The 57,671-nt window shown below is 74.2% G+C and carries 41 protein-coding genes and 1 pseudogene (2 of these 42 cut by a window edge); 20 read left to right on the top strand and 22 right to left on the bottom strand.

The features are described 5' to 3' along the window. Positions 1–123, top strand: the final stretch of a protein-coding gene (locus SMD20_RS04920) for a hypothetical protein (RefSeq protein WP_329575376.1). It extends 741 nt beyond the left edge of the window; only the last 123 of its 864 coding nucleotides appear in the window; its start codon lies off the left edge, out of view; its stop codon occupies positions 121–123. A gap of 73 nt (positions 124–196) precedes the next feature. Here SMD20_RS04920 and fabI read toward each other — a convergent pair whose 3' ends face one another. Both fabI and SMD20_RS04910 read right to left on the bottom strand, forming a co-directional pair. Then, positions 197–961, bottom strand: a complete 765-nt coding sequence (gene fabI / locus SMD20_RS04915) for an enoyl-ACP reductase FabI (RefSeq protein ID WP_329575373.1) — start codon at positions 959–961, stop codon at positions 197–199. 1 nt (position 962) lies between these two features. Continuing rightward, the gene (locus tag SMD20_RS04910; protein WP_329575370.1) at positions 963–1,658 is read right to left on the bottom strand and encodes a beta-ketoacyl-ACP reductase; all 696 of its coding nucleotides are present in this window, start codon (positions 1,656–1,658) and stop codon (positions 963–965) included. Positions 1,659–1,735: 77 nt separating this feature from the next. On the opposite strand from SMD20_RS04910, the gene SMD20_RS04905 reads away from it, so the two are divergent. Then, the gene (locus SMD20_RS04905; RefSeq protein ID WP_329575368.1) at positions 1,736–3,229 is read left to right on the top strand and encodes a TldD/PmbA family protein; all 1,494 of its coding nucleotides are present in this window, start codon (positions 1,736–1,738) and stop codon (positions 3,227–3,229) included. Next, on the top strand, positions 3,226–4,602 hold the full coding sequence (locus SMD20_RS04900) for a metallopeptidase TldD-related protein (RefSeq protein WP_329575366.1): 1,377 nt from the start codon (positions 3,226–3,228) through the stop codon (positions 4,600–4,602). The genes SMD20_RS04905 and SMD20_RS04900 overlap by 4 nt, the downstream gene beginning before the upstream one ends. 442 nt (positions 4,603–5,044) lie before the next feature. Here the strand turns inward: SMD20_RS04900 and SMD20_RS04895 are convergent, their stop codons facing one another. Next, complete coding sequence (locus SMD20_RS04895) at positions 5,045–5,257, bottom strand: dodecin (RefSeq protein ID WP_020547544.1); 213 nt, start codon at positions 5,255–5,257, stop codon at positions 5,045–5,047. Positions 5,258–5,356: 99 nt separating this feature from the next. On the opposite strand from SMD20_RS04895, the gene SMD20_RS04890 reads away from it, so the two are divergent. Further along, the gene (locus SMD20_RS04890) at positions 5,357–5,671 is read left to right on the top strand and encodes a DUF3099 domain-containing protein (RefSeq protein ID WP_329575361.1); all 315 of its coding nucleotides are present in this window, start codon (positions 5,357–5,359) and stop codon (positions 5,669–5,671) included. Positions 5,672–5,987: 316 nt separating this feature from the next. Here the strand turns inward: SMD20_RS04890 and SMD20_RS04885 are convergent, their stop codons facing one another. From SMD20_RS04885 to SMD20_RS04865, 5 genes are all read right to left on the bottom strand, one after another. Beyond that, a complete protein-coding gene (locus SMD20_RS04885) occupies positions 5,988–6,848 on the bottom strand; it encodes an NTP transferase domain-containing protein (protein WP_329575359.1) in 861 nt (286 codons plus the stop codon). Positions 6,849–6,853: 5 nt separating this feature from the next. Continuing rightward, on the bottom strand, positions 6,854–7,843 hold the full coding sequence (gene moaA, locus SMD20_RS04880) for a GTP 3',8-cyclase MoaA (protein WP_329575356.1): 990 nt from the start codon (positions 7,841–7,843) through the stop codon (positions 6,854–6,856). Between the two features lie 147 nt (positions 7,844–7,990). Beyond that, positions 7,991–8,479 carry a hypothetical protein gene (locus SMD20_RS04875; protein ID WP_329575354.1) on the bottom strand — a complete coding sequence of 163 codons (489 nt, stop codon included), beginning with the start codon at positions 8,477–8,479 and terminating at the stop codon, positions 7,991–7,993. Positions 8,480–8,593: 114 nt separating this feature from the next. Next, on the bottom strand, positions 8,594–9,820 hold the full coding sequence (locus tag SMD20_RS04870; protein ID WP_329575351.1) for a hypothetical protein: 1,227 nt from the start codon (positions 9,818–9,820) through the stop codon (positions 8,594–8,596). An 80-nt stretch (positions 9,821–9,900) separates the two neighbouring features. Beyond that, a complete protein-coding gene (locus SMD20_RS04865) occupies positions 9,901–11,751 on the bottom strand; it encodes an AMP-dependent synthetase/ligase (RefSeq protein ID WP_329575347.1) in 1,851 nt (616 codons plus the stop codon). 160 nt (positions 11,752–11,911) lie between these two features. On the opposite strand from SMD20_RS04865, the gene SMD20_RS04860 reads away from it, so the two are divergent. Further along, a complete protein-coding gene (locus SMD20_RS04860; RefSeq protein WP_329575344.1) occupies positions 11,912–13,405 on the top strand; it encodes a peptide MFS transporter in 1,494 nt (497 codons plus the stop codon). Positions 13,406–13,414: 9 nt separating this feature from the next. Continuing rightward, complete coding sequence (locus SMD20_RS04855; protein ID WP_329575341.1) at positions 13,415–14,023, top strand: trimeric intracellular cation channel family protein; 609 nt, start codon at positions 13,415–13,417, stop codon at positions 14,021–14,023. 9 nt (positions 14,024–14,032) lie between these two features. On the opposite strand, the gene yczR is transcribed toward SMD20_RS04855, so the two are convergent. Further along, complete coding sequence (gene yczR / locus SMD20_RS04850; RefSeq protein ID WP_329575338.1) at positions 14,033–15,463, bottom strand: MocR-like transcription factor YczR; 1,431 nt, start codon at positions 15,461–15,463, stop codon at positions 14,033–14,035. Positions 15,464–15,537: 74 nt separating this feature from the next. On the opposite strand from yczR, the gene yczE reads away from it, so the two are divergent. After that, the gene (gene yczE, locus SMD20_RS04845) at positions 15,538–16,131 is read left to right on the top strand and encodes a membrane protein YczE (RefSeq protein ID WP_329575335.1); all 594 of its coding nucleotides are present in this window, start codon (positions 15,538–15,540) and stop codon (positions 16,129–16,131) included. Positions 16,132–16,167: 36 nt separating this feature from the next. Next, entirely contained in the window at positions 16,168–17,958 is a 1,791-nt protein-coding gene (locus SMD20_RS04840) for a glycoside hydrolase family 15 protein (protein ID WP_329575332.1), read from the top strand. Positions 17,959–17,964: 6 nt separating this feature from the next. Here the strand turns inward: SMD20_RS04840 and SMD20_RS04835 are convergent, their stop codons facing one another. From SMD20_RS04835 to SMD20_RS04825, 3 genes are read right to left on the bottom strand one after another with little or no spacing between them, the layout of a single operon-like run. Next, on the bottom strand, positions 17,965–19,008 hold the full coding sequence (locus SMD20_RS04835; protein WP_329575328.1) for a lytic transglycosylase domain-containing protein: 1,044 nt from the start codon (positions 19,006–19,008) through the stop codon (positions 17,965–17,967). Positions 19,009–19,056: 48 nt separating this feature from the next. After that, positions 19,057–19,431, bottom strand: a complete 375-nt coding sequence (locus SMD20_RS04830) for an STAS domain-containing protein (protein WP_329575326.1) — start codon at positions 19,429–19,431, stop codon at positions 19,057–19,059. Further along, a complete protein-coding gene (locus SMD20_RS04825) occupies positions 19,428–20,525 on the bottom strand; it encodes a cobalamin B12-binding domain-containing protein (protein ID WP_329575323.1) in 1,098 nt (365 codons plus the stop codon). The genes SMD20_RS04830 and SMD20_RS04825 overlap by 4 nt, the downstream gene beginning before the upstream one ends. A gap of 135 nt (positions 20,526–20,660) precedes the next feature. Here SMD20_RS04825 and SMD20_RS04820 point away from each other — a divergent pair. Next, positions 20,661–21,902 (top strand): annotated as a pseudogene (locus tag SMD20_RS04820) (RNA-guided endonuclease InsQ/TnpB family protein). Here SMD20_RS04820 and SMD20_RS04815 read toward each other — a convergent pair. The 8 genes from SMD20_RS04815 to SMD20_RS04780 all read right to left on the bottom strand — a co-directional run bounded on the left by SMD20_RS04815 (position 21,892) and on the right by SMD20_RS04780 (position 31,167). Further along, positions 21,892–23,505, bottom strand: a complete 1,614-nt coding sequence (locus SMD20_RS04815; RefSeq protein WP_329575320.1) for a PP2C family protein-serine/threonine phosphatase — start codon at positions 23,503–23,505, stop codon at positions 21,892–21,894. The pseudogene SMD20_RS04820 and the gene SMD20_RS04815 sit on opposite strands and share 11 nt — an antisense overlap. A gap of 159 nt (positions 23,506–23,664) precedes the next feature. Continuing rightward, positions 23,665–25,044, bottom strand: a complete 1,380-nt coding sequence (locus SMD20_RS04810; RefSeq protein ID WP_329575317.1) for a condensation domain-containing protein — start codon at positions 25,042–25,044, stop codon at positions 23,665–23,667. Beyond that, complete coding sequence (locus tag SMD20_RS04805) at positions 25,041–26,240, bottom strand: 2-oxo acid dehydrogenase subunit E2 (RefSeq protein ID WP_329575316.1); 1,200 nt, start codon at positions 26,238–26,240, stop codon at positions 25,041–25,043. Before SMD20_RS04805 ends, SMD20_RS04810 begins: the two co-directional genes overlap by 4 nt. After that, positions 26,237–27,241 (bottom strand): alpha-ketoacid dehydrogenase subunit beta, encoded by a 1,005-nt coding sequence (locus SMD20_RS04800; protein ID WP_329575312.1) that lies wholly within the window; start codon positions 27,239–27,241, stop codon positions 26,237–26,239. Before SMD20_RS04800 ends, SMD20_RS04805 begins: the two co-directional genes overlap by 4 nt. Continuing rightward, complete coding sequence (locus SMD20_RS04795) at positions 27,238–28,173, bottom strand: thiamine pyrophosphate-dependent dehydrogenase E1 component subunit alpha (RefSeq protein ID WP_329575310.1); 936 nt, start codon at positions 28,171–28,173, stop codon at positions 27,238–27,240. The genes SMD20_RS04800 and SMD20_RS04795 overlap by 4 nt, the downstream gene beginning before the upstream one ends. Beyond that, a complete protein-coding gene (locus SMD20_RS04790) occupies positions 28,170–29,504 on the bottom strand; it encodes a glycosyltransferase family 4 protein (RefSeq protein WP_329575307.1) in 1,335 nt (444 codons plus the stop codon). Before SMD20_RS04790 ends, SMD20_RS04795 begins: the two co-directional genes overlap by 4 nt. Next, positions 29,501–30,850, bottom strand: coding sequence for a glycosyltransferase (locus SMD20_RS04785; protein WP_329575304.1), 1,350 nt, complete (start codon positions 30,848–30,850; stop codon positions 29,501–29,503). Before SMD20_RS04785 ends, SMD20_RS04790 begins: the two co-directional genes overlap by 4 nt. Next, entirely contained in the window at positions 30,847–31,167 is a 321-nt protein-coding gene (locus SMD20_RS04780; RefSeq protein WP_329575301.1) for a phosphopantetheine-binding protein, read from the bottom strand. Before SMD20_RS04780 ends, SMD20_RS04785 begins: the two co-directional genes overlap by 4 nt. 335 nt (positions 31,168–31,502) lie before the next feature. On the opposite strand from SMD20_RS04780, the gene SMD20_RS04775 reads away from it, so the two are divergent. From SMD20_RS04775 to SMD20_RS04760, 4 genes are all read left to right on the top strand, one after another. Next, on the top strand, positions 31,503–37,853 hold the full coding sequence (locus tag SMD20_RS04775; RefSeq protein WP_329575298.1) for a non-ribosomal peptide synthetase: 6,351 nt from the start codon (positions 31,503–31,505) through the stop codon (positions 37,851–37,853). Continuing rightward, complete coding sequence (locus SMD20_RS04770) at positions 37,850–43,483, top strand: non-ribosomal peptide synthetase/MFS transporter (protein WP_329575295.1); 5,634 nt, start codon at positions 37,850–37,852, stop codon at positions 43,481–43,483. The genes SMD20_RS04775 and SMD20_RS04770 overlap by 4 nt, the downstream gene beginning before the upstream one ends. Beyond that, a complete protein-coding gene (locus SMD20_RS04765) occupies positions 43,462–43,632 on the top strand; it encodes an MbtH family protein (RefSeq protein WP_329575292.1) in 171 nt (56 codons plus the stop codon). Before SMD20_RS04770 ends, SMD20_RS04765 begins: the two co-directional genes overlap by 22 nt. Positions 43,633–43,714: 82 nt before the next feature. Further along, entirely contained in the window at positions 43,715–46,426 is a 2,712-nt protein-coding gene (locus SMD20_RS04760) for a protein kinase domain-containing protein (protein ID WP_329575290.1), read from the top strand. 65 nt (positions 46,427–46,491) lie between these two features. Here SMD20_RS04760 and SMD20_RS04755 read toward each other — a convergent pair whose 3' ends face one another. Continuing rightward, on the bottom strand, positions 46,492–46,686 hold the full coding sequence (locus SMD20_RS04755) for a DUF6203 family protein (RefSeq protein WP_329575288.1): 195 nt from the start codon (positions 46,684–46,686) through the stop codon (positions 46,492–46,494). Positions 46,687–46,781: 95 nt separating this feature from the next. Between SMD20_RS04755 and SMD20_RS04750 the strand changes: the two genes are divergently transcribed. The 4 genes from SMD20_RS04750 to SMD20_RS04735 all read left to right on the top strand — a co-directional run bounded on the left by SMD20_RS04750 (position 46,782) and on the right by SMD20_RS04735 (position 51,762). Further along, on the top strand, positions 46,782–48,557 hold the full coding sequence (locus SMD20_RS04750; protein ID WP_329575287.1) for an aldehyde ferredoxin oxidoreductase C-terminal domain-containing protein: 1,776 nt from the start codon (positions 46,782–46,784) through the stop codon (positions 48,555–48,557). 62 nt (positions 48,558–48,619) lie between these two features. Further along, entirely contained in the window at positions 48,620–49,186 is a 567-nt protein-coding gene (locus SMD20_RS04745; RefSeq protein WP_329575286.1) for a dihydrofolate reductase family protein, read from the top strand. A 32-nt stretch (positions 49,187–49,218) separates the two neighbouring features. Further along, positions 49,219–50,439, top strand: a complete 1,221-nt coding sequence (locus SMD20_RS04740) for a PP2C family protein-serine/threonine phosphatase (RefSeq protein WP_329575284.1) — start codon at positions 49,219–49,221, stop codon at positions 50,437–50,439. A 117-nt stretch (positions 50,440–50,556) separates the two neighbouring features. Beyond that, a complete protein-coding gene (locus SMD20_RS04735; RefSeq protein ID WP_329575282.1) occupies positions 50,557–51,762 on the top strand; it encodes a ferritin-like domain-containing protein in 1,206 nt (401 codons plus the stop codon). A 10-nt stretch (positions 51,763–51,772) separates the two neighbouring features. Here SMD20_RS04735 and SMD20_RS04730 read toward each other — a convergent pair whose 3' ends face one another. Beyond that, entirely contained in the window at positions 51,773–52,957 is a 1,185-nt protein-coding gene (locus tag SMD20_RS04730; protein WP_329575279.1) for an SGNH/GDSL hydrolase family protein, read from the bottom strand. A gap of 82 nt (positions 52,958–53,039) precedes the next feature. On the opposite strand from SMD20_RS04730, the gene SMD20_RS04725 reads away from it, so the two are divergent. The 3 genes in view from SMD20_RS04725 to yicI are tightly spaced (at most 22 nt apart) and all read left to right on the top strand, a layout consistent with a single transcriptional unit that may run on beyond the window. Continuing rightward, a complete protein-coding gene (locus tag SMD20_RS04725) occupies positions 53,040–54,059 on the top strand; it encodes a LacI family DNA-binding transcriptional regulator (protein ID WP_329575278.1) in 1,020 nt (339 codons plus the stop codon). After that, entirely contained in the window at positions 54,056–56,062 is a 2,007-nt protein-coding gene (locus tag SMD20_RS04720) for a beta-galactosidase (protein WP_329575276.1), read from the top strand. Before SMD20_RS04725 ends, SMD20_RS04720 begins: the two co-directional genes overlap by 4 nt. 22 nt (positions 56,063–56,084) lie before the next feature. Next, positions 56,085–57,671, top strand: partial view of an alpha-xylosidase gene (gene yicI / locus SMD20_RS04715; protein ID WP_329575273.1) — the 5' portion only. It continues 690 nt past the right edge of the window; the window shows 1,587 of its 2,277 coding nt (coding positions 1–1,587); the start codon lies at positions 56,085–56,087; its stop codon lies beyond the right edge, outside the window.

The raw sequence follows: 57,671 nt of genomic DNA, 5'->3' as shown, positions 1-57,671 counted from the left end.
CTGCTCGGCTCGGCGGTGCTGGCCACGCGCATCGTGCAGCAGCGGCGGCAGCGCACCGAGCCGGTCGAGTCGATCCCGTTCGAGCCGGCCCGCGTAGGCGGCGGCCGCCAGCGCCTCGCCTGACGCGAGGCCCCGGCGGCCGACTGAAAAGCGGCGGGCGCCTGAAGGTTGGCGGGCGGCTGCAGGTTGGCGGGCGTCAGCCGCCGATGGCGTGGACGCCGCCGTCGACGTGCACGATCTCGCCCGTGGTCGCGGGGAACCAGTCGGACATCAGCGCCACGCAGGCGCGGGCGGCCGGCAGGGTGTCGGCGAGGTCCCAGCCGAGCGGGGCCCGGTCCGGCCAGCTGTCCTCGAACTCCTTGAAGCCCGGGATCGACTTGGCGGCCATCGTACGCAGCGGACCGGCCGCCACGAGGTTGACCCGGATGCCGTGCTTGCCGAGGTCGCGGGCGAGGTAGCGGTTGCACGACTCCAGGCCGGCCTTGGCCACGCCCATCCAGTCGTAGACCGGCCACGCCTTGGAGGCGTCGAAGTCGAGGCCGACCACCGCGCCGCCCTCCTTCATGAGCGGCAGGCAGGCCACGGCCAGCGACTTGTACGAGTACGTCGAGATCTGCACCGCCGTGGAGACGTCCTCCCACGGCGTGTTGAGGAAGTTGCCGCCGAGCGCCGTCTGCGGGGCGAAGGCGATGGAGTGCACCACGCCGTCGAGGCCGTCGACGTGCTCGCCGACCCGGTCGGCCAGGGTGTCGAGGTGCTCGGTGTTCTGGACGTCGAGCTCCAGCACCGGCGGCGTGGTCGGCAGCCGCTTGGCGATGCGCTCGACCAGGCTGAGCCGCCCGAACCCGGTCAGCACGACCGTCGCGCCCTCCTCCTGGGCCAGCTTGGCGACCGAGAAGGCGATCGAGGCGTCGGTGAGCACGCCCGTCACGAGAATCCGCTTGCCGTCGAGAATGCCCACGTCAGTGCCCCATTCCAAGTCCGCCGTCGACCGGGATCACGGCTCCGGTGATGTAGGAGGCGTCGTCGCTCGCCAGGAAGCGGACGACGCGCGCGACCTCCTCGGGGGCGGCCTGCCTGCCGAGGGGGATGTTGGCCACGATCTTGTCCTGGTCGAGCCCCGAGGTCATGTCGGTGGCGACGAAGCCGGGCGAGACGACGTTGACCGTGATGTTGCGCGAGCCGTACTCGCGGGCCAGGGAGCGGGCGAAGCCGACGAGGCCCGCCTTGGAGGCGGCGTAGTTGGCCTGGCCCGCCTGTCCCGACAGGCCCACGACGGAGGAGATGAGCACGATGCGGCCGCGCTTGAGCTTCATCATGGGCCGGATCGCGCGCTTGGCGACGCGGTAGGCGCCGGTGAGGTTGGCGTCGATGACGTCGGTGAAGGTGTCCTCCTTCATCATCGCCAGCAACGTGTCCTTGGTGATGCCGGCGTTGGAGACGAGGACCTCGACCGGGCCCTGCTCGGCCTCGACCTTGTCGAAGGCGGCCTCGACGTCGTCGGTGCTGGTGACGTCGCAGCGCACGCCGAACAGGCCCTCGGGAGGCTCCCCCGATCGATAGGTGACCGCGACGGCGTCGCCTTCCGCGGCGAGTTCACGGGCGATCGCGAGGCCGATGCCTCGGTTGCCCCCGGTGACGAGTACAGAGCGTGCCATGACACCAGACGCTATCCCCTACCGGCGGGTATCCGGTTGTCCGGGTGAGACAAGATCACAGGGTTAGGATCGTGGACATGCGCCAGATCGATGCCGACTTCCTGGAACTGCCGCTCAGGCAGCTCGCGGACGCCGCCCTGCAACGCGCTCGGGACCTCGGCGCCGAGCACGCCGACTTCCGGCTCGAACGCGTCCGCGCCGAGACGCTGAGCCTGTACGACGCCCGCCTGGAGGGCGCCACCGACGCCGACGACCTCGGCTACGCGGTGCGCGTGGTCAAGGGCGGCACGTGGGGGTTCGCCGCCGGGATCCACCTCACCCCGGAGGCCGCCGCGCGCGTGGCGGAGCAGGCGGTGCGGGTCGCCGAGGTGTCGGCGCCGATCAACAGGGAGCCGATCGAGCTGGCGCCAGAGCCGGTGCACGCCGAGGCCGTGTGGGTGTCGGCGTACGACGTGGACCCGTTCGAGGTGCCGTCGGCCGACAAGGTGACCCTGCTGGCCGACTGGTCGGCGGGCCTGCTCAAGGGCGCCGACCACGTCTCGGCGCGGCTGCTGCAGGTCAAGGAGCAGAAGTTCTACGCCGACACGGCCGGCACGGTGACCACGCAGCAGAGGGTGCGGGTGCACCCCACGCTCAACGCCATGAAGGCGGGCGAGAGCGGCTTCGACGACATGTCGACGATCGCGCCGCCGGTCGGGCGCGGCTACGAATACCTGACGGGCACCGGCTGGGACTGGCAGGGCGAGCTGGCCCGGCTGCCCGAGCTGCTGGCCGAGAAGCTCGCCGCGCCGTCGGTCGAGGCCGGCGACTACGACCTCGTGATCGACCCGTCCAACCTGTGGCTGACCATCCACGAGTCGATCGGCCACGCCACCGAGCTCGACCGGGCGCTCGGCTACGAGGCCGCCTACGCGGGCACCAGCTTCGCCACCTTCGACCAGCTCGGCGAGCTGGTCTACGGCTCGCCGCTGATGAACGTCACCGGCGACCGCACCGTCACCCACGGCCTGGCCACCGTCGGCTACGACGACGAGGGCGTGCGGGGGCAGAGCTTCGACATCGTCAAGGACGGCATCCTGGTCGGCTACCAGCTCGACCGGCGGATGGCGCTGATGAAGGGGTTCGGACGCTCCAACGGGTGCGCCTTCGCCGACTCGCCGGGCCACATGCCGATGCAGCGCATGGCCAACGTCTCGCTCCAGGCCGCGCCGGACGGGCCGGGCACCGACGAGCTGATCGCCGGGGTCGAGCGGGGCATCTACATCGTCGGCGACAAGAGCTGGTCGATCGACATGCAGCGCTACAACTTCCAGTTCACCGGTCAGCGGGCCTACCGCATCTCGCACGGCAAGCTGGCTGGGCAGGTCAGGGACTTCGCCTACCAGGCGACGACGACGGACTTCTGGCAGTCGATGGAGGCGGTCGGCGGGCCGGGCACGTACGTGCTGGGCGGCGCGTTCAACTGCGGCAAGGGCCAGCCGGGGCAGGTCGCCCCGGTCAGCCACGGATGTCCGTCCGCGCTGTTCAGGGGCGTACGGATACTCAACACCGTGCAGGAGGGCGGGAAGTGACTCCCCAGGAGATGGTGGAAAGGGCCCTGGCGCTCTCCACGAACGACGACTGCGTGGTGCTGGTGGACGAGGAGTCCACGGCCAACCTGCGCTTTGCCGGCAACACGCTGACCACCAACGGCGTGGCGCGCTCGTCCCGGCTGACGGTGATCTCCATCGCGGGCGACCGGGCCGGCGTGGTGTCGCGGGCGGCGGTGCGCGAGGAGCAGCTCGCCGACGTCGTGGCGGCGGCCGACGCGGCGGCCAGGGACGCCAGGCCCGCCGAGGACGCGCGCCCGCTGGTCGAGGCCGGCCCCGCCTCCGCCCACTGGGACGAGGACGTACGGCCCACCGACATCGGCGTGTTCGAGGCGTTCGCGCCCGCGCTCGGCGAGGCGTTCGCGACGGCCGAGGCCGGCGGCAGGAGGCTCTACGGCTTCGCCGAGCACCGGCTGACCTCGACGTTCCTCGGCACGTCCACGGGCGTGCGGCTGCGGCACGACCAGCCGACCGGCCGCATGGAGCTCAACGCCAAGTCGGCCGACCTCAAGCGGTCGGCCTGGACCGGCGTGTCCACGGAGGACTTCACCGACGTCGACGTCGACGCGCTCGGCGCGTCGCTGACCCAGCGGCTGGAGTGGGCGAAGAACCGGGTGGACCTGCCGGCGGGGCGCTACGAGACGCTGCTGCCGCCGAGCGCCGTGGCCGACCTGATGATCTACCTGTTCTGGTCGGCGGGGGCGCGCGACGCGCTGGACGGGCGGTCGGTGTTCGCGAAACCCGGCGGGGGCACCCGCGTGGGCGAGCGGCTCGGCGCGCTGCCGGTGACGCTGGCGAGCGATCCGGGTGCGGAGGGCATCGCGTGCGCGCCGTTCGTGATGGCGCACGCATCCAGCAGGGCAAGCTCGGTCTTCGACAACGGGCTGCCGCTGGGGCCGACCGACTGGATCAGGGACGGGCGGCTGGAGGCGCTGCACCAGACCCGCTACTCGGCCGAGCTGAGCGGGCTGCCGGTGACGCCGGCCGTCGACAACCTGATCATGCGCGGGCCGGCCGCCGGGCCGTCGTCGTCCCTGGAGGAGATGATCGCCGGCACGCGGCACGGGCTGCTGCTCACCTGCCTGTGGTACATCCGGGAGGTCGATCCCCAGACGCTGCTCGTCACCGGGCTGACCCGTGACGGGGTCTACCTCGTGGAGCACGGCGAGGTCGTGGGCGAGGTCAACAACTTCCGCTTCAACGAGAGCCCGGTCGACCTGCTCGGGCGCGTCTCCGAGGTGGGGGCGGAGGGGCGGACGCTGCCGCGCGAGTGGAACGACTACTTCCAGCGGACGATCATGCCGGCGGTGCGGGTGCCCGACTTCAACATGTCCACGGTGAGCCAGGCAAGCTGACCCCCGGCCCGACCCGACCCGCGGCCCGGCCTGAGCCGAACCGCATGCCTGAGCGGGCACCGGCCCGAGGGCCGGAAAGGCGGGCCCTGTCGAGCGCCCGCCCGAAGGTCCAGGTCGGCGCGGGGAGGCCGGCCCAGGCCCAGCGCCGAACGGCCGGGTCCGGGCCTGCGGCGCACCCCCGCCCGGGCCTGCGGCGGGCCCCCTGCCGGGGTGTGCGCCAGACGGCCGGGCCTCCGGGCCGGCGCCGCTCTGTTGGCTGCCCAGGCGGCCGGGCATGCGGTGGGCCGCCGGGGTCCGGGCATTGCGGTGGGCCCGCGTGTCCGGGGCCGGGTCTGCGGCGACCATGGCCCCTCGCCCGGGCGGCCCGGGGCCGGGCGGCAGCGGCGCCGGCAGGGGCAGCCCTTGGACACTACGTAGGGCGTGGGCGGCGCTCAGAGGGCGCTCAGGCGTCCTCCAGGCGGAAGCCGACCTTCATGCCCACCTGGAAGTGAGCGACCTCCCCCGCGTCGATGTGGCCGCGGATCTCCGTCACCTCGAACCAGTCCAGGTGCCGCAACGTCTCCGAGGCTCGCCTGATCCCGTTGCGGATGGCCTGGTCGACGCTCTCTCCCGAAGTCCCGACTATCTCGGTGACCCGGTACGTTCGGTCCGACATATCCCTCTCCTCCTTACCCGAAGGCCATGATCGCATGACCCCCTCCGCCGCCCGGGTGCGCCGTCCCGAGCCCGTACTTCGAGGACTACCGTGGAAGGTATGAAGCGGTGGCGCAGAAACGCGGACGTCCACCAGGTCACCGACGCGAAACCGTCGCTGACGTCGGACATCCACCGGCGTGAGGTCAGATATCTCGTCCAGATGGGCATCCGCACGGTGTGCCTGATCCTCGCGGTGGTGGTGCCCGTGCCGTGGCCCTTCAGGCTGCTGTTCATCGCCGGCGCCGTGTTTTTGCCATACATAGCGGTAATCGGGGCCAATGAGAGGGGCGAGCCCGCCCCGCCTCCTACCTTTCAGGACCCTGAGGCTAACCAAAGCGAGATACCGCTGCATCGACGCGAGATCGGGTCGTGACTAAGTCTTGACGCATCCCATGGGTTGTAGGTGTACGCTTTAGCCAAGCGCTCCGGTCCCCCGTCGGAGCGCTGGTGCCGGCGTTCCGGGCCCCCGTCGGAACGCCGATGAAGCGACGCCGGGTGGTTTGCCCCCGTAACCACCCGGCGTCGCCCTTTTCCTGGTCAAACACGCTTCAGCTGATGATCTAGAACGGCGGCGCCGGCCCGGTTCGATAGGGCTGCTTTCCCGAAATCGTTTTCACTCCCGCCTCTCCTGTTATTCACAGGAAATCTTCAGGCGGGAGTCAGCTTGACTTCAAGAGTTCGTTCGAGTGTCAGCCGTCTGTCAGCGTCTCGGCGGCCGCCGACGGCCAGTTCTTCGCCAAAGTGGTCAGTTTGGCGACGGCGTCCTCGGGCGCTGTGCCCGCCCCCTGAGCCAGGCCCAGCAGGTACGCCGTCAGCGGCGCGGCCGGCCGGGCCACGCCGTGGGCGACCTCCTTGGTGAGGTCGAGGATCTGGTCGCGGTCCACGACCGCCGGGTCGATGCCCAGCTCCTTGCAGGCCAGGGCGGTCCATTCGTTGAGCACGTGCATGTGTGCCTCCTCCAGGTCGTTCATCGTGTCGCAGTCGAACCAGGGGCGTCCGGGCGGCGTCAGGCGCGCGCCGACCAGCGGGGCCAGCAGGCCGCGGAGCGAGCGTCCAGCGTAGGCGGCGAGCGCGCTCCGCAGTTCGGCGGCCGGCCAGACGCCCGCCAGCCATTGTTCCCGTCCGCCGTCGTCCACCATCACCGCGCCCGCGCCCGGCGGCGCGGCCTCCAGCAGCGCAGCGACGTGCGCCCGCGTGAGGAACGGCAGGTCTCCGGCGAGCAGCGCCACCCAGGGGGCGGTGACGTGCGTCAGGCCCGCGGCCAGGGCGGGGACGGGCCCGCCGCCCGGCGGGTCCTCGCGTGCGAACCGGACGCCGGGAAGGGGGCGCTCGGGGCCGACCACGATCGTGCGGCGGGCGCCGGACGCGGCGGCGACGACGTTCTCGACGAGCGACCGGCCGCCGACGGTGATGCCCGGCTTGTCGCGCCCCCCGAGCCGCCTGGCCTCGCCACCGGCCAGCACCACGGCGTCGAAGGCCGCGGCCGGCCCCTCACGTCCGGGACCGCCGGGCGGGGCGCCCGTCTCCCCCGCGCGAGGGTCGGTGGGCACGGGGGTCAGCCGCCGATGGCGGACATCGGGCGGGAGGGCTGGAGGAAGGACGGGTCGTCGATGCCGTGGCCGGCCCGTTTGCGGGCGACCGCCGCCTGCCACCGCGCCGCCAGCTCGTCGTCCGTGGCGCCGGCCCGCAGCGCGGACTTGAGATCGGACTCCTCGGTCGCGAACAGGCAGTTGCGAACCTGGCCGTCGGCGGTGAGCCGGACGCGGTCGCAGGCGCCGCAGAACGGCCGGGTGACCGAGCCGATGACGCCGACCCGCGCGGGCCCGCCGTCGACCAGGAAACGCTCGGCGGGCGCGCTGCCCCGCCCCTCCTGGTCGTCCGGCGTCAGCTCGAACGCCTCCGACAGCAGGCCGAGGATCTCGTCGGCGGTGACCATGGCCTCGCGGCTCCAGCCGTGCTGTGCGTCGAGCGGCATCTGCTCGATGAAGCGCAGTTCGTAGCCCTGCTCCAGCGACCAGCGCAGCAGCGGGACGGCCTCGTGCTCGTTGACGCCGCGCATGAGCACCGCGTTGATCTTGACGGGGCGCAGCCCCGCGCGGTCGGCGGCGGCGAGGCCGGCGATGACGTCGGCGTGCCGGTCGCGGTGGGCGAGGCGTTTGAACGTGGCCGCGTCGAGGGTGTCGAGCGAGACGTTGACGCGGTCGAGCCCGGCGTCGGCCAGCGTCCCGGCCAGGCGGGCGAGGCCGATGCCGTTGGTGGTCAGCGAGATCTGCGGGCGGGGCTCCAGCGCGGCGGTGCGGGCCACGATGTCGGCCAGCTCGCGCCGCAGCAGCGGCTCGCCGCCGGTGTAGCGGACCTCGGTGATGCCGAGGCGCTCGACGCCGATGCCCACCAGGCGGACGATCTCGTCGGCGGTGAGGAGCTGGGCGCTCGGCAGCCAGTCGAGACCCTCGGGAGGCATGCAGTAGGTGCAGCGCAGGTTGCACTTGTCCGTGAGGGACACCCGCAGATCCGTCGCCACCCGTCCGAACGAGTCTCGCAACACGGGGCGTCACCTCCAGTCCGTTCGCCAGAGAGCCAGCCTACGACGTGATTCCGGCCGTACTCAAAACCACCTTGTCGCCGCATGTCCAGGAACGCCGGACGCCCGGCCGCTGAAGCGGCCGGGCGTCCGGCGGGAGCAGGCCGGGCCTCAGTGGTGACGGCGGCCGATCACCTTGACGTAGTCGGTGGCCTCCGACGGCTCCAGGTGCCTGGCGCCCTCGAAGACGGCGCGCCAGGTGCCCGACGTACGGGCCGGGACGCGGGTGTGGAAGTAGCCGTCGCCGCCGGTCCTGACCGAGTCGACGTACTCCCACTTGCCGGTGCCGTTCGGGCGGAAGAGGATCACGATCCGCTTCCAGGCCAGGCGGTGCCAGCGCTCCTGCTTCTTGCAGGCGTCGGAGTGGATGACCTGCACGAACCCGCTGATGTAGTCCTCCTCGCACTGCACCGACAGCTTGCCGTCGAGGCGGATCGGCTTGCCGCGCCAGGCGGGCTCGGGGTTGGCGTCGAGCGCCAGGCTCGTGTTGCCGCCGACGAAGTCCGTGTCCGGCTCGTCCGCGAACGCGGGCGTGGCCGCGGTGGCGAGCACCGAGGCGCCCAGGGCGGCGGCCGCCAGACCGGCTGCGATTCGTCGCATCTTCATGATTCCTTCCCCGTCACTTGCGCGCCCCAAATAGGACACGTCAACCATTGACCCGTAAAGGTCAAGGAAAGTTGCGGCAAAGGGCATCACGTCTTGGCTACAAGTCCCTTACCCCCTGGTTCGTCGGGATCTGGAGGTGTACGGGGCGTAGTGACCGGTTCCGGGGAAGCGGACGCGCCAGTAGCCGTTCGGCCGGCCGTAGATCCTGGTCTCGAAGCCGCCCGCGGCGTCCGTGACGGTCTGGGCGACCCGCTGCCACTCGGAGTGCCAGTCCTGGCGCCACAGGATCTCCAGGCGCTGCCTGCCGAACGGGCCGTAGTCGGTCAGGCCGCGCGGGTCCACGCGCGTCAGCGAACCGCGTACGCGGACCGCGCCGCCGGGCCCGGCCTTCTCGACGTGGACGGGCGACAGGCGGGTCGCGCGGCGGAACCGGAAGGTGGCGTACTCGGTCACGGTCCGGTCGTCCTTGCCGCGGGCGGTGGCGGCCACCGTCCAGGTGCCGGTCGGGTAGTAGCGGCTGAGCCTCTTGTCGGGGAGGAAGCGCCAGGTCTCCCAGCCGTCGGCCGACCTCTGCGCGGCGGGGCTCGGCACGACGGCGCGGGTGAGCGGGAGCAGGTTCAGGTACGACCCTCCCGCCTTGGGCGTCGCGTCGGCCGGCAGGGTCGCGGACACCAGGGAGGCCGGGGTCGGCGGCACCGCGGCATCGGTCGGCTTGGCCTGCGCCACCGGGTCGGCCGGCTGCGCGGGGTCAGCCACCTGCGCCGGATCGCCCTGCACCGCCGGGTCCGTCTGTACCGCCGGATCGGTCTGTACCGCCGGGTCCGTCTGTGCCGCCGGGTCGTCGGGCGCGGGCAGTTCGTCGGGAGTGTTCAGCCCGGCCGGTTTGTCGGGAGCGTTCCGGCCGGAAGGTCTGGTGGGGTATCCGAGCTCGGGAGACAGGGCCGGGGACTGCACTCCCGTGGGTTCGGCCGACGGCTCCGCGCCAGGCGACGCGGTGGGGGCGGGGTCGTCCGTCGGCTCGTCGGGCAGGGGCTTGGAGGCCAGGACCGGGCCGGGCGGAGCGCCCGGCTCGACCTTGACGGTGACGCCGTTCTTGCCCGACGTCCCCTTGGCGATCACGTCGATCACCAGGCGGACGGAGCCGCGCGGCCCGACGACGGGCTCGGCGGGACGCACCGTGATGGCGCGGATCACGGGGCCCTCCTCCAAGGAGGGCGAGGGCACGGGCGCGGAGGCGGGCACCTTGGCGGGCACCCCGGCGGCGGCGGTGGACGCGGACGCGGGAGCCACGAGCGTCCCCGCCGCGAGCGAGGCGAGTAGCAGTCCTCTGGTCATGATCGAGACGGTAGGAACCGCCCGGTCATGGCCAAACCCGCGACACACGCCTCTAGTGGCAAAGCCCCGGAAAAACGGGATCAGCCGGAGTAGAGGCCTTCGATGACGTCGGCGTACTTCGTGTGGATGATCCGCCTCTTGAGCTTGAGGCTGGGGGTGAGCTCCTCGGTCTCGGCGGTCCACTCGGTGCCGAGCAGCGCCCATTTCTTCACCTGCTGCACGCGGGCGAGCCTGGTGTTGGCGGCCTCGACGGCGCTCTCGACCTCCTTCAGCACGTCGGGGTGCGCGGCGAGCTCGGCGAGGGAGCCGTAGGTGATGCCGCGCGCCTGCGCCCAGCCGGGCGCGACCTCGCCGTCGATGGTGAGGACGGCGACCGGGTAGGGCCGCAGGTCGCCGTAGGCGAGCGCCTGGCCGATGAGCGGGTGCTGCTTGAGGTGGTTCTCGATCTCGGCCGGGGAGATGTTCTCGCCGCCCGCGGTGATGATGAGCTCCTTCTTGCGGTCCACGACGCGGTAGAAGCCGTCGTCGTCCACGCTGCCGATGTCGCCGGTGTGCAGCCAGCCGTCGGCGTCGATGAGCTCGGCGGTGGCCTCGGCGCGGTTGAGGTAGCCGAGGGTGTTGAGCGGGCTGCGGGTGAGCAGTTCGCCGTCCTCGGCGATGCGCACCTCGACGCCGGGCTCGGCCCTGCCGACGGTGCCGAGGCGGTAGCAGGCGGGGCTGTTGCCGGTGAAGGCGCCGGTGGTCTCCGTCATGCCGTACACGTCGATGACCTTGAGCCCGAGGCCGGCGTAGAAGTTCTGCACCTCGGACGGGAGGGGGGCGGCGCCGGTGGCGGTCCACTGGGCGCGGTCGAAGCCGATCATGCCGCGGATGAGCCCGAGCAGGGCGGCGTCGGCCTTGTCGTACGCGGCCTGGATCTCGGGCGTGATCGTGTGGCCGTACTGGCCGGCCTCGACGTACGCGCGGCCGGCCGCCATGGCCTCGCGGACCGCGGCCTGCTGCTCCTCGGGCTGGCCGGCGAGCACGGCGAGGAGGCGGGCCATCATCTTCTCCCATACGCGCGGCACCCCGAAGAACATCATCGGCCGGACCTGCCCCAGCGTGGCGCCGAGGTTGGCGAGGTCGGTGCAGAAGTAGACGTGGGAGGCCTTCACCAGCGGCAGGTAGAGGCTGAGGATGCGCTCGGCGATGTGGGCGTAGGTGAGGTAGGAGATCTGGGTGCCGAGCGTCGGCAGCGCGGTGAGCCGGTCGGTGGCGGCGACCTCGTAGAAGACGTTGGTGTGGGTGAGCGGGACGCCCTTGGGCATCCCGGTGGTGCCGGAGGTGTAGAGGACGGTGACCACGTCGCCGGCGGTGACGGCGCGCAGGCGCTCCTCGACGGCGGCGGGGTCGGCGGCGAGCCGGGCGCGGCCGAGCTCCAGGAAGTCCGTCCAGGTCATGAACCGCTCGTCGCCGGCAGGCGCGCCCTCCAGCATGATGATCTTGCGCAGGCCGCCGAGGCGGTCGAGCACCGGCTGCCAGCGGGCCAGCTCGGCGGGGCCGCCGAGGACGGCGAAGCGGGCGCCGACGTCGCCGGCGACGAACTCGATCTGCTCGGGCGCGAACGTGCTGTAGATCGTGCAGCCCACTCCCCCGGCGTGCACGGCGCCGAGGTCGGCGAGGACGTGCTCGCTGCGGTTGACCATCATGAGCGCGACGGACTCGCCGCGCCCCAGGCCCAGGGCGGCGAAGCCGGCCGCGATCTCCAGGACGCGCTGCCTGGCCTCGGCGTAGGTGAGCGTGCGCCAGTCCTCGCCGGAGTCGGGGTCGCCGGGGTCGGAGTAGGCGGGGGCGTCGGGGTGCCGCTCGGCCAGCTCGGCGAGCTGCCCGCAGACGGTACGGCCGGCGATCTGCTGCTCGATCTCGGCCCGGACCTCGAGGACTTCGGCCATGGCGCGCCTCCAGTCAGTATTCACTTGCATGAATGGCTTGCATCGCACCACAGGGGCCGGACAGCGGCAAGACCTTGCACGGAAAGAGCGGCATCTCTGACGTAGAGTGATGGATCGGATGCGATACGTCATATTGGGCCGTCATAGTGGAGGCAGGGCGATGCGGGGCAGCGGCAGGACGTTCTTCGGTCATCCGTGGGGCCTGGCGACGCTCTTCGGCACCGAGATGTGGGAACGGTTCAGCTGGTACGGCCTGCGCGCGATCCTCTACACGTTCATGGCCGCCTCGCCGACCCACCAGGGGCTGGGCCTGCCGCCGGCGACGGCGCAGGCGGTCGTCGGCGTCTACGGCGCGCTCATCTACCTGGTGGCGCTGCCGGGCGGCTGGGTGGCCGACCGCATCCTGGGGGCGCGCAGGTCGGTGTTCTGGGGCGGGTTCGTCATCATGCTGGGGCACATCAGCATGGCGATCCCGGTGACGACGCCGTTCTTCGTCTGGCTCGGGCTGCTGCTGATCATCGCCGGCACGGGGCTGCTCAAGCCGAACATCTCGGTCATGGTGGGCCGGCTCTACTCCGAGGACGAGGACGGCCGCCGCGACGCCGGGTTCTCGCTGTTCTACCTCGGCATCAACCTGGGGGCGTTCTTCGCGCCGATCGTGGTCGGCTGGCTGGCCGCCGGCGACCGCTGGCACCTCGGCTTCAGCGCGGCGGCCGTCGGCATGGCACTCGGCCTGGTCCAGTACGTGTGGGGCAGGGGCGCGCTGCGCGGCGTCGGCGAGCGGCCGGGCCTGCGGCTGACGCCCGCCGAGCGGCGCCGCTTCGGCCGCCTGGCGGGTCTCGGCGCGGCCGTGGTGGTGGCCGCCCTGGTGGCGTGGGCGGCGAGCGGCACGCTCACGGTCGACCGGCTGACGATCGCGATCACCGTGGTCGTCCTCATCGTGCCGATCGTCTACTTCTCGTACATCATGCTGGGCAGCCACGACCTGTCCCAGGAGGAGCGGGACCGGATGAAGGCCTACATCTGGCTCTTCGTGGCCGCGGCCATCTTCTGGATGATCTACGACCTGGCGCCGAGCAAGCTGCTGGCCTTCGCCGCGGACCACACCGACCTGTCGCTGTTCGGGGTCCCCATCCAGCCGGCCACGACGCAGTCGTTCAACCCGCTGCTCATCATGATCTTCGTGCCGGTGTTCGCGGCGCTCTGGGTCAGGCTGGGCACGCGGGTGAGCACGCCGCAGAAGTTCGGCTTCGCGCTGGTCATGGTGGGGCTGAGCTTTGTGGTCATGGCGGTGGCGGCGGGGCTGGCCGGGGCCGGGCGGGTGTCGGTGTGGTGGCTGGTGCTGGTGTACGCGATCCAGGTGTTCGGCGAGCTGTCGCTCAGCCCGGTCGGGCTGTCGGTGACAACGAAGCTGGCGCCGGAGGCGTTCAAGGCGCAGATGCTCGGCGTGTGGTTCATCGCGGTGTCGGTGGGCGACGCGGTCGGCGGGCAGACGGGGCGGCTCGGCGCGGTGCTGTCGGAGCCGGCGTACTACCTGGTGCTGGCGGTCATGGCGATCGTGGCGGGGGTGGCGCTGTTCATGTTCACACGGCGGCTGCGGGTGCTGATGGCCGAGCACTACCACGCGGAGGCCCTTCCCTCCTCGATCCGGTAGAAATCCACCGTGTCAGAAATCCTGGATCTTGTCGGAATTTTCGTCTTCGCCCTGTCCGGCGCGCTGATGGGCGTGCGCAAGAAGCTGGACGGGGTGGGGATGCTGGTGCTGGCCTCGATGACCGCACTCGGCGGCGGGGTGGTCCGCGACCTCATACTCAACGTGCGACCGATCGCGTTCCAGAGCCTCGGCTACGTCCTGGTGCCGGTGGCCGCCGCGGTGATCGTCTTCTTCTGGCACCCGCACGTGGCCCGGGTGATGCCCGCCATCCTGGTGCTGGACGCGGCCGGGCTCGGGCTGTTCTGCGCGGTCGGCACCGAGAAGGCCCTGGAGTACGGGCTCAACCCGCTGCACGCCGCCCTGCTGGGAGTGGTCACGGCGGTCGGCGGCGGCATGCTGCGGGACGTGCTGGCCGGGGAGATCCCGACGTTGCTCTACGACCGCCAGCTCTACGCCGTGCCGGCGATGCTCGGGTCGGGGGTGATGGCGGCGCTGTCGTCGTACGGGCTGCACGGCTGGCCCGCCACCCTGGCCGCGGCGCTGCTGGCCTTCGGGCTGCGGATCACGGCCATGCGGTTCAACTGGCGCTTCCCGATGGCCAGGGGCGTCGCCCAGTGAGCGGGCGGCTCACACCATCGCGCTGAGCGAGTCGGGGACGGGGGCGGGGCCGGCGGGGCCGTGCTCGCGGGCGGCGCGCAGGCGGACGACGGCCTCGGCCAGCACCTGGGGCGGCAGGGTGAACGGCAGCCGCAGGTAGCCCTCCAGCGTGCCCTCCAGGCCGAACCAGGGGCCGGGCGCGAGCCGGACGCCGTGCCCGGCGGCGGCCTCGGCGAGCGGGGTCGCGGCGTCGCCGTTCAGCCGGACCCAGAGCGAGCCGCCGCCGCGCGGCACCGTGAACGTCCACCCGGGCAGGTGCTCGCGCAGCCCGTCCACCAGGGCGGCGCGCGAGGCGCGCAGGGCGCGGCGGCGTTCCGACCGGGTCTCCTCCAGCCGGTCGAACAGCCGCGCGACGGCGAGCTGCTCCAGTACAGGGCCGGCGATGTCCACGACCGCGCGGTGCAGGGCGAGGCGGCGGGCGAGGGCCGCGGTGGCGCGGACCCAGCCGACGCGCAGCCCGCCCCACCACAGTTTGGACGCCGACCCGACGCTGATCACCCGGCTGTCGGTGTCGAAGGCGGCCATCGGCGCGGTGGCCGGCACCTCGTCGATGGCCAGCTCCTGCCAGGTCTCGTCGACGAGCAGCAGCGCGTCGTGGCGCCGGGCCATGGCCGTCACGGCGGCTCGGGTGGCGTCGTCCATGAGGGCGCCGGTCGGGTTCTGGAAGTCGGGCATGAGGTAGGCGAGGCGGGCCCCGGACTGCCGCATCGCGCCCGTGAGCAGGTCGGGCCGCCAGCCCTCGTGGGAGATCCCGACCGGGACGATGCGGGCGCCGCGCTGCCGGGCCGCGTCGATCGCGTGCGGATAGGTCGGCGACTCCACCAGCACCGCGTCACCCGGCCCGGCGAGCAGGCCGAGCACGAGGTGGAGGGCGTGCTGGGAACCGGCGGTGACGACGATCTGCTCGGGACGGGTGGCCACGCCGCGGGCGGTGTAGCGGGCCGCGATGCGCTCGCGCAGCAGCGGCAGGCCCATGGGGTCGTAGCCGTTGCCCATGCCGAGGCGCGGCAGGTCCTCGACCGCCTCCAGCATCGCCTCGCGCAGCGCGCTGGGCGCGGGCGGGGCCGCGCTGTGGAGCTGAATGAGGCCGTCGCCGCCGGTGCTGAGCCAGGGGTTCTCGGCGGTGGAGGCCGGGTCGGGCAGCGCGGTCCAGCTTCCCGAACCCTGGCGGCTCTCCAGGTAGCCGCGCTCGCGCAGCAGGTCGTAGGCGGCGGTGACCGTGGTGCGGCTGACCCGCAGCGCCTCGGCGAGGTGGCGCTCGGCGGGCATGCGGACGCGTACCGGGATCTGGCCGTCCATGATGCGGGTGCGCACGCCGTCGGCGAGCGCGCGGTAGTAGGGGCGGGCGCCGGGATCGACGCCGGCGAGCCGGGCCACCTGGGCCGCAGAGAGATGCCGCATAGGGCCACTTTTCGCGATTGGCCCTGTTTTTGCAAACCGAACCCTGCCACTCTGGGGCCATTATGAGCGAGAGCATGACCCTTCCCGTGACGCGTCCCCTTCCCGCCAGGCTGGCCCGGCTCTTCGGCGGCCTCGCCCTGTACGGCGCCGGCATCGGCCTCCTGGTGGAGTCCGGGCTCGGCAACAGCCCGTGGGACGTCTTCCACCAGGGGGTGGCCCTGCGCGCCGGCGTGTCCATCGGCACCGTCATCATCGCCGTGGGCGCGCTGGTGATGCTGCTGTGGATCCCGCTGCGCCAGCGCCCCGGATTCGGGACGATCGCCAACGTGGTGTTCCTCGGCCTGTTCGCCGACGCCGCGATCGCGCTGCTGCCGACGCCGCACGCGCTCCCCCTCCAGGCCCTGTACGTGGCCGCCGGCGTCTGCGCGGTCGCCCTCGCCACCGTCCTCTACATCGGCGCCGGCATGGGGCCGGGCCCGCGCGACGGCGTCATGACCGGGCTGATCAGGCTCGGCCTGTCGGTACGGCTCAGCCGCTTCCTCATCGAGATCACCGCGCTGGCCGTCGGCTGGCTGCTCGGCGGCACGGCCGGCCTCGGCACCCTCGTGTTCGCGCTGGCCATCGGCCCGCTGACGCAGCTGTTCACCCGCTGGTTCCCGCTCTCGTGAGCGCGGGACCACCCGCGCGGCGAGTAGCGTCGTAGCATGCGCCTCGAGGATTACGCCCTGATCGGAGACATGCAATCGGCCGCGCTGGTGGGGAGGGACGGCTCCATCGACTGGCTGTGCCTGCCCAGGTTCGACTCCCCCGCGTGCTTCGCGTCCCTGCTCGGCAGCGAGCGCAACGGGCACTGGTGGCTCGGCCCCACCGGCCGCAAGCACGCCGACCGGCGGCGGTACCGCCCGGACACGCTCATCCTGGAGAGCGAGTGGGACACCCCCACGGGCACCGTACGGATCATCGACTTCATGCCGCCCCGCGACCGCAACCCCGACGTGGTGCGCATCGTCGAGGGCGTCACCGGCAGCGTGGAGATCTCCACCGTGGTGCGGGTGCGCTTCGACTACGGCCGGATCGTGCCGTGGGTGCGCCGGACGAACGGGCACCTCCAGGCCATCGGCGGGCCCGACTCGGTGTGGCTGCACGCGCCGGTGCCGCTGAAGGGCGGCGACTACGCGCACCGGGCCACGTTCACCGTCAAGGAGGGCGAGCGGCTGCCGTTCGTGTTCACCTGGCATCCCTCGCACGAGGCGATGCCGCCCGCGATCGACTGCGAGGAGCAGCTCGCCGAGACCGAGGCGTTCTGGTGCGACTGGATGACGCGGTGCAGCTACGAGGGCCCCTACCGGGAGGCGGTGAACCGCTCGCTCATCACGCTGAAGGCGCTCACGTACGCGCCGACCGGCGGCATCGTCGCCGCCCCCACCACCTCGCTGCCTGAGGACCTCGGCGGCGTGCGCAACTGGGACTACCGCTTCTGCTGGCTGCGCGACGCCACGCTGACCCTCGACGCGCTCATCTCCAACGGCTACCTGGAGGAGGCGGCCGACTGGCGGTCCTGGCTGCTGCGGGCCATCGCCGGGCGGCCCCAGGACCTGCAGATCATGTACGGCGTCGCCGGCGAGCGCCGCCTGCCCGAGCTGCGCCTCGACTGGCTCGACGGCTACGAGGACTCCCGCCCGGTCAGGATCGGCAACGAGGCGGTCCGCCAGCTCCAGCTCGACGTGTACGGCGAGGTGATGAACTGCCTGTTCGTCTCCCGCACCCGCGGCCTGGCCCCCGACGACCGGGCCTGGACCATCCAGCGCCAGCTCCTCGACTACCTGGAGGAGCACTGGGACGAGCCCGACGAGGGCCTGTGGGAGGTGCGCGGGCCGCGCCGGCACTTCGTCCACTCCAAGGTGATGTGCTGGGCGGCGCTCGACCGGGCCGTCAAGTACGTCGAGCGCTTCGGCCGCACCGGCCCCGTCGAGAAGTGGCGCACCCTGCGGGACACCATCCACCGGGAGATCTGCGAGAAGGGCTACGACAGCGCGCGCAACACCTTCACCCAGTCGTACGGGTCGTCCGAGCTGGACGCGGCGCTGCTGATGATCCCCATGGTGGGCTTCCTGCCCGCCGACGACCCCCGCGTGGTGGGCACGGTCGCCGCCATCGAGAAGGAGCTCCTGTCGGACGGCTTCGTCCTGCGCTACCCGATCGCCGAGGACAACGACGTGGACGGCCTGCCCGGCGGCGAGGGCGCCTTCCTCGCGTGCAGCTTCTGGCTGGTCGAGGTGATGGCGATGCAGGGGCGCAGGGAGGAGGCGACGGAGCTGTTCGAGCGGCTGCTGGAGCTGCGCAACGACGTCGGGCTGCTGGCCGAGGAGTACGACCCCCGCTACGGGCGGCTGGTCGGCAACTTCCCGCAGGCGTTCAGCCACGTGCCGCTGGTGCACGCCGCCCGCGCCCTGTCCTCGCCCCTGGACGGCCCGGCCGGCGTCACGACCGGCTGAGCCCGATCACTTCGGGCCGGTGAGGCGGCGCTCGCCCTCGGTCGTGAGCACGAAGACCTGCCAGTTGTAGTAGGCGTAGTAGGCGCGCGGGTCGCGCTTCATCTGGCGGGCGTGCAGGAGGATGGCGTTCACGTACGCCCGCGACGGGTTGTAGGCGTGCAGGGCCCGCCGGTAGTCGCGGGGCGCGCCACTGGCGCGGAGGTAGTTGGCGGCGCCCATGATCGCGTCGCCGGGGTCCTGGACGTCGCCGCCCATCCCGTACGCCCGCCAGGTCGCCGGCATGAACTGCATCGGGCCCTGGGCGCCGGCGTGGCTGTCGGCGCGGACCCGGCCGAACTTCGTCTCGGCGAGCATCACCGCCGCCAGCACCTCCCACTCCACCCCGAAGCGGCGCTCGCCGCGCTTGAAGTGGGCCAGCAGCTCGGCGGCCGGGCGGGCCGGCTGGACCTTGAACACCGCGGCCGGCTTGATGGGGCGGGCCAGGGCGAGCAGCTCGCGGATGGCGCCGACGTTGTCCCTGGCCTGGGCCGCCAGGGCCGCGGGGAGGCGGGCGAAGGCGCGGTCGGCGAGGGTGCGGTTGCGGGCGGCGTGGCGGTAGAGGCGCTGATGGTAGAGGGCCAGCAGCTCGACGTCACGCGGCGGGGCGCCCTTGGCGGGCTTCCAGCGGTCGATGGCCGCGTTCAGCGCGGCCGTCGTCTCGCGCAGGGCGGTGGCCAGCTTCGCGGGGGTGGCGGGGAGCGGCTCGCCGGGGGCGGGGAGGGCGCGGGCGGCTCCTGCGCCCGCCGTCGGCCGCGCCTCGGCCGGCCCGCCCGACGGCTCCCCGGACCGCGTCCCGGCCGTCGCGCCGCCCGGCCGGGCAGCCGGCGAGCCCGCCGGGCCGGCCGATGAGGACGTGCCGGCCGGATCGGCAGACGAGGTCGCGCCGCAGCCGCTGAGGCCGGTGACGACGGCCGTCGCGGCCACCAGCGCGAGGCGGACAGGGCCGGCGCCCCTGTGGGCCGGCGACGGGTGCGGTGCGTGGTCGCTGTTCGGGGGTTGGAGGTCCTTCATGGTCGGCCAACCTACCCGGATCAGGCCCCGGCAGCAGCGTGCCGGGCCTCAGTCGGAGGAGGTGGTGGAGTGCCGCCGGTCCGACGTGGCGGGCTCGCCCGTCAGGTGCTCGTAGGTGCCGCTGACGTGCAGCAGCCGGTCCAACGCGGGCGGCCGGTCGTCGAGGTGCAGCCGCGCCCCGGCCGCCGTCACGTGCCGGTGGACGGTCAGCAGCGCCGACAGCCCTCTGGAGTCGCAGATGCGCAGCTCGCCGCAGTCGAGGTGCACGTCGGTGAGGCTCCCGCCGTCCAGTGCGGCGGCGACGGTGGTCAGCAGCTCCTCGGCGGTGGTGTAGTCGAGGTCGCCGCCGACCGCGACGCGCAGCGCCCCCGGGCGGGGCGTGTCCAGGACGAGGGTCAGCGGGAGGGGGGCGAAGGCGGTCATGCGGTCTTTCCGGGGTGTTCGGGGGACGGGGACACGGCGCGGACGGCGTCCCGCCCGTACACGATCATGGCCGCGGCCCGCGGGAAGTCCTCCAGCCGCCCGCCGAGCAGGTCGAGCGCGGGTAGCAGCGTACCGGCCGGGACGCCTCGGGCGACCAGCACCCCCGCCGTCCAGCCGAGAAAACGGCCGAACAGCTCGGGGTCGTCCACGTAAAGCGCGGCGGCCAGGAAGTCGACGATGTGCGCGATGTCCTCGGCGGTGTGCCGGCGCTGCTGCGGCGTGTACGCCGCCATCGCGGGGACGCGCTCCTCCAGACCGCTCATGACGTCCCTGACCAGCCGCCGGGCCGACCGGCTGACCATGGTGTACTCCTGGTCGCCCAGGTGCGGCAGGTCGTCCACGGCCTGGCGGGGCGCGGATGGGCGGGGCAGCGGGCCCGACGCCAGGCGGTCGGCGGCGGCCCCGCCGTCCGGTGCCCAGGCGTCGGCGCCGAGCAGGCGGGCGTAGCGGCCGTCCGGCCCGAAGGCCGCGCCGCCGGCCATCACGGGGGTGCCGGTCGCCTGGCAGGCGGTGATGGCCGCGTGCGCGGCAGGCAGCCGGACGGGGATGGAGCTGGACAGCGCCACCACGTCGCAGGCCGTACGGTGCAGGTGGGCGATGAGGTGCGGCGTCGGCACCTGGGCGCCGAGATAGTCGACCCGCCAGCCGCGCAGCCGCAGCACCTCCGCCAGGATCCTGGCGGGCATGGCGTGCCACTCGCCGTCGATGCAGGAGACCGCGACCCGACCGGCGGGCGGGCCGGAGGCGGCGGCGCGGGCCACGGGGTGGTGGGCGACGGCGGCCAGCACCCGCTCGTTGACGGCGGTAGCGGCGTGCTCCTGCGCCACGGTGAGCAGGTTGGCCTCCCACTCGCTGCCGACCCGGCCCTGCACGGGCGCGACGACCTCCAGCAGCAGGGTCTCCAGCGGGATGCCGGAGTCGAGCGCGGCGAGCGCGGCGTCCGCGGCGGCGTACTCGTCGCCGGCGACGGCGGCGTTCCAGAGTTTCTCCCGCCAGGCGGAGAGCCCGTAGGCAAGCTCGTCTGTGTGCGTCATCAGATACCTCCGAGGAGACTCCCGACTTCAGGCGGGGAAGGAATTCGGACTACTGCGGTGCAGGGCAGGAGCAGGCGGACCGCCGTCTTTCGGAATCGGCCGGTGCGCGAGTGATCTCGCACCTAGGATCGGCGGGTGGCGCAGCTTGTGAAGCGGGCCTACAAGTACCGCTGCTACCCGACCCCCGAACAGGCCGAACAGCTCGTCCGGACGTTCGGCTGCGTACGCCTGGTCTACAACAAAGCGCTCGAGGAGCGGACCCGCGCCCACAAGCTGGAAGGCCGTGGCGTCTCCTACACCGAGTCGTCCGCGACGCTGACCGCGTGGAAGAAGACACCCGAGCTGGCGTTCCTGAACGAGGTGTCGTCGGTGCCGTTGCAGCAGGCGCTGCGGCATCTGCAGGCGGCGTTCGCGAACTTCTTCGCCCGCCGCGCCAAGCACCCCACCTTCAAGTCCCGCAAGAGGTCGCGGGCGTCGGCCGAATACACCCGCTCGGCGTTCCGCTGGCGCGACGGCCGGCTCACCCTGGCCAAGATGGACGCGCCGCTGAACATCGTGTGGTCGCGCCCGCTGCCCGAAGGAGCCGAACCGTCCACGATCACCGTGTCGAAGGACGCCACCGGGCGCTGGTACGTGTCCCTCCTGGTCGAGGAGAAGATCGCGCCGTTGCCGCCCGTCGAGCAGTCGACAGGCGTGGACGCCGGCCTCACCACACTGGCGACGCTGTCGTGCGGCGAGCAGATCGCCAACCCGCGTCACGAGCGTCGTGAGCGGCGCAGACTGGCCAAGGCGCAGCGGGCGCTGGCCCGCAAACAGAAGGGATCGAACAACCGGGCCAAGGCCCGGCTGAAGGTGGCGCGAATCTACGCCCGGATCGCCGACCGGCGCCGGGACTACCTGCACAAGGTCACCACACGGCTGGTACGCGACAATCAAGTGATCGCCGTGGAAGACCTGGCCGTCCGCAACCTGCTCAAGAACCATGCGCTGGCCCGCGCCATCTCCGACGCCGGCTGGCGGGAACTGCGGCGCATGCTGGAGTACAAGACGGACTGGTACGGCCGCACCCTGGCGGTCGTGGACCGGTTCTTTCCCTCCTCCAAGTTGTGCTCGGTCTGCGGGGCCCTGCAGGAAGAGATGCCGTTGAGCGTCCGTGTGTGGGTCTGCGCGTGCGGCGCGGTCCATGATCGGGAGGTGAACGCGGCCCAGAACATGCTGCTCGCCGCCGGGCTGGCGGAGAGCTGAAACGCCTGTGGAGCTGGTGTAAGACCTCAACGAGAGTCCCTCTCGGGTGGGCGACCGGCGGTGAAGCAGGAAGACCGACCGGCGACGGTCGGAATCCCTCTCGTTCCCGAGGGGGAGGATGTCAAGCGGTGAACCTTCCCCGGCCGTTGCCTCCCACCGCGCTCAGATGCGCGCCGCGCGGCGCGGTGATGGCGATGACGGCCATGTCGTCGTGATCGCCACCTCTTACCCACTGGGAGGCCAGCATCTCCACCCGCTCGGCGATCGCCTCGGGCGGCATGCCGCCGCACTGACGCAGCTCCTCCTTCAGTCGCTCGTCGCCGTACATCTCGTCGCCCAGCGGGCCTCCCCTGGCCTCGCTGATGCCGTCGGTGTAGAACAGGCACGTCTCGCCGGGTTCGAGCAGCACGGTGTCGGTGACGCTGGTGACGCGCTCCAGCATGCCGATGAGGGTGCCTCTGGTGCGGGCCTCCTCGACGCGCCCGTCGGCGCGCACGATGAGCGGCGGCGCGTGCCCGGCGCTGGTGAGGCGCAGCCGTACGCGGTTGCCGACCCGCAGCAGCGAGGCCAGGACGAGCGTGACGAAGCGGGTGCGGTCGCCGCCGGTCAGCAGCACGCCGTTGAGCAGTTCGAGCACGCGCTGGTGGTCGTCGGCCTGCGGCAGCAGCGCGTGCAGCGTGTGCCGGATCTTGCCGGTGAGCACGGCGGCCTCCAGGCCCTTGCCGGCCACGTCGCCGAGCACCACCAGCGACTCCCCGCCGGGCTCGGCGGGGGCGTGCAGGTCGTAGAAGTCGCCGCCGACGCGGGCGGCCTGCTCGGAGGGGCGGTAGCGGGCGGCCACCTCGACGCCGTGCAGGCTGCGGACGCGGGGCGGCAGGAGCTCGCGCATGAGGGTCTCGGTGATGGCGGCCTGCTCGGCGTACAGCCGGGCGGCGGACATGGCGGCCCCCGCGCGGGCCGCGAACAGCCGGGCGAAGACCTCCTCGCCCTCGGAGAAGGAGGCTTGGCCGCTGCGGCGCAGCAGGACGAGCGCGCCTGCGGGGACGCCGTGCCCGGGGAGGGCGCTCACCACCATCGAGCCGACCTCGCCGATCCCGTCGCGGGCCAGCCAGCCGGGCGCGGCGGCGGGATCGATCCAGCGGGAGGGCAGGGGCGGGTAGCCCTGCAGCGCCTCGGCGAGGCCCGGCACGGCCTCGGGGTCGACGGCCAGCTCCTCGCGGACGACGGTGCCGTCAGGGCCGCAGTAGGCGATCGGGTACCGGCGGCGGTAGGGGGGCAGGATGACCATCGCGGCGTCGGCCAGGTGGCGGGCGGCCAGGCGGGCGGTCACCTCCATGCAGCGGTCGAGGTTGAGCGAGGACAGCAGCTCGCCGGAGGCGGTGTCCAGGAACGCGGTCCGCTCGCGTTCGAGACGCAGGGCCTGGGTGGCGCGTTCGAGGTCGGTGACGTCGGCGAGCCACCAGGCGACGGCGTCGCCCTCGCGCACCGGCTGCGCCTCGAACGTGGCCGGCCCGATGGGGCCGCGCTCCCGCAGGTCGTCCAGTCGAGGGCCCCGGTGGGCGTGAGCGTGGGCCTGAGCGCGGGCGTGGGCGTGGGACAGCCAGGCGGGCGCGGCGTCCTCCAGGAGCGTGCCGGGCACCGCGCCGGGCAGCAGCCGCAGGGCGGCGTCGTTGGAGCGGGTGATCAGGCCCGCGGGGCCGACCACCACAACCGGGTGCGGGGAGCCACGCCACAAGGCGCCGGCTCCGTCCTGCTCAAGGCTGCTGATGAGACCTGTCACAACAACGAGCCCGCCGGTACGGGCTCTGCCTCCCTATGCCGTAGACGTTTTTGACCGATTTCATCCACTGTAGCCGAGCCTCGCCGTTGAGGCAGTCGCCCTCCGTAGCCACGGTCAGTACGGCAGGGACGGGTGCTCCACGACGGCGGCCAGGCGTTTGGCGAGGACGGCCAGGTCGGCGGCGGTGAAGCGGGCCAGGCGACCGGTCAGCGCCAGCTCGTGCGCGCCGCCGCGCGGCGTCGCCGTCAGCGCGAGGTCGAAGCCGCCGTCGTCCACCTCGTGCTCCCACACGCGCACGTCGAGACCGGCCCAGCCGGCCGGCGGCGCCGGATCGCCCCGGTGCACGAAGGCCGCCTGGAAGGAGGGGTGCACGCCGGGCAGCCGGTGCGCCCCGAGACCGGCGACGAGCGCGTCGAACGGGATCTCGTTGGCGAGCGCCCCCGCCACGCTCTCGCGGACGCGGGCGAGCAGGGCGGGGAAGCCGGTCAGGCCGTCCAGTCCGACGCGCAGCGGCACCAGGTTGACGAACGAGCCGACGACCGGCTCCAGCTCGCGGCGGCCACGGCCGGAGGTGACGGCGCCTGCCACGAGGTCGCGCCGGCCGCCGATCTCGTGCAGCAGCACCAGGTACGCGGCCAGCAGCGCGGCGAAGGTCGTGACGGGACCGCCCCCTGCCGGGCCGTCGCCCCCTCCGCTCCGCAGCCGCTCCACGAGAGCCCGCCCGACCCGCACCCGCGCCGTCGCCGACACCCGGCCGGCGCTGGCCGGGGGCGCGGGCAGGCGCGGGAACAGGGGCTCCAGGCCGGCCAGGCGTTCCCGCCAGTACGGCAGCCGCTTCGGCGTCCGCTCGGCCGCCCGGCGCACCGACCAGGCGGCGTAGTCGGCGTACTGGAGGGCGGGCGGCGGCGGCAGTTCCTCGCCCGCGTACGCGGCGGCCAGGTCGGCCGCGACCAGCGCCACGCCGGCCCCGTCGCAGGCGATGTGCTGGCAGACCAGGAGGAGGCGGTGTTCGAGCGGCCCGACGCGGTAGACGGTGAGCCGCAGCAGCGGCCCGCGCTCCAGGTCGAACCGCTCCCCCGCCGCCGCCAGGGCGAGGGCCAGCGCCTCGGGCTCGCGCTCGGGCTCCGGCAGGCAGGTGAGGTCCACGAGCTCCAGCGGCACCGGCTGGGCCGGACGGACCACCTGGAGCGGGAGGCCGTCTGCGGCGACGTACCGGGTGCGGAGCGCCTCGTGCCTGGACACCAGCGCGGCGAGCGCGGCGGCGAGGCGCGGCAGGTCCAGCTCGCCGGTCAGGGCGAGGCCCAGGGTGACGTTCGGCGGCGCGGTCTCCGGGGCGGCGCGGGCGGCCAGCCAGCCGCGGCGCTGCTCGTGCGAGCACTCCATCGGCTCGCCGGTGCGCGGCAGGACGGGGACGGCCGCGGCGGCGGCCTTGCGGGCGAGCAGCCGGGCCATCAGCTCCCGCCGGTCGGCGGGAACCGCGCTCGGGCCTGTCACGTGGGGTCCGCGGCCAGGCCGGCCGGCGCTTCGAGCGCGGCGCGGAGCGCGTCGAGGAAGACGATCGCGTCGTGGCCGTTGACGTAGCGGTGGTCGTAGGCGAGGCCGAGGTGCACGGTGTGCCGGACGGCGAACCCGGCCGGTCCCTCCGCGGGGACCAGCTCCTGCTGCGGGGCGGCCAGGGACAGGGCGCAGAGCTGGCCGGGGAAGACGATGGGGACGGCCAGCGTGACCGTGCTCTCGTTGTGCAGGGTGAGCGTGATGTTGCCGCCGGACAGCTCCTCCTCGCGCAGGCCGCCGCGCAGCGCCGCCATCCGGTACGCCATCAGCGTCCGCGAGATCTCGCGCAGCGTGCGGCCGGTGGCGTCGTGGACGACGGGCACGAACAGTCCCTTGCCGACGTCCATGGTCACGCCGACGTGCGCGGTGGAGGAGCGGCGGACCCGGCCGGGGCCGACCGGCGTGGCGAACAGCAGCTCGAACCGGCCCGCCAGGCCGGCCACGGCCTTGACCAGCAGCTCCGGCAGGCCGATCAGGGTGCGCAGGGCGGGGGTCAGCTCGCGGCCGAGCCGCAGGGCGTCCTCCACGTCTACCTTGACGACGGTGTAGGCGGCCGGGACCTCCCGGTGGGCGCGGGCCACCACGTCGGCGACCCTCCGCTGCGACACAGGCAAGATGATCTCCTCGGCATCGGGGTCGGAGGGGGCGGATCCGACGGGGGCAGATTCGACGGGGGCGGGTTCGACGGGGGCGGGTTGGGCTCCGGCGGGTCGGGCTCGGGCCGGCTGGGCGAGGGCGGTCACGTCGTCGCGGCGGATGATCTTCCTGCCGAGGGCGCGTACGGCGTCCTCGCCGATCCCGAGCTCGTCCATGAGCCGGCGGGCCGGCGCGGTGATCACCACCCCGTCCCCCGGCGGGTCCTCGCCCGCCGGCGCGCCCCCGGAGGTGGGCGTGGCCGGGTCGGCGGGGTTCCCGAGGTCGGCGATGGTCTCGCCGGGGAGGCATTCGGCGCCCGCCGCCACCCGGTGCCGCAGCACGCCCCCGCACTCGGCGGCCAGCTCCTCCACGGTCTTGGAGGTCTCGATGAGGGCCAGGACGTCGCCGGGCCGCACCGTGGCCCCGTCGGCGGCCACCCACTCCACCAGCAGGTAGCGGGCGTCATTGCTGTTGATCTTGGGGACGACGACCGCGTTCATGCCAGCGCCTCCAGTACGGCCAGGCGGATGGTGTCGGCGTGCACGAGCACCTCGTGCTCCAGGTGGGGCGCGGCCGGGATGACGCTGTCGGCCGCGCTGACGAGCGTGATCGGCCGGTCCAGCCGCCCCCACAGGACGGGGTACAGCCGGGTCGCCACCTCCGCTCCCCACGTGGCCCCGGCCGCGCCGTCCTCGGCGACGCACACGTGCCGGCCGCGCGGCAGCACGCCCCCGAGGTCGAACGGGTAGAGCCGGGCGGGCACCAGCAGCTCGCACAGCACGTCGTGCTCCAGCAGCAGCTCCCGCATCGCCTCCAGCGCGCGGTGGGCCATGCCGCCGGGGGCGATGATCGTGCAGTCGTGGCCGTCCACGCCCTCGACGGCCACGCGGGCGAGGCCGTCCACGAGCTCGTAGCGGAACAGCTCGTCCACGACGCCGTCGCGGAACATGCGCCGCGTGTAGAGCACCTTGTCCTCGAACAGCAGGGCCGGCCGCCCGGCGGCGAAGGCGTCCTCCAGCAGGGCGCGGGCGTCGTGGAACGGGGTCAGCTCCAGCACCGACAGCCCGGGGACGCCGAGGAAGTGCTTCTGCGGGCTCTGGCTGTGCGTCGGCCCGTAGCCGCGCCGGCCGCCGGACGGGCAGCGTACGACCAGCGGCATCGGGACCGGGCGGCCGTACATGGTGGTCGACTTGCTGGCGAAGTTCACGAGCTGGTCGAAGGCGAGCCCCGCGAAGTCGGCGAACATGATCTCGACGATGGCCTTGTCGCCGCCCAGCGCCAGCCCGGCGCCCGCGCCGACGATGGCGGCCTCGCTGATCGGGGTCGAGCGCACCCGCTCGCCGAACCGCGACGACAGCCCCTTCGTGATCTTGAACGCGCCCCCGTACGGGTCGGCGATGTCCTCGCCCAGCACGTGGACCGCGGGGTCGGCGGCCAGGACGTCGTGCAGCGCGCGGTTCAGGTGCTCCGACACCCGCTCCGCGCGGACGGGCTCCCTCATCGCACCGTCCACTGCGCCGGGGGCCGCGCCGAGACCTCGGCGACCAGGTCGTCCACGTACCGCCGCCAGGTCGCGTCGGCCTCCGCGAAGCGGCGCGGGAAGGCGGCGGCGTAGCGCTCGTACCAGTCGCCGGCCCTGGCCCGCCGCAGCTCGTCGGCGGTGCGCGTGTCGTCGCCCTTGCTGTGCGGCCCGAGCCGCCGCGTCACGAACTCGACCACCAGCGGGAACGCGTCCTTCCTGACGGCGGCGACCGGCCCGGCCAGCGCGGCCCGCACGGCGGCCAGGTCGATCGAGTCGATCCGCAGGTACGGGATGCCGAACCCGGCCACCCGGCCCTCGATCGTGCCGGCCATGCCGCGCTCGGTGGGCGTGGACTGGGCGATGCCGTTGTTCTCCACGACGACCAGCAGCGGCGCGCCCCACAGCGCGGCCAGGTTGAGCGCCTCGTAGACCGAGCCCTCGCCCCAGGTGCCGTCGCCGAGGTAGGCGCAGGCCAGCGCGCCGTGCCCGGCCCTGCGCAGCCGCAGCGCCATGCCGACCGCGACCGGCAGGCTCTCGCCCTGCACGCCCGTGGACATGAAGGTGCGGTGGTAGATGTGCTGGCTGCCGCCCACCCCGTCGCAGAGCGCGCCCCTGCGGCCCATGATCTCGGCGAGCAGCGCGCCGGCCTCCTCGCCGTAGCGGGCCAGGAAGTGGCCGTGGCCGCGGTGGTGGCTGAAGGTGAAGTCGTCCTCGCGCAGGAGGGGGTTGAGCGCGACCGGGACGTGCTCCTGGCCGAGGCAGGTGTGCGTGGTGCCGCTGAGCAGGCCCTCGCCGAACAGCCGGAGCAGGGCGTTCTCGAAGTGCCGGATGAGCAGCAGGCGGTCGAGGTCGCCGGGGGCGGGCGGGCTCGGGCGGCCGTGCTCGACGCCTTCGACGATCGTGCCGGTCATCGGGCGGCTCCCTTCGCGGCGGCGCGGGCGGCGGCGAGCCTGGCCAGCGCGGCCCGCCGGTGCGGGTCCTGCGGCGGATCCGGCCGCCGCTTCGCCGGGCTCAGCGCGGTCAGGTACGTCTCCAGCGCGTCCGGGTCCAGGCCCCGTACGAACGCGCGGGCGGCGTCCGCGGAGCGTCCGGCCAGGGCGGCGTGGTGGGCGGGGTCGTCCATGAGCCGGCGCAGGGCGGCCAGCCACGGGGTCAGGTCCTGGGCGGGCACGACGGGGACGGGGCGGGCGTGGCCGGGGGCGGCCTCGTACCGCTCGATGGGGGCGACCGGCAGCAGGTACGGCACGCCACGCTTGGCCTCCGCCAGGCCGCCCACGTCGGCGGCGAGGACGGGGACGCCGCGCAGCATGGCCTCGACGCAGGTGTAGCCGAAGGTCTCGTCCCAGAGGGAGGGCATGAGCAGGACGCGGGTGCCGGCCAGGATCGGGCCGAGGTCGTCGGCGGGCGGGGTGAGGCGGATGTTGGGGCGGCGGGCCAGGGCCGCGCGCTCGTCGGCGGTGGCACCCCAGGTGGGAACGGCCTGGAAGGTGACGGAGGGGCAGGCGTCGGCGAGGCCGAGGAGGATCGGCAGGCCCTTGTAGGCGCAGGGGTTGATCATGGTGACGTACGGGGCGGTGGAGGCCGCCGCAGTCGCTGGAGGGGCGATGTCACCGTATATATGCGGATAAATCACGGTGGAGTGCAGACCGGCGTGCCGGAGGCAGTAGTCCCGCGCCGCGCGGCTGACCGCCACGACCCCGGCGGCGCGGCGGACCATCCGGGTGCCGGCCGCGCTCGGGTAGAACGCGCCCGGACCGAAAGGGAGCTGCTGAAGGGTGTGGACCAGGTAGACGACCCGGCCGGGGGTGGCGCGCAGCGCCGCGCCCAGGACCACCAGGCCGGGGTCGTCGGACGGGACCAGCGTCCAGTCGGGCACGAGGCGCGCCGCCACCTCCGCGACCCGCCGGGGCAGGGCGGCCGGATCGGTCACGGCGTGGACGACGACCCCGCGGTGCAGGTAGGCGACCTCGTCGGGGTCGTCGGACGCGACCAGCGTCGCGCCCCGGCGGGTCAACTCGTCGAGGGCGGACGAGGCCCCGGCACCGGACGACCCGCCGGCCCCGGTCGACGCGCCGACCCCGGAGACCGGCGACGGGCCGGTGGCGAGGGCGCCGGAGAGCGGGGCCACCACGTGCACCTCGTGGCCGCGGGCGGCGAGACGCTCCATGAGGAGGCGGTTCGACTTGTTGGCCCCGCCGTGGGACGGCAGGTGGATCAGGTTCTGCGCCAGCAGGATCCTCACGACGCCTCCTGCTCGGCCGCCCGCCGGCGGAGACGCGCGGCCACCAGCCTGCGCCGCTCGGCTGGCAGCGCGGCCAGCCGTCTCGCCGCGTCCCCTCGCCCGGCTTCCCCGCCACCCGGCTCCTCGGGGAGGGAACCGCCGAGACGTTCCGGAGCGTGGAGGAGGCGTTCGAGGTGGGTGGCGGCCAGGGTGAGGCCGTCGGCGGCGTCGCGGGGGCCCGTTCTGGGCTGGTGCCGGCCGTCGCGCAGGGCCGCGTGCAGCGCCTCCGCCACCCCGTCGGCGTCCCAGCGTTCCTCGGGCAGCCACCGGGCGAGGCCCTGTTGCTCCAGGCGGGCCGCGTTGTCGGGCCGGTCGGCCCCGTGGGCGAGGATCACCTGCGGGGTCCCGGCCGCGAGCGCCCGGGTCAGCGTGCCGATCCCGCCGTGGTGGAGCACCGCCGCGACCTGGGGGACGACCTCGTGGAACGGCAGCCGCGCGAAGCGCCGCGCGTGGGGCGGCAACGGCCGGGGGACCGTCTCGTCGTGCGGGGCGACGAGCAACGCGGGCAGCCCGGCCCGCCGGCAGCCGGCCAGCGCGGCGTCGTGGAACCCGGGCCGCAGCATGCGCCCGGTGCCGCCGGTGATCAGCACCGGCCGTACCGCCCCGTTCAGCAGCGCGGCCGCCTCGGCCGGTACGGGGTCCGCGGCGCCGTCGTCGGGCAGCGGGAAGCCGGTCAGCCGGGTCGCGGGACCGGTGGCCGGTCCGGCCTCGTCGAACCAGCGCGGCCAGAGCCCGAGCCGCAGGTCGGCGGAGGAGAACCAGGCCCGCCAGTCGCGTACGCGGGGCAGCCCGAGGTCGCCGCGCACCGCGTCGATGCCGGGCGCGAGCACGTGCTGGTGCAGGTGGCGGGCGACCTCGGCGGCCAGCGGCTGGATCGGCGCGACGGCGATCCACGCGGCGGGCGCGCCGGTCAGCTCGCGTACGGCGAGGACCGACAGCGCGGAGGTGTGCCGCCCGGCCAGGACGGTCCGCCCCGGGACCACCCGGGCCGCGAGCGCCCGGCATTCGCCCCCGAACTGCTCGAACAGCCGGTTGCGCCGGTAGAACGACAGCCAGTCGAGGGTGCCGAGGCCGTCGGGGAGGAGGGCGGTGTCGGCGGAGTAGCGGGCGTAGGCGTCGTGGGTGTCGACGGGGACGAAGTCGAGGCCCGCCGCCTCCACCCGGCCTCGGTAGGGGGCGTGGGTCAGCAGGGTCACGTCGTGCCCGCGCTCGCGCAGCACGCCGCCCAGCCGGACGAACGGCAGCACGTCGCCGTCGCTGCCGTGCGTCACCAGCAGGACGCGGGTGAGCGGGCCGCCGGGCGTCACGGCGAGGACTCGCCGAGCGGGGTGCCCTCGTCCAGCAGGGCCCGGACCTCGTCCTCGGACATGCCCTCCAGTTCGTCGAGCAGTTCGGCGAGCTGGTCCTCGGAGATCTCGCCGAGCAGTGTCTCGTCGATGAGCCGGGCGGCCGCCGCGACGGTGAAGTCACCGGCGAACAGCTCGTCCACGGGCAGTTCCACGCCGTACCGGTCCTGCACTTCCGCGAGGAAGCGCACGACCGTGAGCGACTGCGCGCCGAGCGCGAAGAAGTCGTCGGCGAGGGAGCGCGGAGGAGTGCTCAGGAGACCGGTCCAGATCCTCATGACGGCTTCCTCGGTCGGTGTCATTACCGTTCTCCGGAGGTTCAGAGGGCAGGGCTGTCCTGTTGGGAGCGCTCCCAATTCAGACCCCGGGAACGCCCCCACGACGAGCCTGGAATCACGACACATCATTGTCAAGGGAACAGTCTCTGTAATGTTTCCGAAACTGGCTTGTAAGGAACCGCAGCTAGAAGCGTTATCGCCTGGTTTCGCGGGTTATTTCCATCAAATTTTCAACTGTCGTTGACCCCAAGCGGAAAGCCTCCTTACGCTGTCGAAGCCGTGGGAGCGTTCCCATGAATCCGCCTGTCCCCCGCCTGTCCGACGAAGGATGGCGCATGCGCGAACTCCGCGAACCGAACGACACCATGACGGCGCTGGTCGAGGCGCAGGATCCGGGCCGGGTGGCCGTGGTGGACGGCGCGGCCCGCTGGACCTACGGCGAGCTGGACGCCGCCGCCAACCGCCTGGCCCGCCGCCTCGCCGAGGCCGGCGTCGGACGCGGGGACGTGGTCGCCCTGTACGCCGGGCGCTCGGCCCGCACCCTGGCCGCCATGCTCGCCGTGCTCAAGGCCGGAGCCGCCTACCTCCCTCTCGACCCGGACTATCCCGACGCCCGGGTGCGGTTCGTGCTGGAGGACTCCGGCGCGCGGACCGTCCTGGTGCCGGACGAGCTGCGCGAACGCCTGCCCACGGGCACCACGGCGTCCGCTTTATCCCTCGACGACGATTTATCCGCATATAGCGCAGTAAATGTAAAGGTGGCGGTTGATCCGATGGATCCTGCCTACCTGCTCTACACCTCCGGATCCACCGGCCGCCCCAAAGGCGTGGCCATTCCGCACCGGGCGCTGCTGAACTTCCTCGTCGCCATGCGCGACCTGCTGAACTCCGGCGCGGACGACATCTGGCTGGCGCTCACGTCGCTGTCGTTCGACATCTCCGGCCTCGAACTGTATCTGCCGCTCGTCACCGGCGGCCGGACCGTGATCGCCGAGCCCGCCGCCGCCCGCGACGGCCACCGGCTGGCCGGGCTGATCCGCGCCGAGGGCGTCACGCACGTGCAGGCCACCCCCTCGGGATGGCGGGTGCTGCTGGCCGCCGGGTACGCGGATCCGCACGTCACGGCCCTGGTCGGCGGCGAGGCCCTGACCGTGCCGCTGGCCCGCGAGCTCCGGGCGCGCACGGGACGGCTGTTCAACGTGTACGGCCCCACCGAGACGACGATCTGGTCCACCGCGTGGGAGGTCCCCGAGGAGCCCGCGGACGTCTCCATCGGCGGCCCGATCGCCAACACCCAGGTCCACGTCCTGGACGAGCGCGGCGAACCGGCGGAGACCGGCGAGCTGTACCTCGGCGGCCACGGCCTGGCGCTCGGCTACCACCGCCGCCCGGCCCTGACCGCCGAGCGGTTCGTCCCCGACCCGTTCGGGCCTCCGGGCGGCCGGCTCTACCGGACCGGCGACCTCGTACGCGTGGAGCCGGGCGGGCTGCGTTACCTCGGGCGTACCGACACCCAGGTCAAGCTGCGCGGGCACCGCATCGAGCTGGGCGAGGTGGAGTCGGCGCTGGAGGACCTGCCGGGCGTCAAGCAGGCCGTCGCCGCCGTCCACCGGGACGCCCTCGTCGCCTACCTCGTCGGCGACGTCCCCGCCGACGTGCGGGAACGCCTCGCCGAGCGGCTGCCGGGACCCATGGTGCCCTCGCTCGTCGTACCGATGGAGACGCTGCCCCTCACTCCCAACGGGAAGGTGGACCGCAAGGCCCTGCCGGAGCCCGTCGTGCCGGAGGCGGGCGCGGGGGACGCCCCGCGGACGGCGGCCGAGCAGGCGGTGGCGGAGGTCTTCGCCGAGGTCCTCGGCCTGCCTCCGGAGCTGGGGGTGGAGGACGACTTCTTCCTGCTGGGCGGGCACTCGTTGCTGGCCGCCAGGGCGGCGGCCCGGATCACCCGGCGGCTCGGCGTCGAGGCGCCGGTGGCGGCGCTGTTCGAGCACCCGACGGTGGCGGGGTTCGCGCGGGCGCTGGAGGAGGCGGCGGCCCCGTCGGTGCCGCTCCGGCCGCGCCCCGCGGGCACCGCGCCGCCGCTGTCGCCGAGCCAGGAGCGGCAGTGGTTCATGTACCGGCTCGACCCTGACGACGCCTCCTACAACATCTATCTGGCGCGGCGGCTGCGCGGCCCGCTCGACGCCGGCCGCCTGGCGGACGCGCTGACCCGCGTCGTGGCCAGGCACGAGCCGCTGCGCACCCGCTTCCCCGAGGTGGACGGCATGCCGGTCGCGGTGGTCGAGCCGCCGGGGCCGGTGCCGGTCGAGCGGCTGGACCTGTCGGCGCTGCCGGAGGACGAGCGGGAGGCGGCGGCCCTGCGGCTGGTGACCGAACGGGTGAACGCGCCCCTGGACCTGGCCGCCGCGCCCCCGATGCGGGCCACGCTGATCCGGCTCTCGGCGGCGGAGCACGTGCTGTGCGTGGTGTTCAGCCACATGATCGGCGACGGCTGGTCGCAGAACGTGCTGCTGTCCGACCTGGCCGCCTGCTACGCCGGTCACGAGCTGCCCGCCCTCGCGGTCGGCTACGGGGACGTCGTGCACTGGCGGCGCGAACGGGAGGCGGCGGGCGCGGGCGAGGCCGCGCTGGCGTACTGGCGGGAGCGGCTGGCGGGCGCGCCGCCGCTGGAGCTGCCCGCCGACCGGCCCCGCTCCCCCGGCCTGGTCCGGCGGGGCGCGTTCCACCGGGCGAGGCTGCCGCGCGAGACGGTCGCGGCGCTGGAGGAGCTCGGCAGGCGTACGGGGACGACGCTGTTCATGGTGCTGCTGGCGGCGTACCAGGCGCTGCTGGGCCGGTACGCCGGGCAGGACGACCTGACGGTCGGCACGGCGGTCGCCGGGCGGGACCGGGTGGAGCTGGAGCCGCTGATCGGCTTCCTGGCCGACACGCTGGCGCTGCGCGCCGACCTGTCGGGCGACCCGGCGTTCACCGAGTTGCTGGCGCGGACCCGGGAGTCGGTGCTCGGCGCGCTCGGGCACGGGGACATGCCGATGGAACGGCTGGGCGTGGGCGACGGCCGGGCGCTGTTCGGGACCCTGATGATCCTGCACACGCAGGACGACGGCGCGCCGGTGCCGGTGGGCGAGGCCACGGCCGAGGTGTTCCACGCCGCGTACGCGCCGGCGCGCTTCGACCTGACGCTGGACGCCTGGCCCGCTGACGGCGCGCTGGACCTGGTCTTCGGGTACGAGGCCGCGCTGTTCGACGCGGCGACCGTCGAGGGCCTGGCCCGCCGCTTCGCCGCGCTGCTGGCCGCCGCCGTCGCCGAGCCCGAGGCGCGCCTGTCGCGGCTGGCCCGGGTGACGGGCGAGGAGCGGGAGCGGCTGGTACGCGGCCCGAACGACACCGCGATGCCGCTGCCCGCCGTGCCCGGCCTCCTGCCGCTGATCGAGGCGCGGGACCCGGATCGGGTGGCCGTGGTGGACGGCGCGGCCCGCTGGACCTACGGCGAGCTGGACGCCACCGCCAACCGCCTGGCCCGCCGCCTCGCCGAGGCGGGCGTCGGACGCGGAGATGTGGTCGCCCTGTACGCCGGGCGCTCGGCCCGCACCCTGGCCGCCATGCTCGCCGTGCTCAAGGCCGGAGCCGCCTATCTTCCCCTCGACCCGGACTATCCCGACGCCCGGGTGCGGTTCGTGCTGGAGGACTCCGGCGCGCGGGCGGTGCTCGTTCCTGACGAGCTGCGGGAACGCGTGCCCGCCGTCGACGCGGCCGTCGCGCTGTCCCTCGATGCTGATTCATCCGCATACAGCGCGGCGAAGCCGGAGGTGGCGATCAAGCCGGAGGATCCCGCCTACCTGCTCTACACCTCCGGCTCCACCGGCCGCCCTAAGGGCGTCGTGGTGCCGCACCGGGCGCTGCTGAACCTCCTCGTCGCCATGCGCGACCTCCTGGGCTCCGGCGAGGACGACGCCTGGCTGGCGCTCACGTCGCTGTCGTTCGACATCTCGGGGCTGGAGCTGTACCTGCCGCTGGTCACCGGCGGCCGTACCGTGATCGCCGGGCCGGAGGCGGCGCTGGACGGCGCGCTGCTGGCCGGGCTTGTCCGGGCCGAGGGCGTCACGCACGTGCAGGCCACGCCCTCCGGATGGCGGGTGCTGCTCGCCGGTGGCTTCAGCGCCCCGGAGGTCACCGCGCTGGCGGGCGGGGAGGCGCTGAGCGAGCCCCTGGCCCGCGAGCTGCGGGCGCGTACGGGACGGCTGTTCAACGTGTACGGCCCCACCGAGACGACCATCTGGTCCACCGCGTGGGAGGTGCCGCCGGACGCCGGGCACGTCCTCATCGGCCGCCCGATCGGCAACACCCAGGTCTACGTGCTGGACGAGCACGGCGAGCCGGCGCACACCGGCGAGCTGCACCTCGGCGGGCACGGCCTGGCGCTCGGCTACCACCGCCGCCCGGCCCTGACCGCCGAGCGGTTCGTCCCCGACCCGTTCGGGCCGGCGGGTGGGCGGCTCTACCGGACCGGCGACCTCGTACGGCTGCGCACCGACGGCACTCTCCAGTACGTGGGCCGCACCGACACCCAGGTCAAGCTGCGCGGGCACCGCATCGAGCTGGGCGAGATCGAGTCGGCGCTGGAGGACCTGCCCGGCGTCCGGCAGGCCGTCGCCGCCGTCCACCAGGACACCCTCATCGCCTACGTCACCGGCGACGCCCCCGCCGACGTGCGGGAACGCCTCACCGAGCGGCTTCCCGCCGCCATGGTGCCCTCGCTCGTCGTCCCCATGGAGGCGCTGCCCCTCACCCCCAACGGCAAGATCGACCGGGCGGCGCTGCCCGTGCCGGGGACGCGGGCGGGCGAGGACGTCCCGCCGCGGCCCCGCGACGCCGGGACGGCGCCGCCGCTGTCGCCCGCGCAGGAACGGCTCTGGTTCCTGCACTCGTACCTGGAGGGGGACACCTCCGGCCACCTGAGCCAGGCGCGCCGGCTGCGCGGTCCCCTCGACGAGGACGCGCTGGCCGCCGCCGTCGCGGCGCTGCCCGCCCGGCACGAGGCGCTGCGCACCCGCTACGAGTCCGACGCCGAGGGGCGGCCGGGCGCCGTCGTCCAGGACGGGCACGCCCTGCCGCTCACCCGGCACGACCTGACCGCGCGGCCCGGAACCGCCGAGGAGCTGGTGGCGGGGATCGCCGGGGAGCCGTTCGACCTGGGGGCGGGGCCGCCGGTGCGGGCGGCGCTGATCCGGCTGGCCGCCGACGACCACGTGCTGTGCCTGGCCGCGCACCCGATCGCGGCCGACGAATGGACGCTGCCGATGCTGCTGGCCGACCTGGCCGCACTGTACGAGGACCGGGACCTTCCCCCGCCGCCCGTGCAGGCGGGCGACGTCACGCTCTGGCGGGCGCGCCGCGAGCGGCTGGCCGAGCCGGCGCTGGAGCAGTGGTGCGCCCGGCTGGCCGGGGCCCCGGTCCTCGACCTGCCACTGGACCGGCCCCGGCCCGCCGTCACCTCCCGGACCGGCGCGTTCCACGAGGTACGGCTGAGCGGCGGCCTGACCGGGGAGCTGCGCCGGCTCGGCGCGGACGCCGGGGGCGGGCTCTCCACGGTGCTGCTGGCCGCGTACCAGGTGCTGCTGGCCCGGCAGGCCGGGCAGACCGGGTTCATGATCGGCCGTCCGGTGCCGGGGCGGGAACGGCCCGAGCTCTCCCGGGTCGCCGGGCACCTCACCCGGCATCTGGTGCTGCGCGGCGACCTGTCCGGCGATCCCGGCTTCGCCGAGCTGCTGCGGCGTACGCGGGAGGCCGAGCGGGAGGCCGACGAGCACGCCGACCTCTCCCCCGAACGGCTCGTCACCGCGCTCGGCGTGGAGCGGGACCCCGGCCGCGAACCGCTGTTCCAGACCACGCTCACGGTGCACGAGCAGGCCCCGCCCGAGGCCGCCTTCGGCGAGCCGTTCGCGCCGCGCCCCGCCGACCTCGCCTACGACCTGGCGCTGGAGGCCCGGCCGGACGGCGACGGCCTGGTCCTGGCCTTCCACCACGACGCGGAGGTGCTGACGGCGGCCACCGCGGCGCGGCTGGCCGACCGGTTCCTGGCGCTGCTCGGCGCCGTGGCGAAGGACCCCTCCCTGCGCCTGTCCGAACTGCCCGCGCCGGACGAACCCGGCGATGTGGAACAGGGCGAGCGGGTGCTGGATCCGTGGGGTCGTCCCGTGCCACCGGACGCGATCGGCGAGCTGTGGCGGGGCGGGGTCCGTACCGGTGAGCGGGTCAGGCGGCACCCGGACGGGCGGCTGGAGCGCCTGCCCGCCCCGCCCACCGTCGGCACCGCCGGGGCCGGCGCGCGACCCGCCTACGTCGCGCCGCGCACCGACGCCGAGGCGCTGGTCGCCGAGGTCTGGGGCGATCTGCTCGGCGTCGCCCGGGTCGGCGTGGACGACGACTTCTTCCGGCTCGGCGGCCACTCCCTGCTGGCCGTACGGGCCGCCGCCCGGCTGCGGGCCACCGTCGAGGTGGACGTGCCGATCAGGACGTTCTTCACGCATCGCACGCTGGCCAGGTTCGCGGCGGCGACGGAGGAGATCCTGCTGGCCGAGCTGGAGGGCCTGTCCGAGGAGGAGGCGCTGCGCCTGCTCGACCCCACGCCGCTCGACTCCACGCTGCTCGACTCCACGCTGCTCGACTCCAGGGAGGCGCTGTGACCACGCTCTCCTCCCCCGGCGGCCTGTCGCCCGCCAAGCAGGCGCTGCTCGCCCAGCGGCTGCGGCGGCGGGCCGCCGCGACCACGGTCCCGCCGCGCCCGCCCGGCACCCCGCCGCCGCTGTCGCACGCGCAGGAGCGGCTGTGGTTCCTGGAGCAGTACGCGCCCGGCACCGCCGCCTACACCGTCTCCTGCACGGCGCGGGTGACGGGCGAGCTGGACGAAGGGGCGCTGCGCCGCGCGGTGCGCGAGGTGGCGGCCCGGCACGAGAGCCTGCGCAGCCGGTTCACGACCGCCGAGGACGGCACGCCGCGGCTGGTGATCGACGCCGAGCCCGCGCCCGAGTTCCTGGTCGCGGCGGCCGGGACGCCGGAGGAGGCGCGGGCGCTGGTGTCGGCGGAGCTGGCCCGGCCGTTCGACCTGGCGGCGGGCCCGCTGCTGCGGGTCCTGCTGATCCGGCTCCCTTCGGACACTGGTGCTGCCGACGACCACGTGCTCATGCTGGCGGCGCATCACGCGGTGGCCGACGGGTGGAGCTGGGACGTGGTGCTCGGCGAGCTGTTCACGCTGCTGGCCGGCCGCGAGCCGGAGCCGATGCCCGTCCAGTACGGCGACTACGCGCTCTGGCAGCGCGAGCGCACCGGCTCGGCCGCGTACCGGGCGGACGTGGACTACTGGCGGGCGCAGCTCGCCGGGGTGCCGGCGCTGGAGCTGCCGACGGACCTGCCGCGCCCGGCGGAGCAGACGTTCGCGGGCGCGGCGCACGGGTTCCGGCTGGACGCGGAGCTGGCCGGGGCGGTGCGGGCGCTGGCCGAGTCGCTCGGGGCGACCCCGTACATGGTGCTGCTCGCCGCGTTCCAGGCGCTGCTCGGCCGGTGGTCGGGGCAGAGCTCGTTCGCGGTGGGCAGCCCGGTGAGCGGGCGCGGGCTGCCGGAGCTGGACGGCCTGGTCGGCATGTTCGTCAACACCCTCGCGCTGCGGGCCGACCTGGCGGGCGACCCGGCGTTCGACGGACTGGTGGCGCGGGTGCGCGAGACGGCGCTGGACGCGTTCGCCCACCAGGAGCTGCCGTTCGACCAGCTCGTGGGCGAGCTGAACGTGACGCGGGACGTCAGCCGCCCGGCGGTGTTCCAGGTGATGTTCGCGCTGCAGAACTACACCGCCCGGCCGGTGGACGCGGGGCCGCTGGAGCTGACGTGGTTCCACGCCGACACCGTGGCCAGCCGGTTCGACCTGAGCCTGTACCTGCACCAGGCGGCCGGGGGCGGGCTGGACGGGACGTTCGTCTACAACACGGCGCTGTTCGAGGCGGGGACGGCCGAGCGGATGGCGGCGTCGCTGGAGGCGCTGCTGCGCTCGGCCGTGGCCGCGCCGGGCACGCCGGTGTCCGGCCTGGAGATCCTGCCGGAGGCCGCGCGGGCCCGGCTGGCCGCGCTGGAGACCGCCGCGCCGCCCGCGCCTCCGGAGGCGGAGCTGCTGCACGAGCTGGTGTTCGCGCAGGCCGGGCGGACCCCGGACGCGACCGCCGTGACCTTCGGCGGCGACCGGCTGACCTACCGCGAGCTGGCCGGACGGGCCCGGCGGCTGGCCGCTCACCTGCGCGCCCGCGGCGTTCGGCCCGGCGATCGGGTGGCGGTGTGCCTGGAGCAGTCGGCGGGGACGGCGGTGGCGCTGCTCGGCGTGCTGGCGGCCGGGGCGGCGTACGTGCCGCTCGATCCCGAGCAGCCGGCCGCGCGGCTCGCGTACCTGGTCGAGGACGCCGGGGTGCGCACGGCGATCACCTCGGAGGGGGCGCGCGGGGCGCTGCCCGACGGCCTGACGGAGATCGACCCGGACCGGGTGCCGGACGGGGACCCGCCCGCCGAGGCCGGGATCGGGCCGTCGGACCTGGCGTACGTGATCTACACCTCCGGCACCACCGGGCGGCCCAAGGGGGTCGCGGTGCAGCACCGGGAGGTGGTGACGTACCTGGCGGGCGTGCGCGAGCGGTTCGGCGTCGAGCCCGGGGCGACGTTCGCGCTGCCGCAGTCGCTGGCCTTCGACTTCGGGGTGACGATCTTCTACCTGGCGCTGATGACCGGCGGCCGGCTCGACCTGCTGCCGTCCCGTACGTCGGCGCGCGAGCTGGCCGAGCACTTCCGGGCGAGCCCCGCCGACTACCTGAAGATCACCCCGTCGCACCTGGCCGCGCTGCTCGCCGAGGCCGGGCCCGCCGAGCTGCTGCCGCGCCGGCTGCTGATCCTCGGCGGGGAGGCGTCCTCGTGGGCGTGGGCGCGGGAGCTGGCGGCGTACGAGGCTCCGGGACGCGGCCGCTGCGCCGTCGTCAACCACTACGGGCCGACGGAGGCGACGGTCGGCATCACCACGTTCGCCGTGGACCCGGAGCTGCCGGCGCGGGAGACGACGCTGCCGATCGGCCGGCCGCTGCCGGGCGCGCGGGTGCGGGTGCTCGACGAGCGACTGCGACCGGTGCCCGTGGGAGTGGTCGGCGAGCTCTGCCTCGGCGGGGACCGGCTGGCCCGCGGCTACCTGGGCCGGCCCGCGCTCACCGCCGAACGGTTCGTGCCCGACCCGGACGGCCCGCCGGGCGCCCGCCTGTACCGGACCGGCGACCTCGGGCGGTGGCTGCCGGACGGCACACTCCAGTTCCTGGGCCGCCGCGACCTGCAGGTCAAGATCCGCGGGTACCGGGTCGAGCTGGGCGAGGTCGAGACCGTGCTCGCCGAGTTCCCCGGGGTGGCGCAGGCGGTGGCCGAGCTGCGCGGGGACCGCCTGGTCGGCTACCTGCTGCCGGTGGAGGGCGGCACGCGGGCCCCGGCCGCCGAGGTGCGCGCCTGGCTGCGCGAGCGGCTGCCCGACTACATGATCCCGGCCCGGTACGTCTGGCTCGACCACCTGCCGCTGAAGTCGCACGGCAAGGTCGACCGCGGCGCGCTGCCCGACCCCGAGGACGACCGCCCGGACGGCGGCGCCGCCTTCGTCCCGCCGGACGGGCCGGTCGAGGAGGCCGTGGCGGCGGTGTGGGCCGACGTGCTCGGGCTCGCCCGGGTGGGCGCGCTGGACGACTTCTTCGAGCTGGGCGGGCACTCGCTGCTCGCCATGCGGGTGCTGGCGCGGCTGCGCAGGATCGCGCCGGAGCGGCGGGTCACGCTCATGGACCTGTTCACGCACACCACCGTCAGGGAGACGGCGGCGCTGCTCGCCGGGGAGGAGCGGGCTCGCGAAGGGGACGGCGGGCTGCTGCGACGGCTCACGCCCGCGCGCGCCGCGACGACGGCCACGCTGGTGTGCGCGCCGTACGGTGGCGGCAGCGCGGTGATCTACAAGCCGCTGGCCGACGCGCTGCCCGGCGACTGGGCGCTGTACTCGATCGCCGTTCCCGGGCACGAGCTCGGCGAGGAGTCGATGCCGCCGGAGGAGGTCGCGCGGCGCTGCGCCGAGGAGATCCTGGCCGGGATCGAGGGCCCGGTCGTGCTGTACGGGCACTGCGGGCTCGGCGCGATGATCACCGCCGAGATCGCGCGGCGGCTGCACGGCTCGGGACGCGAGGTGGAGGCCGTCTACCTGGGCGGGATCTTCCCGTTCGCCCGGCCGGGCGGGCGGACGGCCCGGCTCCGGGACCGCCTGGACGACCTGCGCGGCGACCAGGGACGGATCAACGCGCTCACGGCGGCCGGCCTCGACGTGTCGGACCTGAGCCCCGAGGAGCTGCGGCTGATCGTCCGCAACCGGCGCGAGGGCACGCGGGCCGCCGAACGCTACTTCACCCGGCTGTTCGAGGAGGACGGCGGCCGGCTCGGCGCGCCCGTCATCGCCGTGGCCGGGGAGCGGGACCCGATCATGGAATTCTACCAGGAGCGCTTCCGCGAATGGCACGTGCTGTCGCCGGTCACCGCGTGCGCGGTGCTGGACGAGGCCGCGCACTTCTTCGTCAAGTACCGGGCCGGAGAGCTGGCGGAGATCGTCACCCGGACGCACGTCGCGCTCGCCTCCGGGGAGACGGCCGGGCTGGAGCGCGGCGACGGCGAGCGGACGTGGTGGTTGGAGGGCGTCTCCCGCGAGACCCCGGCGGCGCTTTCCGGGGAGTCCACCGGAGTGTCCTCCGGGGCGCTTTCCGACGCGCCCTCCGAGGCGTTCTCCGAGGCGTTCTCCGGTGCCGGGTCGCGGACCGCGGGCATCCCGGCGGCCGAGGCGAGGGCGGCCGCCGGGATCCCGCCCCGGCGCGGAGCGGGCGGCGTTCAGGCCGCCCGGCGCGAGGCCGCCGGGCCGCGGCCCAGCATGAGGCGCTTCTTCGCGGTGGCGGCCGGGCAGGCGGTGTCGATCATCGGCTCGGCGCTGACCGAGTTCGCCGTCCCCCTCTGGATCTACCTGACCACGGACTCGCTCGTCGACTTCGCCCTGTTCTCGGTGCTGGCGCTGGTGCCCGGCATGGTCGTCGCACCGCTCGCCGGGACCATCGTGGACCGCAGCGACCGCCGCCGCGTGATGCTGCTCGGCGACGTGGGCGCGTTCGGCACGCAACTGCTGCTCGGCCTGCTGCTGTGGACCGGGAACCTCCAGGTGTGGCACATCTACCCGCTGCTGGTCGGGCTGTCGGTGGCGCTGGCGTTCCAGCGGGTGGCGTACCAGTCGGCCGTGCCGCAGCTCGTGCCCAAACGTTTCCTCGGCCACGCCAACGGCGTGGTCGGCATGATCAACGGCGTCGCGCAGCTCGTCGTGCCGCTCGCCGCGGCCGGGCTGATGTCGCTCATCGGACTGGAGGGCATCCTGGCCCTCGACGTGATCAGCTACGCGATCGCCATCGGCAGCCTGCTGCTCATCCGCTTCCCCGCCACGATGGCGCTGCGCCGCCGCGAGACGGTGGCCGCCGAGCTGGTCAACGGCCTGCGCTACTCGTGGGGGAACAAGGGCTTCCGCCGGATGGTGACGTTCTTCGCCGTGGTCAACCTGTTCATGGCCGCGCTGTTCCTGATGATCTCGCCACTGGTGCTGTCGTCGGGGACGATCGCCGACGTGGGGCGGGTGTCGTTCGCCGGCGGACTCGGCGTGTTCGTCGGCGGGCTCGTCATGGCGGTGTGGGGCGGGCCGCGGGTAAGGCGCTTCCGCGGGCAGCTCATGTTCACGCTGACGCTGGCGCTCTCGGCCGTGGTGATCGGCTCGCGGCCGGACCTCGTGGTGGTCACGGCGGGCGTGTTCGGGCTGTTCCTGTCACTGACGCTGCTCAACGGCGTCTACACGACGATCGTGCAGGTGAAGATCCCGCAGCGCTACCACGGGCGGGTGTTCGCGCTCAACCAGCTCGTCGCCTTCTCGACGCTGCCCATCGGGTACGCCGTCGTCGCGCCGCTCGGCACGTCCCTCCTCGAACCGCTGCTCGCCGACGGCGGCGCGCTCGCGGACACGGTCGGCCAGGTCATCGGCACCGGCGAGGGCCGCGGCATCGGCCTGCTGTACGTGCTGCTCGGCGCCGCCATCGCCGCCTGCGTACTGGTCGCCAGACGGCGGCGGGTCCTGTGGGACTTCGACGCGCTGGTGCCCGACGCGCTGCCCGACGACCTCATCGGTTTCCAGGCCCTGCGCGAACGCGGGGCGCCGGTCAAGGAGGACACATGGACGACTACCAGGTCGTGATCAACCACGAGGAGCAGTACTCGGTGTGGCCCGCGGACCGGGACGTCCCGGCAGGCTGGCGGGCGGCCGGGTTCCGCGGCGGCAAGGACGACTGCCTGGCGTACATCGAGGAGGTCTGGACCGACATGCGCCCACTCAGCGCCCGCTGACCCGACCGTCCCGGACGGCCCATCCGAGCGGATATTGGCTATCGTGTGGAACGCTCACACAGATGTCCGCGGAAGGAGCGGGATGCCGCAGATCCGCCCGCTCCGGCCGAGCGACCCCGAACGGGTGGCCGGTTGGCGGCTCGTCGGCGTGCTCGGCTCCGGCGGCCAGGGAACGGTCTACAAGGCGGTCGGCGACGACGGGCGCGAGGTCGCCGTCAAGCTGCTGCACAGCCATCTGAGCGGCGACGACGGCATCACCCGCGGCTTCCTGCGCGAGGTCGAGGCGGCGCGGCGGGTGGCGGCGTTCTGCACGGCCGCGGTGCTCGACGTGGGGACGGCGGACGAGCGCCCGTACATCGTGAGCGAGTACGTCGCGGGCGACACGCTGCAGCAGGTCGTCCGGTCGGAGGGGCCGCGCACGGGCGGGGCGCTGGACCGGCTGGCGATCTCCACGCTGACCGCGCTGGCCGCCATCCACCAGGCCGGGATCGTGCACCGCGACTTCAAGCCGGGCAACGTGCTCATCGGGCCCGAGGGGCCCATCGTCATCGACTTCGGCATCGCCAAGGCGCTGGACGCGACGACGATGGCGTCCGGGGTGGTGGGGACGCCGACGTACATGTCGCCCGAGCAGTTCGAGGGGCAGCGGGTCGGGCCGGCGTCGGACATGTTCAGCTGGGCCGGGACCATGGTGTTCGCGGCCACCGGGCGGCCCGCCTACGCCGGGGCCACGGTCCCGGCGATCCTCAACGCCGTGCTCAGCGGCTCGCCGGACCTGGACGGGGTGCCGGAACGGCTGGCGGAGGTGCTGCGCCCGTGCTTCGCCAGGGACCCGGCCTTACGGCCGTCGCCCACGGAGCTGATGAAGCGCCTGATGACCCACCGCGGCCCCGCCGTCCCCTTCCCCCTGCCCGGCCCCTCCCCCGACCACCCCGCCACCCCAACCCCCACCGACCCGGGCGTGCCGCCGTCAGGCCACGCCGCGATGCCGGGCACGGCTGGGCCGAGCGGAGTGCCCTTGAGCCACGCGGCCATGCCGGCCGCCCCCGGACCAGGCATGCAATCGTCGGGCCCCGCCGCCATACCGGATGCCGCTTGGCCGAGCGGGGTAGCGTCGGGCCACGCGGGCGGACCGGCCGCCGCCGGACCGGACATGCAATCGTCGGGCCCCGCCGCCATGCCGGATGCTGCCTGGATGCCCTCGGGCCACGCCGGCAGGCCGGGCGCCGTCGGACCGGGCGCGCCACCGCCGGGCCACGCCGCCATGCCGGGCGTAGCCGGGCCCGGTGGGGTGCCGTCGGGGCAGGCCGCTGCTGTGCCGGGTGGTGGGGGCGGTGTGCCCGCGTCGAATTCCGCCGGGCCCTGGCCGGGGGCCGGCGGGCCTGTGGCTGGGCCGGGCAGGGATGGTGGCCGCCCGAACGCCGAGGGGCACGGGAGCCCCGGAGGGCGTCGGGAGCAGGGCACCGTCGAGGGGCGGGGCTCTGGTGGGCGAGGCCGTGGGTTCCAGGGGCGGCCGTACCACGGTGGGGTGCCGGACCCGGAGACGTCGCCGGGAGGCGCGCGGAAGGGGGTCAGCCGGCGGGCCGTACTGAGCGCCGGGGCGGCGGCGCTGGCGACGGCGGCGGTGTCGGCGTTCGTCGCGCTCAGGCCGGACGGCGGCGCGGCACGCCACGACGGGACGCTGAACCAGCCGCCCGTCCCCGACGCCGGCACCACCGGAACGCCCTCCACCATCGGTTCCCCCGCCCCCACGTCCACCCAGCCGTCCATCCAGACGCCGACCCAGACACCCGCCACGCCGGTCGCGGCGGAGCCGTTCGGGACGCTGATCGGGGACCCGGCGGCGCTGCCCGCGGGCACGGGCGCCCCGTCGGCGGCGATGGGGGCGCGCGGCCCGTTCGTGGCGCTCGGCGGAAGCAACGGCTCCGTCGTCGCCTGGGACGTCACCACCGGCCAGGCCCGCAGGCTCGGCGACGGCGGCGCGGCGACGACGGCCCTCGCGTACGGCAACAGCCGCGGCGAGCCGGTGATCGCCTCCGGTCACGCCGACGGCCGCATGCGCCTGTGGAGGCCGTCCGGCGAGAGCCTGGCCTCGCACAAGGCCCCCGACCCGATCATCGCGGTGACCGTCACGGCCATGGGCCGGGTGGTCGCGGTGTCGCAGAAGTACGACAGCCTGCGTGACCTGCGCGGCATCGTCCGTCTGTGGGACGTCACGACCGGGAAGCAGATCGGCCCCACGAGCACCGAGCACTTCCAGGGCGTGAACGGCCTGGCCTTCGGCCTCCTGGGCGACGCCGACGTGCTGGTGACGGGCGACGGCGCGAACCGGGTCCGGGTGCGTCCCCTGTCCACGGGCGTGGTGTCGGGCACGTTCAAGACCGGCGAGATCGGCGGCATCGAGCGCCTGGCGTGCGGCAAGCTGAAGGGCGTCCAGGTGCTGGTCTCCACGCATCTGGACGGCACCTTGCGCGTGTACGACCTGAAGTCGGGCAAGCGCAGGAAGAAGTGGGACTTCAGCGATCGCAGCCCCGACGACCGGGGCACCGCCGCGCTGGTGACCGGCACCCTGGGCGGCGCGCCGGTCGCGGTCGTGGCGCACACGCCGTCGGGCGGGGACGCGTTCGTGCGCGTCTGGAGCCTCGCCGACGGGGAGATCGTCGGCGAGTTCGGCTCCGGCGAAGGCGGCGGCATCCGCGCGCTGGCACTCGCCGAGCAGGCGGTGACCCGCCCGGTCGTCGCCACCCTCGGCGCCGACCGCCGGCTCCGCCTCTGGAGCCTCGGCACCGGCTGAGTCCGCCGGCGCAGCCCCACTCTCGGCACCCCCGCTGAGCCGATCAGCGCGGCCTCGCTCCTGGGTCAGCGGTGGGAGGGGCGGCGGCCGGAGAAGCCGGCGGAGCGACGGCGGGAGCGGGAGGAGCGGGGTGCGGGGACGGGGTGGGCCTGGTGCTTGCGGCGGCGGCGGTTGAGTAACCAGCCGAGAGCGAGGAGCGCCGCGCCGACGGGGGTCGCGGCCAGGCGGCGCGCCAGGAGGACCTTGAGGAACCGTTTCATGGGCCTTCCTCTGCCCGGATCGTCGCCGGCCGCACCAGGCACCTGCGCCCGCGCCGGTTTGCGCCCGCATTGTGAGGTGTGATGTCGTACGTGCCGTGCCGACCATCGTGGACCTGACCAGCGGAGCCGTCGAACGCGAGCGCCGGGACGACGAGCCCGGCCACTACGACGGGACGATCCTCGGCCTGCGGCTGATGACCGAGCGCACGCCGCCCGGCCTGGACCCGTACGACCCGCGGGCGCTGCTGTTCGTGGCCGCCGGCCGGCTCGGTGGCGTCCGCGCGCCCGGCCTGGCCAAGGCGGTGTTCCTGGCCAAGTCGCCGTTGACCGGGGTGGCCGGGGAGGCGCACGCGCTCGGCCCGTTCGCGGCCGGGATGCGGGCGGCCGGGGTGCGGGCGCTGGCGGTGACCGGGCGGGCGGCGCGGCTGTCGTACCTGCTGGTGGAGAACGGCGAGGTCAGCGTGCGCGACGCGGAGGAGCTGCGCGGCCTCGGCACGGCCGCCACCACCGACGCGCTCAGGGCCAGGCACGGCCGCGACGCCTCCGTGGCGGCGATCGGCCCGGCCGGGGAGAACCTGGTCAGGTACGCGAGCGTCGTCACCGACCTCGCCCACCCGGCCGCCCGGTACGGGATCGGCGCGGTGTTCGGCGCCAAGAACCTCAAGGCCCTGGTGTGCGCGGGCGACGCCGAGGCGCCGGTCGCCGATCCCGGGGCGCTGGCGGACGTCGCCGCCTTCTACCGGGAGGCGCTGCCCGGCAACCGGCTCGCGGCCTGGCAGCACGGCGAGCCGGGGTTCGCGGGGTGGACGGGCGAGCCGCCCGCGCCCGGCTACGTCGCCGTGCGCAACTTCTCCGTCACGGCCGCGGCCGGTCTGCGCGCCCCTCAGGAGGGCGGCTACGCGGGCCGCGCGGGAACGTTGCGCGGCGCCTGCCCGGGCTGCCCCAACGACTGCCTCAAGGTGTACGCCCCGCCGTCCGCGCCGGAGCGCCGCTCGGGCGGGCTCGGGCAGGAGGCGTTCCCGTCGCTCGGCTGGAACCTCGGCATCGACGACCTCGACACCGTGCTGGCCGCGAACGCCCTCTGCAACGACCTCGGCCTCGACCCGGTCAGCCTGGGCGGCACGCTGGCCTTCGCCATGGAGTGCGCCGGGCGCGGCCTGCTGCCCGGCGGGCCCGCGTTCGGCGCCGCGGCGGCCCTGCCCGGCCTGGTCGCGGACGTGGCGCACCGGACGGGCGAGCTGGGCGACCTGCTGGCCGGGGGCGCCGCCCGCGCGGCCGCCGCGCTGGGCCCGGAGGCCGCCCGGTACGCGATGACGGTCAAGGGCGCCGAGCTGCCCTGTTTCGACCCGCGCGTCCAGCCGGGGCTCGGCCTCGGCTACGCGCTCGCTCCCGGCGGCCCCCGTTACGACGCCCTGGAGCACGACCTGGACTTCGATCCGGTGGAGGGGCTCACGTACTGCTTCCCCGAGGCGGCGCGGATCGGGGCGGAGCCGGCGCCGGCCGGCCGCCTGGACGCGGAGCGGGGCACGCGCACCGCCCGCCTGCTGCGGCTGTGGAGCGCCCTGGACGCGCTCAACGTGTGTCTGTTCGCCTCCTCCCCCACCCGCCCGCTGACGCTGGACCGGCTGACCGGGCTGGCCGCCGCCGTGCTGGGCCGCGAGTTCCCGGTCGCGGAGCTGCTGGCGGCCGGGCAGGAGCGGCTGGACGCGATGCGCGCCTACGCCGCCAGGGAGGGCCTGGCGGGCCGGGAGGAGCTGCCCGCGCGGCTGCACGAGGAGCCGGTCGCCGAGGGGCCGTACCAGGGGGCGGTGCTGGAGCGGGAGGCGTTCGCCGAGGCGCGGGCGGCGTTCCACGCCGAGCTCCGCTGGTAGAGCCCCGTCGGCCGGCTCGCCGGGCGCGGTGAGTTGCCCGCGCGGGCGGTGTCTCATGAGGCATGAGCAAACTCCTCTACTCCGCGACGATGTCCCTGGACGGCTTCATCGCCGGGCCGGGCGGCGACATGTCCTGGCTGGCCCCGTACCTCGGGCCCGATCCCTTCGTCGAGGACCTCGCCGGGCGGATCGGCTCGCTCCTCGTGGGCCGGCGCACGTTCGGCGGCGACGACCCGCACCGGGGCACGGAAGGCGAGGGCCAGGCGTTCGGCGGCGGCTGGAGCGGCCCGCAGGTCGTGCTGACCCACCACGCCCCCGCCGAGCCGGTGCCGGGCGTGGTGTTCGCCGGCGACCTCGCCACCGCCGTCGCCACCGCGAAGGAGGCGGCGGGCGGCAAGTACGTCAACGTGCTCGGCGCGGACGTGGCCCGGCAGTGCCTGGAGGCGGGGGTCCTGGACGAGATCCTGGTGTTCGTCGCGCCCGTCCTGCTCGGCGACGGCGTCCGCCTCTTCGACCGCCCGGGCGGCGTGCCCGTCGGCCTCGAACGGCTCAGCGTCACGCAGGCCCCGCAGGCCACGCACCTGTGGTGGCGGGTCCCGCCGCCGGGTGATCCCGTTCCGCGCGGGTAGGGACGGTCCATCCGCCCCGGAAGGAGGAGTCGATGCGGAGCGACGGCGAGCGCGCCCTGGGAGGCCTGCTGGCGGCCAGCCATCTGGCCACCATGGAGGACCTGCCGGCCCTGGTCGCCGAGCACGCCGCGACGATGGGCTTCTCCGGCGCCCTGATCTACGTCGCTGACCTGCAGCAGCAGACCCTGGTGCCGCTGCCGGGGCAGCACGACGCGGCCGGCCGCCCGCTGGAGCGGCTCGGCGTCGACACCACGCTGCCGGGCCGGGCGTTCCGCACGGTGTCGCACGTGTACACGACGCCGGGCCCGGGCGGCGGCCCGCGCCGGCTGTGGGTGCCGCTGCTGGACGGCACCGAGCGCATCGGGGTGCTCGGGACGGACGTGCCGGACGAGGACCCGGAGCTGACCGAGTGGCGGGCCGCGCAGCTCGGCGCGCTGATCGCGGTGCTGATCGTCAGCAAACGCCCCCACAGCGACTCCCACGCCCGGCTGGTACGGTCCCGGCCGATGACGCTGTCGGCGGAGGTCATGTGGAGCCTGCTGCCGCCGGGCACGTTGGCGAGCGAGGGGGTGGTGGTCAGCGCCGCCATGGAGCCCGCGTACGAGGTGGGCGGCGACGCCTACGACTACGCGATCGACGGGGACGTCCTGCACACGTCACTGTTCGACGCGATGGGGCACGACACGGCGGCCGGGCTGACCGCCTCGGTCGCGATGGCCGCGTCCCGGCACAACCGGCGCCTGGGCGTGGGGCTGCCCGAGGTGAGCGAGGCGGTGGACGCCGCGATCAAGGAGCAGTTCAGAGGCCGGTACGCGACCGGCCTCCTGGCCTCGCTGCACCTGCGGACCGGCATGCTGCACTGGGTCAACCGCGGCCACCACCCGCCGCTGGTGATCCGCGGCGGCCGGCTGGTGGCGAGGCTGGAGACCGTCCCCATGCCCGATCCGCCGATGGGCTTCGGGCTGGGCGTGTCCAGGGGGCTGCTGCGCTACCAGCTCGAACCCGGCGACCGGCTGCTGTTCTACACCGACGGCGTCGTGGAGGCGCGCAGCCCGGACGGCGAGGTGTTCGGGCTGGAGCGCTTCGCCGACTTCGTGGTGCGGCACGAGGCCGACGGCGTGTCGGCGCCGGAGACGCTGCGCCGGCTCATCCAGGCCATCCTGCGGCACCAGGGCGACCGGCTGCAGGACGACGCCACGGTGATGACCGTCGAGTGGTACGGCGCGCGGCACCGCCTCCTCACCCTGTCGTGACCTGCGACGGCATTACCATCTCCAGCCTCTCAGCCGATCAGGACGGGAGGTTGTCCACAAAGGCGCCGGGTACGCCGGAAACCGGATGTTCCCGACCAACGCAAGGAGCCCGGCGCCATGCCTTTCAACCCATTGCAGGAGCGGGGTATCCCGCTGGACAAGCAGCTGCGGAACTGGCGCGAGCTGAACGTGACCCCCGTCGACCCCGACCACTGCGACCCCTACACGCTCTGCCGCATCATCACGATGAACGGCATCGAGATCGAGGCGATCCTGTTCAGCCACCAGCTCGCCCGGCACTGCCCGGACATCGAGCTGAAGCAGCAGCTGGCCCGCTCCCGCTACATCGAGGCCCAGCAGCAGAAGGCGGTCAACTGGCTGCTGCCCGGCGTGTCCTCGGTGCTGGAGACGACGATCTCCTACGAGCAGGTCGCCGTGGACCTGACCGCGTGGGTGGCCCGCATGGAGCCGGATCCGTACCTGCAGCAGGCCTACCAGTTCGGCGTGCTGGAGGACTTCGACCACCTTTACCGCTATGCCAACCTGTACGAGATGATCGAGCACCGCAAGGCGGAGAAGATCGTCGACAACCTGACCGAGGTCATGCCGGGACGGCCGACGTACCTGCATCACCGCAACCCCGTGGACAACGTGCGCGAGCCCTATGACCGCTCCAGCGCCGCGCCGATCTCCAAGCTGCACGCGCTGACGATCATGGCCGCCGAGCAGCAGACGATGAACTTCTACATGAACGTCGGCCCGACCTACATGGAGCCGATCGCCCGGCAGCTCTACCAGGAGATCGGGATGGTGGAGGAGGAGCACGTCACCCACTACGAGTCCCTGGTGGACCCGGGCGAGAGCTGGTGGGAGATGCTGCTCAACCACGAGTACAACGAGTGCTACCTCTACCACTCGTTCCTGCAGACCGAGTCCGACCCCAAGGTGAAGAACATCTGGGAGCTGCATCTCAACATGGAGCTGGAGCACCTGCGGCTGGCGGCCGAGCTGTTCAGGAAGTACGACGGCCGCGACCCCGAGCAGGTGTGCGCGCCGGAGCTGCCGCAGGCGGTGACGTTCGAGCCGAACAAGGCGTACCTGCGCGAACTGCTGGCCACCCAGATCGACTACACGACGCTCGGCACCGGCTACGTCCAGGAGGCCCACGAGCGGTTCGAGAAGATGCAGGAGGCGCTCATGGGCGGCGAGCAGCCGGCCTCCGAGCGGGTGATCGCGGAGAACCGCGCCAAGTCCGGGCGGGAGTACCGGCTGCAGACCGAGGGCGAGCACCCGGTCCACAGCCTGGCCATGAGCCGCCGCTGACCCTCCCGCGCTACCGCGCGAACAGCCCGGCGGGCACCGCCTCGGCCAGCGCCTGGTATCCGGCCGGGCTCAGGTGGAGGCCGTCGCCCCCGTCGAAGGCCGCCCGCAGCCGCCGCGGCTCCGCCGGGTCGCGGACCGCGCGATCGAAGTCGATCACCGCGTCGAACCGGCCGCCGGTGCGGATCCAGTCGTTGACCGCCTGACGGGCGGCCTCCCTGCAGCCGCCGGGGTCGTCGTAGTCGTGCCCGCCGAACGGCGTGAGCGTCGCCCCGTACACGGTGAGGCCGGCGGCGTGCGCGCGGGTCACGATCTGCTCGTAGCCCGCGACCAGGTCGGCGGCCGTCCGCTTCTGCGCGGCCGGGGAGGGATCGGCGACGCCGAGGTCGTTGACGCCCTCGAAGACGATCAGCCAGCGGGCGCCGCTGCGGGCCAGGACGTCGCGGTCCAGGCGGGCCAGCGCGCTCGGGCCGAGGCCGTCGGCGAGCACCCGGTTGCCGCCCGTCGCCTGGTTGGCGATGGCGGGCGCGGCCCCGCCGAGCAGATCGGCGAGGCGGTCCGGCCAGCGGTCGTTGCCGTTGGTGGTGGAGCCGCGGCCGTCGGTCAGCGAGTCGCCCAGCAGGACCAGCGCGTACGTCCCCGGATCGGCGTGCACCTCGGCGGCGCTCAGCAGGTACCAGTGGTCCACGGGCGTCGCCCCGGCGAGATCGACGGCCTCGCACTGGTCGCCGCGCGCGAGATGGGAGGTCGTACGCGACCCGGGATGCCCGGTGACCGCCACCGAGGGCAGGCCGTCCGCGAGGTAGGCGGTGACGGCGACGACCGAGCCGGGCGCGAGCGGCACGTCCACCGGGTCGGACACCGCCTGCGCGCCGGGCGGCACGACGACGCGGGTATGGCCGGAGAAGGTCAGCGGCCGGGAGGTGCCCGGCTCGATCGCGCTCACGCCCGCCCGGCCGCCGGCGGGACGGGCCACGGCGAGCCTGGTGACGGGCAGGGGCGCGGTCCCGAAGGCGTTCGACAGCCGCAGCCGCAGGCGGGGGCCGCCCGCCGAGACCCTGATGGTCTGCCGGAGCGTGGCGTCCGCCAGGACGGGGCCGCCTGGACTGCCGCCGCCCGCGTACGGCGGGGGCGGCAGGTCGCCGGGCTCGATCCGCTGGGGCGTCGCGGTCCAGGTGTCCACCCAGTGACCGCTCATGGAAATAAGCCCGTTGACATCCGCACAAAACGGACTTTAGGTTGTGCGAAACGTTTCGACAACCCCTCCCGTCGGGAGTCTGATGTCCTCGTTACGTGACGTGGCCGCGCGGGCCCAGGTCGCGGTCAGCACGGTCTCCGCCGCGCTCAACGGCACCCGGCCGGTGGCCGCGGCCACCAAGCGGCGCATCGAGCAGGCCGCCGCCGAGCTCGGCTACCGCCCGAACCTGCTGGCGCGCGGCCTGCAGAGCAAGCGGACCAGGATCCTCGCGCTGCTGTTCCCCACGCCGGGCGGCGGCTTCGGCCACACGGAGATGCTCTTCGCGACCGGCGCCGCCGAGGCCGCCAAGGAGCTGGGCTACCACCTGCTGCTGTCGCCGGAGAGCGCCGACCCGATCGACGAGTTGCGCCACCTCACCGGCCTCGGGCTGGTGGACGGCGTGCTGCTCATGGAGGTGCGGCTGGACGACGAGCGGACGGAGTTCCTGTCCGCGGCCGGGGTGCCGTTCGCGATGATCGGCCGCACCCGCGAGCCGGACGCGATCGACCACGCCGACATCGACTTCGCCGCCACCGCCCGCGACGCGGTCGCGCACGTGGCCGGGCTCGGCCACCGCGAGCTGGCCTTCTTCAACCTCTCCCCCGGCCGGTACGCCGAGGGCTACGGCCCGGCGGCCCGGATGGCAGCGGAGTTCGCCGCGGCCGCCCGCGAGGCGGGCATCGGCTACGTGGACGGCTTCCTGCCGGGCTCGGCCGAGGAGGGCAGGCAGGCGTTCGAGCGGCTGATGGCCGAGCGCCCCGGCGTGACGGCGCTGGCCGTGGCCGACGACCACGCGGCGGCCGGCGTGCTCGCGGGCGTGGCGGCGCGCGGCTGGCGCGTCCCGGAGGACCTGACGGTGGTGCTGGTGCTGTCGTCGGCGCGGGCGGCGGCGATGTTCCACCCCAGCCTGACGACGCTGGAGCCGCCGAGCGCCGAGCTCGGCCGGCTCGGCGCGCGCATGCTCATCGACCGGCTCCAGGGCGACGGTCCCCCGCGGCAGCGGCTGGTGCCGTGCCAGCTGGTGCCCGGCGGCAGCTCGGGTCCCCCGCGAGCCGGCGCATGAGCGGGCTGCGCGTGAGTGGGCTGGAGCGCCTCACGGCAGGCCGTGGCCTGCTGTTCGGCGGTGACTACAACCCCGAGCAGTGGCCGGAGGAGGTCTGGGCCGAGGACGTCGCGCTGATGCGCGACGCCGGGGTCAACCTGGTGACGGTCGGCGTGTTCAGCTGGGCGCGGCTGGAGCCGGAGCCGGGGGCGCGCGACTTCGGCTGGCTGGACCGGGTCATGGACCTGATGGCCGGCGCCGGGATCGCGGTGGACCTCGCCACCCCGACCGCCTCGCCGCCGCCGTGGCTGGGGCATCTCCAGCCGGAGACGCTGCCGGTGGACGCCTCGGGACACCGGCTCTGGTACGGCTCGCGCAACCAGTTCTGCCCGTCCTCGCCGGTCTACCGGGAGCGGGCGCTCGGCCTCGTGCGCGACCTCGCCGCCCGCTACGCGGGCCACCCCGCGCTCGCTCTCTGGCACGTGGGCAACGAGTACGGCCAGGTCTGCCACTGCGACGTCTCGGCGCAGGCGTTCCGCACCTGGCTGGAGCGGCGCTACGGCGGCCTGGACGCGCTCAACGCGGCGTGGGGCACCACGTTCTGGAGCCAGCGTTACTCCGGCTGGGCGGAGATCCTGCCGCCGCGCCGGGCCCCGTACCTGGTGAACCCGACGCAGAGCCTCGACTGGCAGCGGTTCTGCTCCGACGCGCTGCTCGACCACTTCCGCGCCGAGCGTGACGTGCTGCGCGAGCACACGCCGGACATCCCGGTCACCACCAACTTCATGGGGCTGTTCAAGCCGGTGGACGCCTGGAGGTGGGCCGCCGAGGAGGACGTCGTCTCCAACGACTGCTACCCCGACCCGGGCGACCCGCTCGCCCCGGCGCGCACCGCGTTGGTCCACGACCTCATGCGCGGCCTGGCGGGCGGCCGGCCGTGGCTGCTGATGGAGCAGGCGGCCGGCGCGGTCAACTGGCGGCCGCACAACCTGCCCAAGCCGCCGGGGCAGCTCCGGCTGGAGTCGCTGCAGGCGCTGGCCCGGGGCGCGGACGGCCTGTGCTACTTCCAGTGGCGCGCCTCCCGCTTCGGCGCCGAACGCTTCCACTCGGCGATGGTGCCGCACGCCGGCCCCAGCACCCGGCTGCACCGCGAGGTGCGCGCGCACGGGCGGGAGCTGCGGAGGCTCGGCGGGGTGGCGGGGCAGCCGGTGCCGGCGCGGGTGGCGCTGGTGTTCGGCTGGGAGAGCTGGTGGGCGCTGGAGGAGCCGGGCCGGCCGAGCGACCGGCTGCGGGCCGACGAGCAGCTGCTCGCCTACTACCTGCCGCTGTGGGAGCGGGGCGTCGGCGTGGACGTGGTGCCGCCGGGCGCCGAGCTGGGCGGGTACGCGCTGGTCGTCGTCCCGAACCTGTTCCTCGTCACCGACCGGGACGCGGACGCGCTGACCGCGTACGTACGGGGCGGCGGCACGCTGGTCGTCGGCCCGTTCTCCGGGGTGGTGGACCCGGACGGGCACGTACGCACCGGGCGGTTCCCCGCGCCGCTGCGCGCGGTGCTCGGCGCCTCCGGCGAGGAGTGGCTGCCCGCGGCGGGCGAGGTCGGCTGCCGCTGGCGCGACGGCGACGCGTTCACCGCGCACACCTGGACCGAGCTGATGGCCGCCGAAGGGGCCGAGGCCGTGGCCGGGTTCACCGGCGGCGACCTGGCCGGGCGGCCGGCGGTGCTGCGGCACCGCGCCGGCGACGGCGTCGCCTGGTACGTCGCCACCCTGCCGGAGCCCGCCGCCCTCGCCGAGGTGATGGCGCGGGCGCTGGCGGACGCGGGCGTGCGCGGCGAGGTCGCCGAGCTGCCGCCGGGCGTCGAGGCGGTACGCCGCGGCGAGGTGCTGTTCCTGCTGAACCACGGCGCCGCGACCGCCCGCGTGGACCCCGGCGGACGCTGCGAGGACCTGCTGACCGGAGCCGTCGCCGACGGCCCCGTTACCCTGCCGCCGCGCGCGGTCGCCGCGCTGCGCCGGCGCACGTGACTCGACCTCTGGGGCGGACGGGATGAAGTTCAAGGACGGTTACTGGCGGATGCGGCCGGGCGTGCGGGCCTCGTACGCCGCCGCGGCCCACGACGTGACGGCGGACCAGGCGGGCGGGTCCCTACGGATCCTCGCGCCCACCCGGCCGATCACCCACCGCGGCGCCACCATCGACGGCCCGGTCCTGCGCGTGGACGTCTCCTCGCCGATGCCGGACGTGATCAGCGTCCGCGTGGTGCACCTCGCCGGGTCGGTGCCGGACTCCCCCGTCTTCGAGCTGCGCGGGGAGCCGGTCGCGGCCGGGATCGACGTGGACGCCGGCCACGCGAGCCTGACCAGCGGCTCACTCACCGCGCGGCTGCGCAGGGACGCGCCGTGGGAGCTGGCGTTCAGCGCCGGCGGCAGGGAGCTGACCCGCGGCGACGGCAGGAGCCTCGCCGTCATGGAGGACGCCGGCGGGCGGCACTTCCTGGTCGAGCAGCTCCGGCTGGGCGCCGGGGAGCTGGTGTACGGGCTCGGCGAGCGCTTCGGCCCGCTGGTGCGCAACGGGCAGAGCGTCGACATCTGGAACGACGACGGCGGCACGGCCAGCGAGCTGGCCTACAAGAACATCCCGTTCTACCTGACCAACCGCGGCTACGGCGTGTTCGTCAACCATCCGGGGCGGGTGTCGTTCGAGGTGGGGTCGGAGACGGTGTCGCGGGTGCAGTTCAGCGTCGAGGGGCACGAGCTGGAGTACCTGGTGATCCACGGCCCGACGCCGGCCGACATCCTGCGCCGCTACACCGCGCTGACCGGCCGTCCGGCGCTGCCGCCCGCCTGGTCGTTCGGGCTCTGGCTGTCCACGTCGTTCACCACCGACTACGACGAGGCCACGGTCACGTCGTTCGCGTCCGGGATGGCCGAGCGGGACATCCCGCTCAGCGTGCTGCACTTCGACTGCTTCTGGATGCGCCGCTACCGCTGGTGCGACTTCGAGTGGGACCCGGAGACGTTCCCGGACCCCGAGGGCATGCTGCGCCGGCTCAAGGAGCGCGGGCTGCGGGTGTGCGTGTGGATCAACCCGTACATCGGGCAGGCGTCGGCGCTGTTCGACGAGGGCCGGCGGCTCGGCCACCTGCTGCGCCGCCCGGACGGCACCGTGTGGCAGGACGACCACTGGCAGGCGGGGCGCGCGCTGGTCGACTTCACCTCGCCGGCCGCCCGGGAGTGGTACGCGGGCAAGCTGCGCGCGCTGCTCGACATGGGCGTGGACGCGTTCAAGACCGACTTCGGCGAGCGCGTCCCCACCGACGTGGCCTACGCCGACGGCTCCGACCCCGAGCGCATGCACAACTACTACACGCTGCTCTACAACGAGACCGTCCACGACGTGCTGGCCGAGCGCGGCCCCGCCGTGCTGTTCGCCCGGTCGGCGACCGTCGGCGGGCAGCGGCTGCCGGTGCACTGGGGCGGCGACTGCGAGTCCACGTTCGAGGCGATGGCCGAGTCGCTGCGCGGCGGGCTCTCCCTCGGCCTGGCCGGGTTCGGGTTCTGGAGCCACGACATCGGCGGGTTCGAGGGCCGGCCGGATCCCGCGGTGTTCAAGCGGTGGGTGGCCTTCGGGCTG

The organism is Nonomuraea sp. LP-02 (assembly GCF_036289125.1).
GTDB classification, from domain to species: Bacteria; Actinomycetota; Actinomycetes; order Streptosporangiales; family Streptosporangiaceae; genus Nonomuraea; species Nonomuraea bangladeshensis.
This window is presented reverse-complemented; position numbering and strand designations above follow the sequence as displayed.

Bases quoted from the DNA above. Each gene is read 5' to 3' on its own strand.
- SMD20_RS04910 (WP_329575370.1), bottom strand. From the start codon at position 1,658: ATGGCACGCTCTGTACTCGTCACCGGGGGCAACCGAGGCATCGGCCTC.
- SMD20_RS04905 (WP_329575368.1), top strand. From the start codon at position 1,736: ATGCGCCAGATCGATGCCGACTTCCTGGAACTGCCGCTCAGGCAGCTC.
- SMD20_RS04895 (WP_020547544.1), bottom strand. From the start codon at position 5,257: ATGTCGGACCGAACGTACCGGGTCACCGAGATAGTCGGGACTTCGGGA.
- SMD20_RS04890 (WP_329575361.1), top strand. From the start codon at position 5,357: ATGAAGCGGTGGCGCAGAAACGCGGACGTCCACCAGGTCACCGACGCG.
- SMD20_RS04875 (WP_329575354.1), bottom strand. From the start codon at position 8,479: ATGCGACGAATCGCAGCCGGTCTGGCGGCCGCCGCCCTGGGCGCCTCG.
- SMD20_RS04870 (WP_329575351.1), bottom strand. From the start codon at position 9,820: ATGACCAGAGGACTGCTACTCGCCTCGCTCGCGGCGGGGACGCTCGTG.
- SMD20_RS04865 (WP_329575347.1), bottom strand. From the start codon at position 11,751: ATGGCCGAAGTCCTCGAGGTCCGGGCCGAGATCGAGCAGCAGATCGCC.
- SMD20_RS04860 (WP_329575344.1), top strand. From the start codon at position 11,912: ATGCGGGGCAGCGGCAGGACGTTCTTCGGTCATCCGTGGGGCCTGGCG.
- yczR (WP_329575338.1), bottom strand. From the start codon at position 15,463: ATGCGGCATCTCTCTGCGGCCCAGGTGGCCCGGCTCGCCGGCGTCGAT.
- yczE (WP_329575335.1), top strand. From the start codon at position 15,538: ATGACCCTTCCCGTGACGCGTCCCCTTCCCGCCAGGCTGGCCCGGCTC.
- SMD20_RS04840 (WP_329575332.1), top strand. From the start codon at position 16,168: ATGCGCCTCGAGGATTACGCCCTGATCGGAGACATGCAATCGGCCGCG.
- SMD20_RS04835 (WP_329575328.1), bottom strand. From the start codon at position 19,008: ATGAAGGACCTCCAACCCCCGAACAGCGACCACGCACCGCACCCGTCG.
- SMD20_RS04830 (WP_329575326.1), bottom strand. From the start codon at position 19,431: ATGACCGCCTTCGCCCCCCTCCCGCTGACCCTCGTCCTGGACACGCCC.
- SMD20_RS04825 (WP_329575323.1), bottom strand. From the start codon at position 20,525: ATGACGCACACAGACGAGCTTGCCTACGGGCTCTCCGCCTGGCGGGAG.
- SMD20_RS04805 (WP_329575316.1), bottom strand. From the start codon at position 26,240: ATGAACGCGGTCGTCGTCCCCAAGATCAACAGCAATGACGCCCGCTAC.
- SMD20_RS04800 (WP_329575312.1), bottom strand. From the start codon at position 27,241: ATGAGGGAGCCCGTCCGCGCGGAGCGGGTGTCGGAGCACCTGAACCGC.
- SMD20_RS04795 (WP_329575310.1), bottom strand. From the start codon at position 28,173: ATGACCGGCACGATCGTCGAAGGCGTCGAGCACGGCCGCCCGAGCCCG.
- SMD20_RS04780 (WP_329575301.1), bottom strand. From the start codon at position 31,167: ATGAGGATCTGGACCGGTCTCCTGAGCACTCCTCCGCGCTCCCTCGCC.
- SMD20_RS04775 (WP_329575298.1), top strand. From the start codon at position 31,503: ATGCGCGAACTCCGCGAACCGAACGACACCATGACGGCGCTGGTCGAG.
- SMD20_RS04765 (WP_329575292.1), top strand. From the start codon at position 43,462: ATGGACGACTACCAGGTCGTGATCAACCACGAGGAGCAGTACTCGGTG.
- SMD20_RS04760 (WP_329575290.1), top strand. From the start codon at position 43,715: ATGCCGCAGATCCGCCCGCTCCGGCCGAGCGACCCCGAACGGGTGGCC.
- SMD20_RS04755 (WP_329575288.1), bottom strand. From the start codon at position 46,686: ATGAAACGGTTCCTCAAGGTCCTCCTGGCGCGCCGCCTGGCCGCGACC.
- SMD20_RS04745 (WP_329575286.1), top strand. From the start codon at position 48,620: ATGAGCAAACTCCTCTACTCCGCGACGATGTCCCTGGACGGCTTCATC.
- SMD20_RS04740 (WP_329575284.1), top strand. From the start codon at position 49,219: ATGCGGAGCGACGGCGAGCGCGCCCTGGGAGGCCTGCTGGCGGCCAGC.
- SMD20_RS04735 (WP_329575282.1), top strand. From the start codon at position 50,557: ATGCCTTTCAACCCATTGCAGGAGCGGGGTATCCCGCTGGACAAGCAG.
- SMD20_RS04730 (WP_329575279.1), bottom strand. From the start codon at position 52,957: ATGAGCGGTCACTGGGTGGACACCTGGACCGCGACGCCCCAGCGGATC.
- SMD20_RS04725 (WP_329575278.1), top strand. From the start codon at position 53,040: ATGTCCTCGTTACGTGACGTGGCCGCGCGGGCCCAGGTCGCGGTCAGC.
- SMD20_RS04720 (WP_329575276.1), top strand. From the start codon at position 54,056: ATGAGCGGGCTGCGCGTGAGTGGGCTGGAGCGCCTCACGGCAGGCCGT.